Annotated in this window: 55 protein-coding genes and 1 tRNA gene (1 of these 56 running past the window's edge); 26 read left to right on the top strand and 30 right to left on the bottom strand. The window is 43.6% G+C overall.

Annotation, left to right across the window (positions count from 1 at the left end):
* Positions 1–99: 99 nt before the first annotated feature.
* The gene (locus Q3W13_RS09630) at positions 100–1062 is read right to left on the bottom strand and encodes a MoxR family ATPase (RefSeq protein ID WP_302863284.1); all 963 of its coding nucleotides are present in this window, start codon (positions 1060–1062) and stop codon (positions 100–102) included.
* Position 1063: 1 nt separating this feature from the next.
* Positions 1064–2473, bottom strand: coding sequence for a peptidylprolyl isomerase (locus Q3W13_RS09635; RefSeq protein WP_302863286.1), 1410 nt, complete (start codon positions 2471–2473; stop codon positions 1064–1066).
* 309 nt (positions 2474–2782) lie between these two features.
* On the opposite strand from Q3W13_RS09635, the gene Q3W13_RS09640 reads away from it, so the two are divergent.
* Both Q3W13_RS09640 and Q3W13_RS09645 read left to right on the top strand, forming a co-directional pair.
* Positions 2783–3346 (top strand): hypothetical protein, encoded by a 564-nt coding sequence (locus tag Q3W13_RS09640; RefSeq protein WP_302863288.1) that lies wholly within the window; start codon positions 2783–2785, stop codon positions 3344–3346.
* A gap of 2 nt (positions 3347–3348) precedes the next feature.
* Entirely contained in the window at positions 3349–3927 is a 579-nt protein-coding gene (locus Q3W13_RS09645; protein WP_302863290.1) for a non-canonical purine NTP diphosphatase, read from the top strand.
* A 5-nt stretch (positions 3928–3932) separates the two neighbouring features.
* On the opposite strand, the gene Q3W13_RS09650 is transcribed toward Q3W13_RS09645, so the two are convergent.
* On the bottom strand, positions 3933–6509 hold the full coding sequence (locus Q3W13_RS09650; RefSeq protein ID WP_302863291.1) for an OstA-like protein: 2577 nt from the start codon (positions 6507–6509) through the stop codon (positions 3933–3935).
* 93 nt (positions 6510–6602) lie between these two features.
* On the opposite strand from Q3W13_RS09650, the gene tilS reads away from it, so the two are divergent.
* The gene (gene tilS / locus Q3W13_RS09655; RefSeq protein WP_302863292.1) at positions 6603–7940 is read left to right on the top strand and encodes a tRNA lysidine(34) synthetase TilS; all 1338 of its coding nucleotides are present in this window, start codon (positions 6603–6605) and stop codon (positions 7938–7940) included.
* A 73-nt stretch (positions 7941–8013) separates the two neighbouring features.
* Complete coding sequence (locus tag Q3W13_RS09660) at positions 8014–8502, top strand: hypothetical protein (protein ID WP_302863293.1); 489 nt, start codon at positions 8014–8016, stop codon at positions 8500–8502.
* A 36-nt stretch (positions 8503–8538) separates the two neighbouring features.
* Here Q3W13_RS09660 and Q3W13_RS09665 read toward each other — a convergent pair whose 3' ends face one another.
* Positions 8539–10782, bottom strand: coding sequence for an alpha-N-acetylglucosaminidase (locus Q3W13_RS09665; RefSeq protein ID WP_302863294.1), 2244 nt, complete (start codon positions 10780–10782; stop codon positions 8539–8541).
* 216 nt (positions 10783–10998) lie between these two features.
* Here Q3W13_RS09665 and Q3W13_RS09670 point away from each other — a divergent pair, with 216 nt between their 5' ends.
* The 3 genes from Q3W13_RS09670 to Q3W13_RS09680 are packed head-to-tail and all read left to right on the top strand — an operon-like array spanning position 10999 to position 14044.
* Positions 10999–12105, top strand: a complete 1107-nt coding sequence (locus Q3W13_RS09670) for an efflux RND transporter periplasmic adaptor subunit (protein ID WP_302863295.1) — start codon at positions 10999–11001, stop codon at positions 12103–12105.
* Entirely contained in the window at positions 12102–13361 is a 1260-nt protein-coding gene (locus Q3W13_RS09675) for an FtsX-like permease family protein (protein ID WP_302863297.1), read from the top strand. Before Q3W13_RS09670 ends, Q3W13_RS09675 begins: the two co-directional genes overlap by 4 nt.
* Before the next feature lie 2 nt (positions 13362–13363).
* Complete coding sequence (locus Q3W13_RS09680; protein ID WP_302863299.1) at positions 13364–14044, top strand: ABC transporter ATP-binding protein; 681 nt, start codon at positions 13364–13366, stop codon at positions 14042–14044.
* 78 nt (positions 14045–14122) lie between these two features.
* On the opposite strand, the gene Q3W13_RS09685 is transcribed toward Q3W13_RS09680, so the two are convergent.
* Together Q3W13_RS09685 and Q3W13_RS09690 are read right to left on the bottom strand one after the other, a co-directional pair.
* Complete coding sequence (locus tag Q3W13_RS09685; RefSeq protein ID WP_302863300.1) at positions 14123–14317, bottom strand: hypothetical protein; 195 nt, start codon at positions 14315–14317, stop codon at positions 14123–14125.
* 62 nt (positions 14318–14379) lie between these two features.
* Entirely contained in the window at positions 14380–14721 is a 342-nt protein-coding gene (locus tag Q3W13_RS09690) for a hypothetical protein (RefSeq protein ID WP_302863301.1), read from the bottom strand.
* 137 nt (positions 14722–14858) lie between these two features.
* Here Q3W13_RS09690 and Q3W13_RS09695 point away from each other — a divergent pair, with 137 nt between their 5' ends.
* Genes Q3W13_RS09695 through Q3W13_RS09715 form a run of 5 tightly spaced genes read left to right on the top strand, consistent with a single transcriptional unit; the run spans position 14859 to position 17596 of the window.
* Positions 14859–15188, top strand: coding sequence for a helix-turn-helix transcriptional regulator (locus tag Q3W13_RS09695; RefSeq protein WP_302863302.1), 330 nt, complete (start codon positions 14859–14861; stop codon positions 15186–15188).
* Positions 15189–15237: 49 nt separating this feature from the next.
* Positions 15238–16083, top strand: coding sequence for an arsenite methyltransferase (locus Q3W13_RS09700; RefSeq protein ID WP_302863303.1), 846 nt, complete (start codon positions 15238–15240; stop codon positions 16081–16083).
* Positions 16083–16745, top strand: a complete 663-nt coding sequence (locus Q3W13_RS09705) for an MIP family channel protein (RefSeq protein WP_302863304.1) — start codon at positions 16083–16085, stop codon at positions 16743–16745. Before Q3W13_RS09700 ends, Q3W13_RS09705 begins: the two co-directional genes overlap by 1 nt.
* Positions 16742–17170 (top strand): arsenic resistance N-acetyltransferase ArsN2, encoded by a 429-nt coding sequence (arsN2, locus tag Q3W13_RS09710; RefSeq protein ID WP_302863305.1) that lies wholly within the window; start codon positions 16742–16744, stop codon positions 17168–17170. Before Q3W13_RS09705 ends, arsN2 begins: the two co-directional genes overlap by 4 nt.
* A gap of 6 nt (positions 17171–17176) precedes the next feature.
* Positions 17177–17596, top strand: a complete 420-nt coding sequence (locus Q3W13_RS09715; protein ID WP_302863306.1) for an arsenate reductase ArsC — start codon at positions 17177–17179, stop codon at positions 17594–17596.
* Positions 17597–17601: 5 nt separating this feature from the next.
* On the opposite strand, the gene Q3W13_RS09720 is transcribed toward Q3W13_RS09715, so the two are convergent.
* A complete protein-coding gene (locus tag Q3W13_RS09720; protein ID WP_302863308.1) occupies positions 17602–18810 on the bottom strand; it encodes an aspartyl protease family protein in 1209 nt (402 codons plus the stop codon).
* Between the two features lie 106 nt (positions 18811–18916).
* Here Q3W13_RS09720 and Q3W13_RS09725 point away from each other — a divergent pair, with 106 nt between their 5' ends.
* Positions 18917–20242: a D-alanyl-D-alanine carboxypeptidase/D-alanyl-D-alanine-endopeptidase gene (locus Q3W13_RS09725; RefSeq protein WP_302863309.1), complete on the top strand. Its 1326-nt coding sequence runs from the start codon at positions 18917–18919 to the stop codon at positions 20240–20242.
* A 41-nt stretch (positions 20243–20283) separates the two neighbouring features.
* On the opposite strand, the gene Q3W13_RS09730 is transcribed toward Q3W13_RS09725, so the two are convergent.
* From Q3W13_RS09730 to Q3W13_RS09750, 5 genes are all read right to left on the bottom strand, one after another.
* Positions 20284–21288, bottom strand: coding sequence for a YihY/virulence factor BrkB family protein (locus Q3W13_RS09730; RefSeq protein WP_302863312.1), 1005 nt, complete (start codon positions 21286–21288; stop codon positions 20284–20286).
* Positions 21289–21374: 86 nt separating this feature from the next.
* On the bottom strand, positions 21375–22055 hold the full coding sequence (locus tag Q3W13_RS09735) for a M15 family metallopeptidase (RefSeq protein ID WP_302863314.1): 681 nt from the start codon (positions 22053–22055) through the stop codon (positions 21375–21377).
* Between the two features lie 2 nt (positions 22056–22057).
* Complete coding sequence (locus Q3W13_RS09740) at positions 22058–23284, bottom strand: alanine dehydrogenase (protein ID WP_302863316.1); 1227 nt, start codon at positions 23282–23284, stop codon at positions 22058–22060.
* A gap of 52 nt (positions 23285–23336) precedes the next feature.
* On the bottom strand, positions 23337–23753 hold the full coding sequence (tsaE, locus tag Q3W13_RS09745; protein WP_302863318.1) for a tRNA (adenosine(37)-N6)-threonylcarbamoyltransferase complex ATPase subunit type 1 TsaE: 417 nt from the start codon (positions 23751–23753) through the stop codon (positions 23337–23339).
* 117 nt (positions 23754–23870) lie between these two features.
* On the bottom strand, positions 23871–25424 hold the full coding sequence (locus Q3W13_RS09750) for a bifunctional response regulator/alkaline phosphatase family protein (protein ID WP_302863321.1): 1554 nt from the start codon (positions 25422–25424) through the stop codon (positions 23871–23873).
* Between the two features lie 252 nt (positions 25425–25676).
* Between Q3W13_RS09750 and Q3W13_RS09755 the strand changes: the two genes are divergently transcribed.
* The 5 genes from Q3W13_RS09755 (at position 25677) to Q3W13_RS09775 (ending at position 31026) form a co-directional block, all read left to right on the top strand.
* On the top strand, positions 25677–26912 hold the full coding sequence (locus Q3W13_RS09755; protein WP_302863323.1) for an HD domain-containing protein: 1236 nt from the start codon (positions 25677–25679) through the stop codon (positions 26910–26912).
* 100 nt (positions 26913–27012) lie between these two features.
* Positions 27013–28053, top strand: a complete 1041-nt coding sequence (lpxD, locus tag Q3W13_RS09760) for a UDP-3-O-(3-hydroxymyristoyl)glucosamine N-acyltransferase (RefSeq protein WP_302863324.1) — start codon at positions 27013–27015, stop codon at positions 28051–28053.
* Positions 28054–28129: 76 nt separating this feature from the next.
* Entirely contained in the window at positions 28130–29542 is a 1413-nt protein-coding gene (locus tag Q3W13_RS09765) for a bifunctional UDP-3-O-[3-hydroxymyristoyl] N-acetylglucosamine deacetylase/3-hydroxyacyl-ACP dehydratase (protein ID WP_302863326.1), read from the top strand.
* A complete protein-coding gene (lpxA, locus tag Q3W13_RS09770; protein WP_302863328.1) occupies positions 29539–30324 on the top strand; it encodes an acyl-ACP--UDP-N-acetylglucosamine O-acyltransferase in 786 nt (261 codons plus the stop codon). The genes Q3W13_RS09765 and lpxA overlap by 4 nt, the downstream gene beginning before the upstream one ends.
* Positions 30325–30408: 84 nt before the next feature.
* On the top strand, positions 30409–31026 hold the full coding sequence (locus tag Q3W13_RS09775; RefSeq protein WP_302863329.1) for an ATP-binding cassette domain-containing protein: 618 nt from the start codon (positions 30409–30411) through the stop codon (positions 31024–31026).
* 262 nt (positions 31027–31288) lie between these two features.
* On the opposite strand, the gene Q3W13_RS09780 is transcribed toward Q3W13_RS09775, so the two are convergent.
* From Q3W13_RS09780 to metG, 4 genes are all read right to left on the bottom strand, one after another.
* Positions 31289–31531: a hypothetical protein gene (locus tag Q3W13_RS09780; RefSeq protein ID WP_302863330.1), complete on the bottom strand. Its 243-nt coding sequence runs from the start codon at positions 31529–31531 to the stop codon at positions 31289–31291.
* Between the two features lie 21 nt (positions 31532–31552).
* Positions 31553–31711: a hypothetical protein gene (locus Q3W13_RS09785; RefSeq protein WP_302863332.1), complete on the bottom strand. Its 159-nt coding sequence runs from the start codon at positions 31709–31711 to the stop codon at positions 31553–31555.
* Between the two features lie 131 nt (positions 31712–31842).
* Positions 31843–31914: transfer RNA gene (locus Q3W13_RS09790), tRNA-Arg, on the bottom strand.
* A gap of 134 nt (positions 31915–32048) precedes the next feature.
* Complete coding sequence (gene metG, locus Q3W13_RS09795; RefSeq protein WP_302863334.1) at positions 32049–34118, bottom strand: methionine--tRNA ligase; 2070 nt, start codon at positions 34116–34118, stop codon at positions 32049–32051.
* Positions 34119–34232: 114 nt separating this feature from the next.
* Between metG and Q3W13_RS09800 the strand changes: the two genes are divergently transcribed.
* The 5 genes from Q3W13_RS09800 to Q3W13_RS09820 all read left to right on the top strand — a co-directional run bounded on the left by Q3W13_RS09800 (position 34233) and on the right by Q3W13_RS09820 (position 37354).
* Positions 34233–35168, top strand: a complete 936-nt coding sequence (locus tag Q3W13_RS09800; protein ID WP_302863335.1) for an LD-carboxypeptidase — start codon at positions 34233–34235, stop codon at positions 35166–35168.
* A gap of 93 nt (positions 35169–35261) precedes the next feature.
* Positions 35262–35678, top strand: a complete 417-nt coding sequence (locus Q3W13_RS09805) for a DoxX family protein (RefSeq protein WP_302863336.1) — start codon at positions 35262–35264, stop codon at positions 35676–35678.
* A gap of 166 nt (positions 35679–35844) precedes the next feature.
* Positions 35845–36411, top strand: a complete 567-nt coding sequence (locus tag Q3W13_RS09810) for a Crp/Fnr family transcriptional regulator (protein WP_302863338.1) — start codon at positions 35845–35847, stop codon at positions 36409–36411.
* A gap of 288 nt (positions 36412–36699) precedes the next feature.
* Positions 36700–36927 carry a hypothetical protein gene (locus Q3W13_RS09815; protein WP_302863339.1) on the top strand — a complete coding sequence of 76 codons (228 nt, stop codon included), beginning with the start codon at positions 36700–36702 and terminating at the stop codon, positions 36925–36927.
* A gap of 58 nt (positions 36928–36985) precedes the next feature.
* Positions 36986–37354 carry a hypothetical protein gene (locus Q3W13_RS09820; RefSeq protein WP_302863341.1) on the top strand — a complete coding sequence of 123 codons (369 nt, stop codon included), beginning with the start codon at positions 36986–36988 and terminating at the stop codon, positions 37352–37354.
* A 608-nt stretch (positions 37355–37962) separates the two neighbouring features.
* Here Q3W13_RS09820 and Q3W13_RS09825 read toward each other — a convergent pair.
* From Q3W13_RS09825 to Q3W13_RS09845, 5 genes are all read right to left on the bottom strand, one after another.
* A complete protein-coding gene (locus tag Q3W13_RS09825; protein ID WP_302863342.1) occupies positions 37963–38928 on the bottom strand; it encodes a carboxypeptidase-like regulatory domain-containing protein in 966 nt (321 codons plus the stop codon).
* A 121-nt stretch (positions 38929–39049) separates the two neighbouring features.
* The gene (locus tag Q3W13_RS09830; protein WP_302863343.1) at positions 39050–40024 is read right to left on the bottom strand and encodes a carboxypeptidase-like regulatory domain-containing protein; all 975 of its coding nucleotides are present in this window, start codon (positions 40022–40024) and stop codon (positions 39050–39052) included.
* Between the two features lie 167 nt (positions 40025–40191).
* On the bottom strand, positions 40192–41169 hold the full coding sequence (locus Q3W13_RS09835; RefSeq protein ID WP_302863344.1) for a DUF1735 domain-containing protein: 978 nt from the start codon (positions 41167–41169) through the stop codon (positions 40192–40194).
* A gap of 93 nt (positions 41170–41262) precedes the next feature.
* Entirely contained in the window at positions 41263–42729 is a 1467-nt protein-coding gene (locus Q3W13_RS09840) for a SusD/RagB family nutrient-binding outer membrane lipoprotein (protein WP_302863346.1), read from the bottom strand.
* A gap of 41 nt (positions 42730–42770) precedes the next feature.
* A complete protein-coding gene (locus Q3W13_RS09845; RefSeq protein WP_302863347.1) occupies positions 42771–46010 on the bottom strand; it encodes a SusC/RagA family TonB-linked outer membrane protein in 3240 nt (1079 codons plus the stop codon).
* 184 nt (positions 46011–46194) lie between these two features.
* On the opposite strand from Q3W13_RS09845, the gene Q3W13_RS09850 reads away from it, so the two are divergent.
* The 3 genes from Q3W13_RS09850 (at position 46195) to Q3W13_RS09860 (ending at position 51041) form a co-directional block, all read left to right on the top strand.
* Complete coding sequence (locus tag Q3W13_RS09850; RefSeq protein WP_302863350.1) at positions 46195–46527, top strand: PadR family transcriptional regulator; 333 nt, start codon at positions 46195–46197, stop codon at positions 46525–46527.
* Positions 46528–46550: 23 nt separating this feature from the next.
* Positions 46551–48188, top strand: coding sequence for a PspC domain-containing protein (locus tag Q3W13_RS09855; RefSeq protein ID WP_302863351.1), 1638 nt, complete (start codon positions 46551–46553; stop codon positions 48186–48188).
* Between the two features lie 405 nt (positions 48189–48593).
* The gene (locus Q3W13_RS09860) at positions 48594–51041 is read left to right on the top strand and encodes a TonB-dependent receptor (RefSeq protein ID WP_302863352.1); all 2448 of its coding nucleotides are present in this window, start codon (positions 48594–48596) and stop codon (positions 51039–51041) included.
* 326 nt (positions 51042–51367) lie between these two features.
* Here Q3W13_RS09860 and Q3W13_RS09865 read toward each other — a convergent pair whose 3' ends face one another.
* From Q3W13_RS09865 to Q3W13_RS09905, 9 genes are all read right to left on the bottom strand, one after another.
* Positions 51368–51802, bottom strand: coding sequence for a hypothetical protein (locus Q3W13_RS09865; protein WP_302863353.1), 435 nt, complete (start codon positions 51800–51802; stop codon positions 51368–51370).
* Between the two features lie 5 nt (positions 51803–51807).
* On the bottom strand, positions 51808–52152 hold the full coding sequence (locus Q3W13_RS09870; protein WP_302863355.1) for a phage holin family protein: 345 nt from the start codon (positions 52150–52152) through the stop codon (positions 51808–51810).
* Between the two features lie 72 nt (positions 52153–52224).
* On the bottom strand, positions 52225–52491 hold the full coding sequence (locus Q3W13_RS09875; protein ID WP_302863356.1) for a YtxH domain-containing protein: 267 nt from the start codon (positions 52489–52491) through the stop codon (positions 52225–52227).
* 200 nt (positions 52492–52691) lie between these two features.
* Positions 52692–53735, bottom strand: a complete 1044-nt coding sequence (locus Q3W13_RS09880; protein ID WP_302863357.1) for an AI-2E family transporter — start codon at positions 53733–53735, stop codon at positions 52692–52694.
* 152 nt (positions 53736–53887) lie between these two features.
* A complete protein-coding gene (locus tag Q3W13_RS09885) occupies positions 53888–54121 on the bottom strand; it encodes a hypothetical protein (protein ID WP_302863358.1) in 234 nt (77 codons plus the stop codon).
* Position 54122: 1 nt separating this feature from the next.
* Positions 54123–55541, bottom strand: a complete 1419-nt coding sequence (locus tag Q3W13_RS09890) for a sigma-54 dependent transcriptional regulator (protein WP_302863359.1) — start codon at positions 55539–55541, stop codon at positions 54123–54125.
* A 256-nt stretch (positions 55542–55797) separates the two neighbouring features.
* A complete protein-coding gene (locus tag Q3W13_RS09895; protein WP_302863360.1) occupies positions 55798–56412 on the bottom strand; it encodes a hypothetical protein in 615 nt (204 codons plus the stop codon).
* Between the two features lie 169 nt (positions 56413–56581).
* Entirely contained in the window at positions 56582–57364 is a 783-nt protein-coding gene (locus Q3W13_RS09900) for an enoyl-CoA hydratase-related protein (RefSeq protein ID WP_302863361.1), read from the bottom strand.
* Positions 57365–57376: 12 nt separating this feature from the next.
* On the bottom strand, positions 57377–57671 hold the 3' portion of the coding sequence (locus Q3W13_RS09905) for a cobalamin B12-binding domain-containing protein (RefSeq protein WP_302863362.1). The gene runs 125 nt beyond the window's last position; 295 of the gene's 420 nt are visible here — the last part of the coding sequence; its start codon lies beyond the right edge, outside the window — the gene reads right to left on this strand; its stop codon occupies positions 57377–57379.

The following is a 57671-nucleotide window of genomic DNA, read 5'->3' on the forward strand; positions in this document are numbered from 1 at the left end:
CGATTCCCCTTATATCTGCATACGCTATTTAGCACTTTTTTTTCCTATTACCACCAACTATTTTTGGCATCATTACCCGGAAAAATAGTTCTTAATCAACTAAAATAGCTGGACGATAATATCATCAGCAGATAACCCTTCCGCTTCAGCATGATAGCTGCGCACTATGCGGTGCCTTAAAATTGGCCTGGCGATGGCCTGAACGTCTTCAATGTCCGGCGAATACTTACCGCTGATAACCGCATGGCATTTTGCCCCCAGAATTAAAAATTGTGACGCTCTTGGCCCTGCGCCCCAATTTAACAGACGCTTTACCTGAGGACCGGCCAGTTCACCATTAGGACGGGTTTTAGCTACCAGGCGAACTGCATACTCCAATACATTATCGGCAACAGGTACATTACGCACCAATTGTTGAAAGTAGATAATTTGCTCGGCATTCAGAAGCGGGCGAACATCCTGGGTGTTAACACCTGTAGTATTTTTTACTACTTGTAACTCCTCTTTAAACGTAGGATAATCCAATGATACGTTGAACATAAAGCGGTCAAGCTGAGCCTCAGGCAAAGGATATGTTCCCTCCTGTTCTATAGGGTTTTGCGTTGCCAGCACAAAAAAAGGTTGCGCAAGCCGATGTGTAACTCCGGCGGCCGTTACAGCCTTTTCCTGCATAGCTTCAAGAAGGGCCGCCTGCGTTTTTGGCGGGGTCCGGTTAATTTCGTCGGCAAGGATGATATTTGCAAAAACCGGCCCGGGAATAAATTTAAAATTCCGGTCCTCACCCAGTATTTCAGACCCGATAATGTCCGAGGGCATTAAATCGGGGGTAAATTGTATGCGTTTAAAATCAAGATCAAGCACCTGCGCTACAGTCTGCACCAGCAATGTTTTAGCAAGGCCCGGAACCCCCACCAGCAGGCAGTGGCCATTACTGAAAATGGAAATAAGCACAAATTTCAGCACCTCTTCCTGGCCTACTATCACTTTTCCAATTTCGGCGCGTATTTGCTGATAGGCCTGCCTTAAGGCATCGGCGGCTTCCACTTCCGAGCGGTGTTGCATATTAATGTTTTACTTCTGCAGGTTTAGTGTCTTCGGTCTTTATTTCAGCGGTTGCAGGCGTACTCCAGCCTTTCAGCATCGGACAGCCCTGGTATTGCGGGTCAATTCTTATGAAAGTTTCCTTTCTTTTCTTCTCAAACCACTCACTCACGGTAAGGTTTATTTTTTGATTATTGGCGTACTCCTTAATCTTTGGGTAGTCCTGCTCAAGGTTGGCCCTGTGCGCATTGGTTGTTGATTTCAGGTATAAAATTTTGTAGCCTTTTTTGCCGTCCTGGCCTGTAAACAGAAACGGCTTAGATATGCTGCCAACCTTCATGGTATCCACCACCAGCGCCACCTGCGGGTCAAGCTTATCGGTAGGGATATAGGTTGAACGAGCCTCCACATTTTCGGCATTTAGCATCATACCGCCATTGTATTTGGTGTCTTTATTATCCGAATAAAAAGCTGCTGCTTCAGAAAAATTTATCTTTTTGTTCGTCTGTAATAAATTATAAATACTGTCGGCCTTTGCCTTGGCACGATTTAGCGCATCCTCCGTAACAGCCGGGATAATCAGTATGTGCCTTACATGCACCTGCTCGCCACGACGTTCTATTACCTGCAAAAAGTGAAAACCTATTTCACTTTCAAATACAGGCGAAATTTCTCCCGCTTTTAATTTGAAAGCCCAGGCAGTAAAGTCCTTCACGTATGCGCTGCGGTCGGCAAAGCCCAGGTCACCACCCTGCGGGGCCGATCCGGGATCTTGCGAGTATAGCCGGGCAAGCTTGCCAAAATCCTCGCCAGCCAAAACACGTTTCCGCAGTTCTTCACACTTGTTCTTGTAAGCTTCTTTCTCAGAATTGTTTAGCTTGGGAGAAAACACGATTTCGCCTATTTCAACCTCTTTATTAAAGGTAGGCAAGCTGTCTTTGGGTATTCCATCAAAAAACTTTTTTACGTCCTGCGGCGTAGTATTTACGTTAGCAGTAATTTTTTGCTGCATTTTTTGAGCAATAAGGCTCTCTTTAATATCCGGGCGAACCTCATCTTTATATTGAATAACCGAGCGGCCCAAAAACTGTTCCAGCCTGTCCTGGCCGCCCGCTCGCTGAATCATTTCGCGCATCCTGCGATCAACGCTGTTATCTACCTCATCGTCTTTAACGTCGATACTGTCTATAACAGCTTGCGCAGCAAGCAATTTTTGTGTGACCAACTGCTGTAATATCTGGCACTTAGCGGCCTCATTTGGCGGCATGCCCTGCGCCACATAGGTGGCGTACTTTAACTCAATATCCGATTGAAGAATAATATTGCTGCCAACAACGCCGGCAATTTTATCAAGCGTGCGTTTTTTTTGCTGCGCCCGTGCGGCCGATATAATTAAAATTAAACTTAAAATGGCTAACCCAATCTTTCTCATTTACCTTGTGCTATTAAACAATCCCAATTTTTCCGGGACTTAAAATCTCCGAATTTCGGTAAAATTTATCAATTACCTGCTGTGTAATCGATGTAAATACCTAAAACAGAATATAATTGTGCGAATATGCCGATAATGCTGCAGATTGTTTATCTCCTTTTGGTTAAAATTTGTTAAAAAAGATCTCTGTATCTGCTAAATCATTAACTCTTCAATGAGCATAAAAATTATATTTGTCTGCCGGTATTTGTAATTATTCCGGGCAAGAATACAGGTATAATTATCCCGGAATGTAAGCGCGCTTCATTGATGAATATAGAAAACCCAGTTGCTTTTAGTTTTATTATGCAGGAGGATATTTATCTGCTCGATGCTGATAAAAGCTTATATAAGTCCACCGTTCCTGCTATAGTTGGCAATACGCTTTCGGAACCGGAGCCGGTTTACAATACAGCGAATGCTACGGAGCCGGTAGCTGAAAGGAAAGAGCCGGTAACCTTTAAGTTTATTGGCGGCAATAAAAAGCATTATCTTATCCTCACTTATTATCCGGGGATTGATATTATTGACGAGGCCCATCTTGGAGCGTTGCAAAGCACCCTGGGAAGGCTTAACACCGGCGCCGATGATGTGGCAATAGTGAACATGGCAAATTACCCCGGTACCGGGTTTGAGCCTTTGCGCAGCTTTTTCAATCCGGAAAAAACATTATTCCTTGGCAAAAAAAGCGTTCCGGCAGGGGTCGCAGATTTACAATTAAATAAAGTAAGTTCTACCGAAGGCATGCGGGCTTTACTCACATTCAGTTTTGATGAAATGATGAACAGCGTGGAGCATAAAAAGGCCTTTTGGGAACAAATGAAGCAGTTTTAATTATGCATCGCTTAGTTTTCGCCACCAATAATGCTCATAAGCTGCAGGAAGTTTCCGCTAAAATCAAGGGGCAAATAGCAGTTTTAAGCTTGGATGACATCGGTTGCGATGAAGACATCGCCGAAACAGGATCGACCTTTCGCGAAAACGCGTCTATTAAAAGTCATTATATCTTTAAGAAGTATCATGTGGATTGTTTTGGCGATGACAGCGGCCTTGAGATCGACGCGCTAAACGGCGAACCTGGCATATATTCTGCCCGCTATGCCGGAAAGCATGGCGACCATGAGGCTAATATCAGTAAAGTGCTCCTGCAGCTACAGGGTGAAACTAATCGGGCAGCCCGGTTCCGCACCGTAATTTCATTACTATGGAATGGCATTGAGCATTTTTTTGAAGGCACTGTCGAGGGCACTATTCGCCCAGAACGTTCAGGAAGTGAGGGATTTGGCTATGACCCAATTTTTCAGCCTGATGGATACAGTGTAACGTTTGCAGAAATGTCACTGGATGAGAAAAATGCCATCAGCCACAGGGCTATTGCAGTAGAGAAATTACTTGAATTTTTAAATAAGCAATAGGTCCTTTATTGATCTTTTACCTGTTTTACCCTGGTCGTGTCTTTTTTGGGCAGCCCAACTGGCATTTTAACTGGCGCAGCTTTTGAACTATCTTTATTAGCTTTTACAGGTTGTGGTTGGGGTGCTGTTCTGTTAGCGCTGTCTGCAGGATTTTTTGCAGCGGACGGCTTGGGAGGCGCAATCTTCAAGCTATCAGCAGGGGATTTTGCTCCCGGTAACTTTACAGCTCCGGCTCCTGTTGTATCTTTCACGGCCTTGCCTCCTTTTACCGGTGTTTTTTTATCAGTTGCTTTACCGGGCTTTCCTTTATCCTTCGCAGCTTTTGCTTCGGCCTTTTTAGAGAATGAGGGTATGATAGACTCTTTTGATACAGGCCGTTCTTTAGGTTTCCATATAAAACCTTTTAATATCTTGTCATCCTCCTGCACCTTATCAATCGGCGTATACTTATTTTCAGGTTTAAGATAAAGCGCAGCGCGGGTCACCTTGTTATTCTCAAAGTCAATACCAATGCGCGTGCTCAAAGATCGCTCCATCCCGGTTACTTTATTTTTGGCGCTGTCGCGGGCGAAATAAATGGTTTCAGCATTGCCATCAATAAGCATCTTGTGCAGCTTGTCGTCTTTAAAATACCCTCGCATCTTCTTTCCCGCCATTTGATTAAAATGGGTGGAATCCTGTTTATCTATATTCACGATAAAGGCGTGCAGAAACATCGACATGTTGTCCATCTTTTTATGCTTCATCTGCAGGTAAATAGTATCTCCGCTTAACTGCGAACCCTCCGTCCAAATCATCGGATTAACATAACAACGGATGGTAGAATCGGCGCCACTGTAAAACATCGAGTCAGCTTTAGCCTGCATATCTGACTTAAACATTTTAAAATGATGATGCGCAATAACGATCCTTATGCGCGCGGTATCGCTTGGCTCCAGTTTTCTGGCCAATGCAACCGAATCGTCCATGCGTTTCTTTCGCAGGCTATCGGCTGCAAGTTGTTTCTTGGTTAAAACCACCGGCTTTTTAGCCACCACCTTAGGCTTGCCGAAAAAGTCACGATGTAAAAAACTGGTATCTAACGGTACGCCAGCCAGTTTCCCGCTTAAAAATTTAGAATCCGGAGTCTTAGCTTTCGGCTTCGCCGAGGTATCACGAATATGTGCCAGGCGTTGTTTTTCCTGGTAAGCCCTTAAATTTTTATAGGTTAATATCTGGGTTTCTATCGTATCAGCCGACATGTAAACCGAGTCGCGCTTAATGCGGCCGGTGTCTTTCACTGCCTTTGCTACAGGTAATGCATTTTTGGGCTGGCCTGCCCGCAACGGAATAATATCATCAGTTTTGCCAGTTTCAGCTTTGACTTTAGTTTTTGGTATTATTTTAGATTGCACCGTTTTAAGATTGACATTTTTTAATTCGCCCGGCGGCTTTTTATTAACCGAATCGATTTTTTTATGTACTTTATTGGTATCTGCAGGCAGCTTTTTAATCACTGAATCAACCTTGATCTTGCCGTTTTTTGTTAACTCTATATTGCGCTTAAGGGAATTGGCATTGGTCACAGTATCCGCTTTTCCCGGGACAGTTTTCCTGATCAACTGAGCCATGTTGATTTGACCAACCTGCTGCTTTTCAGGGTTGATCCTGAATGTTGAATCCGCTTTCCGTGCCGAATCCGCTTTAGCGAGGGAATCAGTTCTGGAAGTATCCTTTTGTTCTGTAACTAAAATAATGTAAGGATCCTCTGTTACAACAGCGCGTTCTTCATCCTTAAAATAGGTGCCCAAATTTCCTTTAATGGTGGTTTTCTGTTCCAGGTCTACAAAAGTTACATGCTTAACTGCCCGGCCATAACCCTTAAGTTTGTCATAAAAAAGGCTGTCACCCTTTAATGATTTAGAACCCGACGTATATAAATTATTTTTTCCAAAAGCAGCCTGCTCTGTCGTCGTATTATAAGTTCCGTTTTCAGTATACAGTGTATCGTTGTCCTTTTTTTCTTTCTTTTCTTTCGCCTTTTGAATGCCGTAGATATGAGTAGGGCCATAAAAGTAGGCTATTTTCGAGCCCGTGTTATACCGCATTGTATCTGTTTTCACTAAAGCATCCGGCGTTGTAAGCGAAACGTTGTACCGGAAATAAGAGTCGCGCGAGCGGGCAAAATAATAGCCATTCTTACTAAGCAGGGTATTGTCTTTATTAACCAGCTTGCCACCATCTGTATAAGTGCCTATCCGGGTTGCCGTGTTATAAGTTAAGTAATTGGTGGTAAGCGTGGCATCTTTATCCACCATCTTAACGTTATCGGTAAGTATGGCGATTTTGGTATTGCCGTTATAATTCAGTTTGTCCGAAAAAACATGCAGCGTATCCCCCTGGTTGATCACTACATTACCAAAGGCATCAAACGCATTATCCTGTTGATAAAAATAGGCGCTGTCTGAGCTAAGCGTCGAAAAATCCTGTTGAAAAGTGCCCTGGTAAACTTTTAAAATCTCCTTCCCATTAAGCTTTACGCCCACGGTGCTACTCGATTTGATAAGCTTCACCAACGTCTTTTTCTGGCAAAAAGCCGTCATCGTTGTGCACAATAACCAAACAAATAACACGTATTTCCTCACAAGCGCAAAATTAGTTTTTTGTCGGGGGTTTTAAATTAATAATTTTGGCTGATGCTGCCGGTAAAAGATTTCATAAACTTTGTTGAACAACATTCACTTTTTGACAGCAACGGCAAAGTACTGGCAGCCGTAAGCGGGGGTATGGACTCTGTTATTATGGTTCATTTGCTCAAATCAGCAGGATATAGTTTTGGCATAGCACATTGCAATTTTCTGCTCCGCGGCGATGAATCAAATGGCGATGAAAGCTTCTGCAGGTATTTGGCTCAGCAGCTTGGTGTTCCCTTTCATGTCACTCGTTTTGATACACTGTCTTACGCTTCCAAAAATAAAATATCAACCCAGATGGCCGCCCGTACCTTACGTTATCAATGGTTTGAAGAGATAAGGCAACGGGAGAGTTATACTGCAATTGCGCTTGCACACCATCAAAACGATACGATTGAAACAATATTGTTGAACCTTATAAGGGGAACCGGTATTGCCGGGCTGCATGGTATCCTACCTAAAAATGGCAGAGTGGTAAGACCGCTGCTGTTTTTAAGCCGTAATGAAATTGAGCAGTTGATTACCGGGTTGAACATCGCGTACCGAGAAGACAGCTCAAATTCCACGACCAAATATGCGCGCAACAAAATTAGGCTCGAGGTAATTCCAAAGCTTAAGGAATTAAACCCGGCGCTGGAACAGACATTTGAAAATAACCTGGTCCGTTTCAGGGAACTGGAAGAATTGCTGAATTTTGAGGTAGACAAACTCAAACGGAAAGTGCTTGTGGTTAATGACAGGGAACAACACATCCTGATAAACGACGTGAAGTATTTAAAACCGCAACGCTTATTGCTATTTAGCTTTTTGCAGGAATATGGCTTTAATAAGAGTACCGCCGGCGACATAATTTCCTCACTTGATAAACATTCCGGAAGGACTTTTGAATCAGATAATTTTAAGCTGATACTTGACCGCGACAAACTGATACTTCTGGAAAAAGCGGGGACTTCGGGGCATATCGTAGTTATAAACCGTGATGACCACGAGGCCCGTTTCAGGAACTATAAACTGAACATTTTGCATGATGATAGTCCGCTGATAGTTAAGGATAATCCGATGGCGGTTTCTATAGATGCTGAGCGATTAATATATCCGTTAACTTTGCGCAGCTGGCAGCAGGGCGATACTTTTATTCCGTTTGGGATGAAAGGCCGCAAAAAGATAAGCGACTTTTTCATCAGCCAGAAAATACCTTTGCATAAAAAGAACGAGATCCCCTTATTGGTCAACGGCAATGGCGATGTGATATGGATAGGCGGCTACCGGCCCGATGATAAATATAAAGTTACCGCCAACACTAAAAAAGTAACTATATTCGAATTGAATTCGGTTAGCTGATGGAGTGATTTAAAGATTTGAAAGTTACGTTCATCTTTAAATTGACCCATCTGCAAATCGTCAAATCAACCAAATGGAAACGACAGATAAACCGGTTTTTACCGAAAAGCAATACCTTGGCAGGGAGTTCATACCCATCACTATTCGCCTGGTGCTGGCTATGTTTTGCTTTGCAGCCTATTTTTTTACCGATGAGCGCGAACATAATGGGGGTCTGTTAGCTATTGTAGGCTTTGCTATCATTATCATTTCAATCATTATGGGCTTTCTGCTCCATTTCCGCACACGTGTGGAAAATAAAAGTATTATGCTTGATGGATTATGGACCACCCGTCTTGTTAAAATCGACCTGAACAGCATTGTAAAAGTCGAAAGAAAACAATACAGCCGGTACCTTTTCAATAACCCCGTATATAATCTTCACTCTAAAGGCACCATCCGGTTTTACTGTGCCGGCAAGGAGGCCATCCACCTCACCGACCGCGACGGGCTTATTTACATTATCGGCTCCCAGCACGTTAATGAATTTGAACGGGCGATAAGGGGAGAGATGAAGAAGTGATGCGCGGGATTCTGAATTACTGTTGCTCCTATACAGTTATAAATAAGCCGCCCATTTTTTGTAAATATCAAGACAAACCTCAAAAGTATTTTCAGCGGGTTGGACGCTAAAGGGTTGCTGGCTTTGTGTGGTATTAACCCATTTCCAGTCGAAAGCTGCACGCTCTTTATCAAAAGCCTTCATATCGGGCTCTGCGCCGGTTTTTATTGTCCTCTGCAGGCTGTTAAAAAAAAGTTTCCACCGTTCTTTATAATAGGTGCTTATTAAGCCTGCCCAGTCTTTTGCTGCATAGTCGGTAGTCACATTCCCTTCGCCGCCCCAGGTGGTGATCAGTAGTCTTGCATTTTTTTCATAATAATCCTTTTCGGCATTAGTAACTCCAAAATCACGCGCCTGCTTAATCCATGCGCCTAAAAGCAATTCGTGCTGCGTGGCAGCCACCGTTTCTACGTCGTCGCAAAGGCTTAGAAAAAGACCTGTGAATTTCTTAAACCCCGCTTCATCTTTTTCATAATAAGCTTTTGCAACAGAGTCGCGGAGGGAAGCGGCAAGGTTCACCAATACCTGCTTTTCAAGCACGGCCAGGTCGCGGGTATAATTGTGATTTGAGCGGGAAACAGAGTCCGCCAATAAAAATTGGGGGAACACATTTGCCAGCGCTTGATAATTATATTTGGCTGGCCAGGTAAATCCTCCATGCCCTTTCAGCATTGGCTTTGATTGTATCATGTTGCCCAACCCAACACCAGATACTTCGGTATTATAAACTATTGGCAATAATTTCTTCCAGGCGGCAGCCACAACAGGATCATTGTGCCCGCAGCGGCTAAGGGCATAGTCGGTTATCCACTCAGGAGCATCTTTTGCGTTCGCATTCCATGCATAATCAAACAGCCATTCAAACATGAAGTTATTAACGCCAAAACCTTCAAGCGTTGTGCCTATACCCATCATTTGCCTCCGGTTCGGGTCCTGCTCTGCCGCCGGCAGCAGTTTGGCAACTTTAAGAAATGGGGCAGCCAATTGAGTGTTACCGCCGAAATTGCCCAAATAACACCAGATGTACGGCGAATTGAAAAAGCCGTCGGTACTGCGCCATACTTCAGAGTATTCGCAAAAATAATCCAGTATCAGCATTTTATTTGCCGGTACCGCTTTGATCATGGCCTCCAGTCTCGGGTTTGTCCAGTGTTTCCTGTCATAATAAAACGTCCAACCCATTTGCACCCAAACTGCCTTCGGATCGACAGCCTTCATGCCATTGTAAATCGTGCCGGCCACTTTTGCAAGGTATTCCGGCTCCCAACTGGGTGGGTCCATTTCGTTGAATGGGTCGGCGCCGTAATAATGATCTGTTCCCAGCAATTTTTGCTGCTCGGAAAGATAGGCCCTTTGGATTTTGATAAATAACGGGTCCATAGGGTCCAAAAAGTAGGCATCGTTTTCGGTACCGGTGTCGTAGGAGCCAAGGTCGGTTATTTTGATATTCGGGTATTTTGCTTTTATATCTTTTGGAACATGCCCGGCAAACGATGGAAGTATCGGTGTCATTCCGAATGCCCGTTCTCTCTGCAAAATCTTCTTCTGCAACTCAAATTGCCCATCTATGAAGCTTTGCGGCAGCGGCCCCTGCCACCTGTCCAGATTCCCCATACGCTGCCATGGAAGGTGGACCGGGCCGGTAAAGAAGCGTCTGCTTTGCTCATCAGTCATTCCAAACTTACGCCATACCCGCTGCCAGATATATTCCTGCCCGGTAATGGCCAGTGGCATGTTGATTCCATTTAAAGCCATCCAATCAATCAAATGCTGCCAATCATTCCATTTCCACCATACTGTTGTATAACCAAAAGTGCAGTAGTTTAAAAAAAAGCGGTCATTAAAACGGCACCGCTCGCCAATGCCCTCTGTAACATGTGGCAATTGTGCCGGCATTGTCACCGAATCCGCGGCATACCAGGTAACCGATACATGACAATAATTTTTAAGATAGTAGTTAAGCCCCTTCGCCATAGCAATAGTGCTTGTACCTTTTATCAATATTTTATCGTCCCGGCCTGCCACATAAAAACTATCAATACCGGCAGCAGCACTCATTGGTTCCAGGATAAATGAGGCCGTACGGTCATGGGTTATACGGCCAATCATTGCCTTTACTTCGTCAATATTGGTTTGCCGGCTATTTGGGGCCGGCTTTGATTGAGCGTTGGTCGCTTTGGTCGAAAAGAAAGCGGCAAGATATAACAGTAAGGATTTCAGCAGAATATTAGTGATGCGCATAAACTTATTTAAGGCGCTGAAAATAGAGAAAATTATCCGGATATGATGATTGACCTATTGGTTGTATTTCGGATGCGCTGTGTACATTTCAGCTTTGAACAACCATACCAGCCCTTTACACGCCGGCCCGCACTTTGAATTGACAATTAACCATTTAATAAATGATATTTGTCATAAACTAATAGCTGCCCGGTTTATAACTTTACTGCATTAACCATGACACTACAAAACAAAAGTAAGGCGGCATTATATTTATCGGTGCTGTTGGTTCCTTGCTTTTTTTTATTTACAGGCTGCGGTAAACGCGCAGCAACGGCAAAAGCCGTTATAATGCCAATAACCGAAAGCGTGTATGCTTCCGGGAAGATAAAAACGGATAATCAATACCAGGCTTTTGCGGCCCAGGGTGGTATTGTACGCGACGTATATGTAACGGAGGGGGATGCAGTAACCGCAGGCACACCTTTGCTCAGCATTATAAGCGACGAACAGCGACTGCGCCAGCAAAACGCAGCGCTGGAGGCACAATATGCCGATATAAACGCCAACCAGGACAAACTGGATAATGCCGAACAACAAATACAACTTGCCCGAGACAGGGTTCGGAATGACTCTGCACTTTACTTCAGGCAAAAGGCATTATGGGAGCAGCAGGTAGGCACCCGTATCGACTTTGAACAACGTGAGCTAAATTATAGAGACGCACAAACTGCCCTAAATACAGCCATGGTGAATTATCGTCAGTTAAAAAGGCAATTGGAACTGGCCTCAGGCCAGTCGCGGCATAACCTGGCTATTGCACGTAAGCAGGAGAGCGATTTTGTAGTAACCAGTAAATTAAACGGCACCGTGTACCGCATTTACCCTAAAAAAGGTGAACAGGTAGCGCCGCAAACACCTGTTGCCCTGCTTGGCGCGAGCGGTAAATTCCTGGTAGACCTGGCTGTCGACGAAGATGATATTGCCAAAGTCGTTCGTGGCCAAAAAGTCCTGATATCTATGGATAGCTATCCGGGGCAGGTTTTTGAGGCAGCCGTATCAAAAATATATCCCCTTACCGATGAACGTAGCCGTACAGTCGAGGTAGAAGCCACTTTCTTACATCCTCCTGCCAGGTTGTACCCCAACATGAGCCTGGAGGCTAATATCGTGATCAGCACCCGGGCACGCGCGCTGGTTATTCCACGCACCTGTTTGATTAACGATTCAATTGTAGTTCGGGCTGGTAACGACACGGTAAAGGTAAAAACCGGGCTTAAAGATTACCAGATGGTTGAAATATTATCGGGACTAAAGCAGGGCGACGAGTTGGTAAAACCATGAAAGTACGGCTTATATATGATATAGCTTTGTCGTTGTTGCTGGCCAGGTGGCGCCAAACGCTGGTGGCTGCCATCGGCGTTACCTTCAGCATCACCATGTTTATTGCATTACTTAGCTTTATGGGGGGACTCAACAAACTGCTCGACAGCCTGATTACCAACCGTACGCCCCACATAAGGCTGTATCATCAGCTGCAGCCTGCCAAAGTACAGCCGGCGCAGCTCTACCCTGGTTTTAAAAATGCCTATAATTTTATTGCTTCAATAAAACCAAAAAACAGACAATTAGACATCCATAACAGCGGCGCCGTAATAGCCGCATTGCACAGGGATGCACATGTAGCCGGCGTAGCTCCGCGGCTGCAGGCGCAGGTGTTTTATAATGTAGGTGTAACTGACATAACCGGCCTGCTCAACGGTATTGATGCAGCAGCAGAAAGCAGGCTATTCTCTTTCGGCGACTATATCATTGCAGGAAATGCCGCCGACCTCAGTGCCGTAACCGACGGTATAATCCTGGGCAAAGGCGTAGCTGATAAAATGCTGGCGCATATCGGCGACGTTATACAGGTTACGGCCGGTAATGGCACACATTTGCAACTAAAAGTTGTCGGTTTTTATCAATCCGGGTTGCAGCAGGTTGATGATGTAGAGAGTTTTGTGGCCGTTGGCACTGCACAGAAATTGCTTGGCGAACCGGGTAGCTACATTACTGATATTGAAATTAAGCTGAACGATATTAAGGAGGCGCCTGCATTAGCCAAAGTGTATGGGCGCCTGTTCAACGTGGATGCTATTGACATTCAAACCGCAAATTCGGAGTTTGAAACAGGCGGCAACATACGTACCACCATATCGTACGCTGTAGGCGTAACGCTGCTCATCGTAGCCGGCTTCGGCATCTACAACATTCTCAACATGATGATCTATGAAAAAATGGACTCTATTGCTATTTTAAAGGCTACGGGTTTTTCCGGGAGGGATGTACGCAACATTTTTATCCTTATTGCCTTAAGCATCGGTGTAATAGGCGGGGGCGTCGGGTTAATCACTGGCTTCGGGCTTTCGGCAATAATCCACCATGTACCGTTCAATACCAATGCGCTCCCTACCGTGCATGTTTACCCGGTCGACTTTAATCCCCGCTTTTATATCATTGCAAGTGTTTTTTCGGTTCTTACCACGTATATGGCCGGTTATTTCCCGTCGCGAAAGGCAAGTAAAATCGACCCGGTGGTTATCATTCGCGGCAAATAATTATGGAACAAACGGCGATCAAGGCTATTGGCATCAATAAATGGTTTCGCGATCAAACAGACTTTCGCGTACTTACCAATGTAACCTTTTCGGTTAACAAAGGAGAGTTTGTATCGGTTACCGGGAAATCGGGCTGCGGGAAATCCACATTGCTGTACATCCTTTCCACCATGGACACCGATTACGAAGGCGATCTTTACCTGGATGGCGCAAGCATGCGCGATAAAAAAGAGCAGGAGCTCGCTGTGGTTCGTAATGAAAAGATCGGGTTTGTTTTCCAGTTTCATTATTTGCTTAATGAGTTCACCGTATTAAAAAATGTAATGCTGCCCGGCCTGAAGCTGGCAAGATATACAGCGCATGAAGTTGAACACAAGGCATACGAACACCTTAAAATGCTGGGGATAAAAGATGAGGCGCTGAAATACCCCAACCAGCTATCGGGCGGGCAAAAGCAGCGGGTGGCAATTGCCAGGGCGCTTATTAATGATCCGCTGATTATAATGGCTGATGAGCCAACCGGAAACCTCGATAAAAAGAATAGCGAGGTTGTGTTTGATATTTTCAGCGAGCTTGCACACAAATACCATCAAACGCTGCTGATAGTTACACATGATAATGATTTTGCTTCACGCACCGGGCGGATAATTGAAATGGTTGACGGGCAAATTGTGGGCAGTTAGTTAAACCGACACCGGGCTCTGTGAACTAATAAGCCCCCTACATTTCTGCAAGAGGCTTATTGTTAATCGATCAATTGATCAGTTCTTAGCGCAGCAATCCGATTGTTCTGAACAGCTGCCCTTCTCTGTGCATGCTTTAGTGCATTTGGTGTCTTTGCACTTGGTGCAGGTTTCCTGTTTTGCTTTTTTTGCATGCTTTACGGGGCCGTCAACGGCCATAACAGATGCACATGCCATAGCAATGGCAATTATGCTTAAGCTTATTTTTTTCATTCTAAATTCTTTTAAATGTTTACGATAAATATTAGGCAATCATAGGCAGAGTGCTCATGGTTTTAAACGTAAACTTCTGGCGGCTGCCAGCCGGAGGCGTGATATTCAGACAAAGCGCCCATTTTATAAGGAGTAACCGGCTTGTCAACAGGATAAAAAACCGCTTTCAGCGCAGCAGCGGGGGTGACCGGCAAAAATCCGCAGATACTACAGGAAAACATCAGTGCACATGACGTTCCGTCGCAAGCGTTAACCGGTGTTTGTTTTTTGCTGTGCTTGCACATTTCTTCGCAGGCGGTTTTTTCGCAATGTTTGCTGGCATTGTTGTCGTGCAGGCTGATGACCCCTCCGAAAGAAGAGAGAAACAGCACGCAGGTTACAAGTGTTAATGCCAGTAGCTTCATTGACACAAATTAAGCGATTAATACCCTAACACGCCAAATGGTATTGTCAGTTTAAGGTCTTTTATTATCGCTTGAGATAAGAAGAGCATTTTTTTATTTGCAATTTTATATATTAATCGTAATATTGCAATGTATTTATGGGATTAACCAAGACAGAAATATTTACCGAAGAGCAAAACCGGCTGGCCACTATGTTAAAAGCATTAGCCCATCCGGCACGCATTGCCATTTTACAGCAAATAATAAATGCAAATGCTTGTATTTGCGGCGATTTGGTGGATGAGTTGGGTTTAGCACAGGCCACTATATCGCAGCACTTAAAGGAATTAAAAAATGCAGGTTTAATACAGGGAACTATCGAAGGAGTGAGCGTTTGCTATTGTATTGAGCCGAAAGCCTGGGCAAGCTTACAAAAGGAGTTAAACGGTCTCTTCATATCTTACAAAGACCCGAGCGGTTGTTGCTAAAATTTTTTACTCTTATTAATCGTAATATTGCAATTAAACAATAATATTTATGGAAACGTCAGAAAAAGATTTAAAAGAAATTGTGCGGCAGAAATATAGCGAGATAGCCCTTCAGGATAAGGAGACCAACCAGGCGTCCTGCTGTGGGTCTGGCTGCTGCTCATCTGAAGTATATAACATTATGAGTGATGACTACAGCACCCTGAACGGTTATAATCCGGACGCAGATTTGGGTTTAGGCTGTGGGCTGCCGACTCAATTTGCTCACATAAAAAAGGGTGATGTGGTAATAGACCTCGGCAGTGGCGCCGGAAACGATTGCTTTATAGCGAGGGCCGAAACAGGTGAAACCGGCAAGGTTATAGGCATAGATTTTACAGAGGCGATGATTGCAAAGGCCCGCGAAAACGCCGAAAAAATTGGGTATAACAATGTTGAATTTCGCCTGGGCGATATTGAACACATGCCGGTAAGCGCCAATACAGCTGATATTGTGGTGAGCAACTGCGTGTTGAACCTCGTCCCCAATAAAAACGGTGTAATCAAGGATATCTTCCGGGTGCTAAAGCCAGGCGGCCATTTCAGTATATCCGACATTGTTTTAACCGGCAACCTCCCCGATAAAATTAAAAGCGCAGCAGAAATGTATGCCGGCTGTGTTTCGGGCGCTATTCAAAAAGATGAGTACCTGGGCTTAGTTACCGTCAACGGCTTTACCAATATCAGCCTGCAAAAAGAGAAACAGATAGTGATACCGCAGGATATATTGAGCGGTTACCTGTCGGTAGAGGAGATAGCCGACTTTGAAAATAACGGCGCCGGGATATACAGTATTACCGTTTATGCAGAAAAACCTGAAGCAAAAAGCTGTTGCGGACCTGATTGCTGTAAATAATGAAAAAGTACGTAGCCGAAGGATTAGGAACCTATGCGCTCGTGTTTTGCGGCACGGGCGCAATTATCATCGACCAGCAAAGCGACGGCGCAGTTAGCCACACAGGCATTGCTTTTACTTTTGGTTTAATTGTAATGAGTTTGATTTATGCACTCGGCGATATATCTGGCGCACATTTTAACCCGGCGGTTACTATTGCGTTTACTGTTGCAAAGAGGTTTCGGTTAAGGCAAGTACCGCCATATATTATAAGCCAGCTATCCGGCGCAATACTGGCGAGCGGCACACTAAAACTATTATTTCCTTATAATGAGCTTTTGGGCGCAACGCAGCCTTCCGGCGCCGTAGTGCAGTCGTTTATTCTTGAGTTTATATTAACTTTTTTGCTGATGTTTGTTATTATGCAGGTAGCAACAGGCAATAAAGAAAAAGGTATAACTGCCGGCCTTGCAATTGGTTCGGTAGTTTTGCTTGAAGCCATGTTTGCCGGCCCAATTTGCGGTGCTTCCATGAACCCGGCACGCTCCCTTGCGCCGGCAATAGTTTCGGGGCATACAGAGCATTTATGGCTATATCTTTTAGCCCCGGTACTTGGCGCCGCCGCCGCTATCCCGGTATCTAAGTATTTATTGGCTGAAACACCAGCTCCAGGAGTATCATGAAAATTATAAACGCCAGTAACCACCGGAATGCTTTAATTCAACTGTTGGAAACAGAAAAATTACCTTCAGGCGATTTGCCGGACGACTTGAGTGATTTCATCGCCATAATTGTGAACGATGAATTGATTGGTGCGGCAGGCATTGAAAAATATGGTAATTATGCATTGCTGCGTTCCGTTATTGTGGCTGCACATTATCGTAGCCGCGGAATTGCCGGGGAATTGATTGACAATATAGAATCGCTGGCCAGGCAAAATCACCTGCAAGAATTGTTCCTGCTAACTGAAACTGCACAAAATTATTTTAGCAAAAAAGGCTTTAGGATCATCGACAGAGCGGACGTTCCGGAAGCAGTAAAACAATCTTCGGAGTTCAGTCATGTTTGCCCGGTTTCTGCCATCGTTATGAAAAAAAGTCTATTCTGAATTTATATGAAAAATGTATTAGTGCTTTGCACCGGTAACAGTTGCCGAAGCCAGATAGCTGAAGGATACCTGCGATATTTTGCAGGAGATAAAATTAAAGCATACAGCGCAGGCATTGAAACGCATGGCGTTAACCCTAGGGCTGTCGAAATTATGAAACAGGACGGCGTAGATATATCCAGCCATACATCAAACAACATTGACGAGTACCTGGATATTAAATTTGATTATATAATAACTGTTTGCGACAACGCGAAAGAGAGCTGTCCTTACTTTCCCTCAAATGGAGTTAAGCTGCATTATAACTTCCCTGATCCGGCTAAGGCCAACGGTACGGAAGATGAAATTATGATGGAATTCAGGAAGGTTCGTGATATGATTAAGGCTTATATCCACGACTTTGCCGAACAATATATTAAACCCTGATCACGCTATATTCGTCGCTTCAGCGTCAGCAAAACATCGTCCTTTTTACCGTCGTGGTAGACCTCCAGTAAAAAGTTGCGCCCGTTTTGCGACTTGAACAGGTTGTCGATTTGCTCAATGCTCATGTTCTTAACTGGCTTTATGTTGATGGCAAGTATCTCGTCGCCTTTTTCCAGGCCTATCTGGTCAGCAGGAGAGCCGGGTTCCACACGGCTGATGATGATGCGATTTAAATCTTCACCGCCGCCATAATATTCCATACCGCTCATGTCGTGTTCATAGGGCTGGTTAAAGTTTGGCCCAGGCTTTAAATACAGAGCACTGTCAGGATAATCTATCACCATCGAGAAGCGCTTCATTAAACCCATGCCCAGGTTCCCGTCGCGTTTAATTGATAGCTTTTTAAATTGCTCGCCCTGGGGGAATGATGTAATCAGGTTTTTTATTTTGAACTTTCCAATATCAAGCTCCGCAATCCTGCCCAAAAAGCCGCTTACTGGCCCCGTAAGTCCAACACCAAGATTAGCAGTTATATGTTTTGCGGGCAAGCCTTTACCTTCAGATATGTTTTCGAGCGAAAGCGCGTGCCCGGCGCCAATGTCAAGCACCAGCTTATTGTCGGCCTTATGCCCGTCTGTAAAAGTAACTTTGGCCTTCACATATGGCTTTCTGTCCTCTACCGACATATGTACTTTCGTCCCATTTTTCTGCCGTTTTATATCCTTGGGTCTCCAAACCGAGAGAGTGCTGTCTGCATAATCAATTTTAACCGCCAGGTTATTAAAAAACTCGTAACCCAATAACCCGTGAATAGGCATGCCAGCATAATTGGAAAGGCCGAAATGATCCGTCTTTAATATTGCGGCAGCAACGTCGTAGCTCCGTAAGCTCCGCACGCGAATATCCAATGCCGATGTGGCGTAGGCTTCGTAATCGTCTCCCTCGCCTATGCCGGCAATCTTTAGTGTCCGCCTGTTCGGGATATTCAATGAATCTACCAGTTTAGGATCGGTTATCAGCATTAGCCCCACGCCGGTGTCTAAAATAAAATTAAAAGGACCCTTATTATTAATATTCAATTGAATGATGATCATCTCCCTTACCATTTTAAACGGTATGGTAACATGCTTGCGCTTATCGGTAAAATCAAAATATTGGGCATTGGCCGCAAAACCCCAGCAGCAAAATAATAAGAGCAGAACAAGGAAACGCAACGCAAAACTTCGATGGTGCGCGCTTTTTATATTATGAGATGATATGATCAACAACGGTTATATTTGGTGACTAAAAGTACGGATTAATCGCATAAAATTAACACGGATGCAACTAAAACTACATGTACCAATAACGCTGTTTTGCTGGTTATTGGTATTTTTTTGCACCTCCTGCGCCTATAACACAAGGCGAGCAAAAATAAAAAGGCAGTTTACGCATAGTGCATTATTGAGGGGTCATTTTACAGGATTTGCCCTGTTCGATCTGGATGACCACAAAATGGTGTACGAATTGAATAGCGATAAGTATTTTAACCCGGCATCAAACACTAAGCTTTTTACCTTTTATGCCAGTCTGAAAATGCTGGGCGATTCTATTCCTGCGTTGAAATATGTTGTTCGAAACGATTCATTGATATTTTGGGGCACCGGCGATCCTTCGTTTTTACACAGCGATTTAAAAGGGGTAAAAGGCTACAGCCTTTTAAAAAACAGCGGCAAAAACATTTATTACTCGCCGGTAAGCTATACCGGAAACCTTTATGGTCCGGGTTGGGCATGGGACGATTATAACGACTATTACCAGGCCGAGATAAACGACCTGCCGCTGGAAAATAATGTGGCCCTGATTTATGCCGATGAACACGATTCACTGCAAATAAAACCTGGATACCTGAGAAAGCATTTAAAATGCGACAGCGCCTACCGTCCGGCTAAATTTCATATCAGGCGCGATATCTTAAGCAATACCTTTTTTTATCCTTTTATGGCGTTACCAAAAGGTTTTAAGCAGGAAGTGCCCTGGAAAACCGGCGCCGAACTAACTGCGGAATTATTACAGGACACACTAAAGATGCCGGTAACCATTGTCCATCAACCGTTGCCGGCAGACGCAAAGGTACTTTACAACACTAATGCCGATACGGTTTACCGCCATATGCTGCAGCCCAGCGATAATTATATTGCCGAGCAACTGTTGCTGGCTTGTTCATCCACAAAGTTTAACACACTCAATACCGATTCGGTTATCAACTACGCAAAAAAAAATTTACTGAACGATCTGCCTGATGCGCCTGTTTGGGTCGATGGCTCAGGACTTTCACGCTATAACCTGTTTACTCCCCGGAGTATAATAAAATTATTATGTAAGATACAGGAGGCAGTTAATAACGAAGAGCTGCTGCACAGCATGCTGGCGTCGGGAGGTTCATCGGGTACAGTAAAAAATGCATACATTACGGCAAAAGGCCAGCCGTTCGTATGGTTAAAAACAGGCTCTTTCTCTAACAACTATAACCAGAGCGGTTATCTTGTTACTAAAAAAGGCCGACGCTTTGCATTCGTATTCATGAACAACAACTTTACTGAGCCCACGAGGATGATTCGCGATGAAATGGTGAGAATTGTTACATTTATACATGATGGGTATTGATTAATCAGGTTACCATCCGCTACTTACTTAAGTCTTATCAGCTACGGTCCCTCCTTCTTCACAGGTTTCAATGCCCCCTTTAAATCAGGGTTTTGGGCGGGCAGCGTTGAAACGTCCTTTAGTATCTCGGTTTGCTGTACATGCACGGCATAGTCGGCAGGCTCAATACGGCTGCCAATGGCTTCTGCATACACCTGTGTAAACTCGGCGCCAATATACAATATCGCCGCTGTGTAGTATATCCACAAAAGTATCACCATGATAGACCCTGCCGCGCCGTAAGCCGAGCTTTTGGCGGTGTACTGAATATACAGACTGATAAGATACTGGCCCAATACAAAAAGGATTGCGGTGAAGAACGCCCCCATTCTTACATCCCGCCATTTTATCTTCACGTCGGGCAAAACTTTAAAGATGATACCAAACAGCACCGTAATGATAATCAGATTAATGCCAAGGTTAACCAAATTGATAAGCAGTTTGGTAACCACCGGCAAAAAGTGTGTCACCCAATCGCTGAGGGCACTCATTATTACACCAACGATCAGCGATGCCAACAGTAAAAAACCGAGGCTAATAATTAATGAAAAGGAAATAAAACGATTTTGAACAAGCCTTAGCCAGCCCTTTTTGGGCTTTGCTTTTACGCGCCAGATGATATTCAGTGAATCTTGTATCTCTACAAAAGTGCTGCTGGCGCCTAATAGTAAAGTTACGATGCCTATGGTAACTGCAATGTGCGATTTACCTGAAAGTGCCAGATTTTTTAAAATATCTTGTATCTGCAGCGCGGCTTGTGAACCCACATAATGCGCTATCTGAGGGTAGAGCCGGTGGGTGGCAGCGTCGTGCCCCCAAACCAAACCCGCAATAGATATAATAAGAAAAAGTAGTGGCGCTATAGAAAAGATGGTGTAATACGCGAGCGAGGCACTTAATTTCAGCCCGTTATCATTGATGAACCCCATAAAGGTTGCCACCAATATCTTCCACCATTCTTTTAAATATCCTGTGCTGAAAACTTTCATGCCTTTTTGAAATGCCATCGCAAATACAATTTACCGTCCCTTTTCAATTGTTTTTATAACAATATTTTGCAGGCAAAAATGTTTGCAGGAAGTTTTTAATAACATTAAATGACAGAAAACGGGACGTCTAGTAAAGGGTATTTATTCCACCCGTTAAAATCATAATGCCACCACTCTGTCGCTATTACTTTAAAGCCATGCGCTTGCATAACGCCTTTTAATAACTCACGATTTTCAATCTGTTTAGGCGATAAGCCGGTATAGTTAGCGGCCGCTTTTTTGCTGAAACTGTCGAAACCGGTAGGCATATCAAGTTCTTTGCCTGTTTTCAGATCAATAAGGCTAAGGTCGATTGCGCAGCCGCGGTTATGCTTAGAACCTTTACGAGGATCAGCAACAAAATTGGTATCGCGGGCGGTCTCATAAAATTTAACAGTGATAGCGTACGGACGATAAGCATCGTAAATTTTAAGCCCGAGCCCTCTTGCTTTCAAATCGTCCTGCACGGCTTTCAGTGCTAAAACTACAGGTAACCTTGCAAAAGCCCTGGCCTGCGGATACATCACCTTGTGTGTAAAATTATTAGTGGTAGCGTAGCGAATATCGAGCGCTATACCCGGAATATACTTATTGATCTCGGCCAACCGGGTTTCAGGGTGCTTTTTTACATCGGCGGCATATTGCTTAGTACCCATTACTTTCCCACTGCCGATATATTTATAATGTTGTGCCGAAGCTATTTTTAAAGTAAATAACAGGAATAAAGTTAGTGTAAGGTGTTTCATAATCAGCGATGGGAAATGATAAGTAAATCCAGGTCCTTACACGGTATAGAAAATCTTTCGCCGATATGTTTATTTGTTAACTGCCCTTTATAAATATAAACAGACTCGCGCATTCCGGCTCTGGCCCAAATCAAATCTTTAAGACCGCCATGCTCCCCAATATCCAGTAATATCGGCGCAAAAATATTCGTAAGTGCGTAAGTAGCAGTACGGGCAACACGCGACGCAATGTTAGGTACACAATAATGTATTACGTCATGTTTGCGGAAAACCGGGTGGGTATGGTTGGTTACCTCCGAAGTTTCGAAGCAGCCGCCCTGATCAATACTCACATCTATTATTACCGAATTAGGTTTCATGCGGCTAACTGTAGCTTCAGATACAATGCATGGGCTTCGGCCATCTTCAGCGCGCATGGCGCCTATGGCAACATCGCAGGTAGTGATAGCTTTTTCAAGAACAATGGGTTGTACTACTGATGTAAATACGCGGGTACCTATATTGTTTTGCAGGCGGCGTAATTTGTAAATAGAGGGGTCGAATACTTTGACTTCGGCACCAAGAGATATAGCAGTCCGGGCCGCGTACTCGCCCACTGTACCGGCTCCTAATATTACAATCTCAGTAGGCGGCACACCCGTTACTCCCCCAAGCATCAGGCCCTTTCCGTCAAACACGTTACTCAAATACTCGCCGGCGATGAGAATAGAAGTAGCGCCAACAATTTCGCTCATTGCACGCACCACGCTTAAGGAGCCGCCTTCATCCCGCAGGTGCTCAAAACATAAGGCAGTGACTTTCTTATTAAGCAGTGCGTGTACTGCTTCGGCCTTCAGGGTTGAAAGTTGAAGAGCAGATATCAACTTTTGGCCGGGTTTCATCATCTCTATCTCGGCCATGGTTGGCGGGGCGATTTTTATGATGATATCGGCCTCGTAAACCTTTTTGGTATCATAAACAATTTGTGCACCCTGTTCGGAATAATCCTTATCCGAAAAATTCGCAGCCTTTCCGGCATCGCTTTCTAATATTACCTCGTGGCCGTTATTCACCAACAATGCCACAGATAACGGGGTTAACGGTATGCGGTTTTCCTGAAAGCTTACTTCTTTGGGGATACCGATGTACAGCTTGTTCTTTTTGTTTTTAACCTCCAGCATCGATTCCTGGGGCTGCATCAACGCCTGTTTGGCAAGGTCCGAAAATCCACTGTATTTCCCTGAACTCATTCTATACTAATTTCTGGCTGATGAAGTTAAGCAAAAACAGTTTAAGTTTAAATTAAATTCGCTCAATTATTACGCTGCGTGAGTTATCGGGCTGAACGACTACCTCCACCTTGTTATAGTGTTCGGGCAAAAGGTTTGGTATTTTTTCCGGCCATTCTATAAAGCAATAGGCATCCGAGTAAAAATACTCCTCATAGCCCATATCGAGTGCCTCCGTTTCGGTTTTAAGACGGTAAAAATCAAAGTGATAGATATTATTGTCCGCACTAATATATTCGTTAACTATCGAAAAAGTAGGGCTTGTAGCAGGCTCTGTTACGCCAAGCTGCCCGCATAAAGCTTTAATAAGCGTAGTTTTCCCGGCGCCCATGTCGCCATAAAATAAAAAAATGCGGCTGTCGGCGGCAGATGAAATTATTTCATTTGCAATGAACGGCAGTTCGGCGGTGGATGTGGCTATTAGATGCATAAGACTTCCGGCAGACTTACAAAGTTCTAATACTTTGTAAGTGCTATAATTACACTTTGTTATTGCGGGGAACGAAAGCGCTCGCAATGAGAAAGCGGTCAGCAAATTTAATACTTTTTACTTGGGCCCGTAAACAGCAACCGGTATAATCATTTCCTCTAAAGATATACCCCCATGCTGGAAGGTTTCGTTATAAAAATTAACAAAGTGGTTGTAGTTGTTAGGGTACACAAAGTAGCTGTCTTCCTTGGCAAATACAAAACTTGAACTTACATGCAGCTTAGGCAACATGGCATCATGCGGGTTGCGAATGTGAAACACCTCCTTTGGGTTGAAGTTAAGGTTCTTACCTTGCTTATAACGCAGGTTGGTATTGGTGTTACGGTCTCCAACGATCTTGCTTGGGTTTTTCACGCGGATCGTACCATGGTCGGTTGTAATTACCACCCGCGCTTGCTTCGATGCCAGGAATTTTAATAAATCATACAGAGGGGAGTGCTCAAACCATGACAAGGTTAGCGAGCGATATGCCGCGTCATCGCTGGCCAGTTCGCGTATCATCTGCATGTCGGTGCGTGCATGGCTCAGCATATCCACAAAGTTATACACCACCACGTTTAGCTCATTTTGCATCAGGTTGCTTACAGACTCGTTGAGCGCACGGCCCTCATCTATATTCAAAATTTTTGTGTATGAGTGTTTTACATCCCGGCGCAGTACGCGTTTAATCTGGTCTGTTAAAAATTCACCCTCATAAAGGTTTTTGCCGCCCTCGTCCTCATCATTCTGCCACATTTCGGGATACCGCTTTTCCATGTCCAGCGGCATAAGGCCCGAGAATATGGCATTACGGGCATATTGAGTTGCAGTAGGCAATATGCTATAATAAGTATCTTCGTCCTCCAGGCGGAAATAGTCTGTTATAATAGTATTAATAATTCTGAACTGGTCATAACGGAGGTTATCAATCAAAATAAAAAATACCGGGCCTTTACCGTCAAGCAGTGGAAACACTTTCTTTTTCAAAAGTTGCGATGAGTTAACCGGCGCATTTTCGGGCTCTTTCAACCAGCGCAGATAATTTTTTTCGATGAATTTGCAAAACTGTACATTAGCCTCTGCTTTTTGCAGCGTAAGTATTTCGTGCATACCAGCGTCTTCCAGCTTTTCGAGGCTAAGCTCCCAGTAAATAAGCTTTTTGTACACATCCACCCACTCCTGGTAGCTCAGGTTATCGTTCAGCGTCATGCCTAAGTTACGGAAATCCTGCTGGTAGGCCATGGTGGTTTTCTCCGTAACGAGGCGCTTATTCTCGGTAAGCTTTTTAATGGTGAGCTGTATCTGTTTCGGGTTTACCGGTTTAATCAGGTAGTCGTCAATCTTGGAGCCAATGGCATCCTCCATCAAATATTCTTCCTCGTTTTTGGTGATGAGTACAATCGGCACATCATTGTTGATATTCTTTATTTGTGACAATGTCTCCAGGCCGGTAAGGCCGGGCATGTTTTCGTCCAGAAAAACCAGGTCGAAATGGTTATTTTTGAATGCGTCGACCGCATCGTTGCCATTAGTAACAGTAGTGACTTTGTAGCCTTTTTCGGTTAAAAAAAGTATATGTGGCTTTAAAAGGTCGATTTCGTCATCGGCCCATAAAATATTGGTATCCTGCATGGTAATATAATATTATTTATTCTGAACCGGGATTAAACCTATTAGCTGATTTACCGAAGTGTCCTGAATCTTTCTAAAATCTGTGGGATCACTGCTAAATCAATGCAATCGTTTTAAAACCGGTAAAATCAAAGAAATATAACTACAAAACACGGGTTTTTGTTACGGATTTTTAAATGATTAACATAAATTAACAATTAAAAGACAGGCCTTTTACCATTATTTAACATTTTTGCACAGCTAAGGAACACATTGAATAAAAAGAAAATTATAAACGATCCGGTTTACGGATTCATTAACATCCCGACCGACCTGGTGTTCGACCTGATTGAGCACCCGTATTTTCAACGGCTGCGATATATCAAGCAGGTGGGTATGACGCACTTGGTTTACCCGGGCGCTCTGCATACCCGTTTCCATCACGCGCTCGGCGCAATGCACCTGATGGGCATGGCCATTGAAACTTTGCGCAGCAAAGGCCATGCTATAAGCGACGATGAGGAGGAAGCAGTTACCATTGCGATTTTACTGCACGACATAGGACACGGCCCGTTTTCGCATGCGCTGGAAGAAAGCATAGTTGAACACATCTCGCACGAGGATATTTCAACCATGATCATGCAACGCCTTAACCGGCAGTTTAACGGTCAGTTAAGTCTGGCCATCGAGATTTTTGAAGATAAGTACCCTCGCCGCTTTTTACATCAGCTCGTATCAAGTCAGCTGGATATGGACCGGATGGATTACCTGAACCGGGACAGCTTTTTTACCGGCGTTTCGGAAGGTGTGATCAGTTCCGACCGGATCATTAAAATGCTGAATGTAGTGAACGATGAAATTGTGGTGGAAGCCAAGGGCATTTATTCTATCGAGAAATTTTTGATAGCGCGGCGGCTGATGTACTGGCAGGTTTACCTGCATAAAACAGTGATAGCCGGTGAACAATTGCTGGTGAAGATATTAAAACGAAGCCGGGAGCTTGCCCTACGCGGCGAGGAGGTTTTTACAACCCCTGCGTTAAGCAAATTTCTGAAAAAACCTGTAACCCGCGACGAGTTTTTGAACGAGGACCATTACCTGGATACGTTTGCAAGTTTGGATGACACTGATATTATGGCGGCCGTAAAAGTTTGGGCCACGCATCATGATTTTGTGCTATCCACGCTATGCACCCACCTTATTCATCGCAACCTATATAGGGTGGATATTACCAATACGCTACCAGATGCCGGCTTTATAAACGACCTGCTGCAAAAAGCACAAAAAAAATATAACATCAGCGGGCAGGATGCATCATACTTCGTGTTTACAGATGTTATACGTAATAAGGCCTATAAATCTGACGACGGTAAAATCTGCATCCTGATGAAGGACGGTTCAATAAAAGATATTACCGAAGCCAGCGACAACTCCAACCTGGAAGCGCTTGTGAAGACGGTGGAGAAATATATTGTTTGTTTTACTAAAGAGTTGATTGAGTTGGATTAGTTTGAATGAGTTTATTGGCGTCTTCACCCAATCCACCACTCACTTAATCAACCTAATCAACTCATTTGCTTACCTAACTAAATACACATAAATTTGCCCGATGCAATTTACCGCACAAAAAATAGCTCAAATGCTTAACGGAACCGTTGAAGGCGACCCTTCAGTGCAGGTAAATCAATTAGGCAAAATCGAAGAAGCCGAAGCCGGCTCGCTATCGTTTTTGGCTAATCCCAAATACGAACAATACCTTTATACCACAGGCGCGTCTATCGTTATCATCAATAACGACCAGGTTTTGGCCGAGCCGGTTAAATCAACGCTAATTCGCGTAGATAATGCGTATATGGCAATAACCGCTTTACTGGATGTTTATAACAAGCTAAAGCTCGATAAAACCGGCATAGAACAGCCAAGCTTTATCCATCCGACAGCCACCATCGGCGAAAACGTTTATATAGGCGCTTTTGCTTACATCGGCCCCAATGTTAAGGTGGGCAACAACAGCAAAATATACCCGCAAACTTATATTGCCGACGACGTACAGTTAGGCGAAAATGTTACCCTGTTTGCAGGAGTACGGATTTACTTTGACTGTAAAATAGGCAACAACGTTATAATACACTCCGGCACTATCATTGGCGCTGACGGCTTTGGTTTTGCTCCTGCCGGTGACGGCACTTATAGTAAAATACCTCAAATAGGCAATGTAGTAATTGAAGATGATGTGGAAATCGGCTCCAACACTACCATTGACAGGGCAACAATGGGCTCTACTATTATCCGCAAAGGCGTTAAACTGGATAACCTGATCCAGGTGGCGCACAATGTAGAGATCATGAGCAATACCGTGGTAGCAGCACAAACCGGCATATCAGGCAGCACCAAAGTGGGCGAAAATTGTATCATCGGCGGGCAAGTGGGTATTGTAGGGCATATCAGCGTAGCTAAAGGGTCGCAGGTACAGGCGCAATCAGGCATCAGCCGCACGTTGAGCGAAGAGAACAAAAAATGGATGGGCTCGCCCGCGCAGCCATACACCAATCACATGCGGTCGCAGATTGTCATCAACCGCCTGCCTGACTTAGAAAAGAAAATTAACGAGCTTGAGAAAATAATTACAGAATTGAAAAATGGTCATTAGTCACCGGTCATTAAGATTGGCATCTTCGACAGGCAGCCAGACTAATGACCATTGACAGATGACTAATGACTAGCAAATGAACGTAAAGCAAAGAACAATAAAAGCACCGGTTTCAGTTTCTGGTACTGGTTTACATACCGGGCAAAGTGTAACGCTTACCTTTAACCCTGCGCCGGAAAATCATGGATATAAATTCAGGAGAATAGATCTGGAGGGCTCGCCTGTGATTGATGCCGATTGTGACAACGTTACAGATACCTCGCGCGGTACCACTATTACCCAAAACGGCGCCAGCGTAAGTACTATAGAACACGTGTTAGCCGCCCTTGTTGGCCTGGAGATTGACAACGTGCTAATTGACATGGACGCCCAGGAAACACCAATAATGGACGGCAGTTCGATACAGTTTGTTGATGCTATTAAGGATACCGGCTTTATTGAGCAGGATGCCGACCGCGAATATTACCACATCCCATATAACATTCATTACTCCGAGCCCGACCGCAAGGTAGAAATGGTTGCCATGCCTTTGGATGATGATTACCGCTTTACGTGTATGGTTGACTATAACTCGCAGGTATTAGGCAGTCAGCATGCCAGTATATCAACTATAGGCGAGTTTAACAAGGAGATTGCATCCTGCCGCACCTTCTGCTTTTTGCATGAGCTGGAAATGCTGCTGCAACATAACCTGATTAAAGGCGGCGACTTAAACAATGCCATTGTGGTGGTTGATAAAGATGTTGACGAGGAAGAACTGGCCCACCTGGCACGTGTGTTTAACCGAAAGGACATTAAAGTGGCTCCGCAGGGAATATTAAACAACATAGAGCTGCGTCACCAAAACGAGCCTGCCCGCCACAAGCTATTGGATATGATTGGTGACCTGGCGCTGGTTGGCGTTCCGTTAAAAGGCCATATTATGGCAGCAAGACCTGGTCATGCGGCTAACGTAGCTTTCGCCAAAAAAATCAAATCACTTATAAAAAAAGAGCGTAGCCGTAAGCACATAAAAATTTACGACCCTAACGCTAAACCGGTGTACGACACCGTTGATATAATGAAAATTTTGCCGCACAGGCAGCCTATGTTAATGATAGATAAGATACTTGACTTAACAAAGAGCCACGTTGTAGGGTTGAAAAACGTAACCATGAACGAAGACATATTTCACGGGCATTTCCCGGATATGCCGCTGTTTCCTGGTGTGCTGCAAATTGAAGCAATGGCGCAAACCGGCGGAATTCTGGTATTGAACACCGTGCCCGACCCGCAAAATTATATTACCTTGTTCCTTAAAATAGAGAATGCACGGTTTAAAGCGCCGGTGGTACCGGGCGATACCATTATATTTCACTGTAATTTAATTGCGCCAATAAGGCGTGGCATTGCTCAAATGAAAGGCATAGGCATGGTAGGCGAAAAGATGGTGGTTGAGGCCGAACTAATGGCACAAATAGTTAAAAAAACGAAAACTGAAGAAGCATGATCCAGCCCCTGGCATATATACACCCGCAGGCTAAAATAGCCGACAATGTGGTAATTGAGCCATTCGTTACCATACACAAGGATGTTGAGATTGGCGAAGGGACATGGGTAGGCTCAAACAGCACTATAATGGACGGCGCCCGCATCGGCAAAAATTGCCGTATATTTCCAGGTGCGGTAGTATCTGCCCCCCCGCAGGATTTGAAATATAAAGGAGAACAGAGCACCGTATCAATTGGCGACAACACTGTCATCCGTGAATGCGTAACCCTTAACCGCGGCACCGCACTTGATAAAAACACTACTACCATCGGCGCCAACTGTTTGCTGATGGCTTATGTGCACGTGGCGCACGATTGCGTAATCGGTGACAATGTTATTATTGCCAATGCCGTACAATTGGCCGGCCACATCAATGTGTACGATTACGCATTCATCGGCGGCACATCTGCAGTTCATCAGTTTGTGGAAATCGGCGCACACAGCATGATATCCGGCGGTTCGCTGGTCCGTAAGGATGTTCCGCCTTATACCAAAGCCGGACGCGAGCCGCTGTCTTACATCGGCATTAACTCGGTAGGACTGCGCCGCAGGGGTTTCTCTGCTGCCACCATTAACGAGATTCAGGAAATATACCGCATCATCTTCCTGAAAAAATACAACATTACCAAAGCCCTGGATATTATCGAAGCAGAGTTTAACCCAACTGTTGAGCGCGACGAGATCATCAACTTTGTACAAAACTCGCAAAGAGGCATCATGAAAGGGTTTGGCGCAAGCTGATAAATGAGTTGGCAGTAAGCAGTCGGGGTTGCTCAGCCAAAAAACTGTTAACTGCAAACTGCTTACTGCCGACTGTTACTGACTATGACGATATCCCTCCAAAACATAGGCCGCCGTTTTAACCGCGACTGGATTTTCCGGGGGATAGACTATACCTTTTCGGGCGATAATTCCTATGCCATATTAGGCCCTAACGGCTCCGGAAAATCAACTTTATTACAAGTGATTAACGGCAGCTTGGCGCCATCAACCGGTAAGCTAGGCTATAACTTTAATGGCGTGGTGATTGAGGTGAGTGATGTATTTCAGCATTTAAGCCTGGCTGCACCATATCTGGAGCTAATTGAGGAATTCACTTTAAGCGAGGTTATCGACTTCCATTTTAAATTTAAGCCTTATAAAGCCGGATTCGGCAGGGCCGAAATAGTTGAACTGCTGGGTATGCAAAGCAGCAGAAATAAAATGATTCGCTATTTTTCATCTGGTATGAAGCAGCGTCTCAAGCTTGCGCTCGCCTTTTGCGCTGATACACCCCTGCTGATGCTGGATGAGCCTACCTCCAACTTAGATACCCAGGGCCTAGACTGGTATCTCTCCCTTGTGGAAAAATACGCCGCCAACCGGTTAACTATCATTTGCTCTAACCAGGAACACGAATATAATTTTTGCAGGGAAAGGTTGTGTATAGCGGATTACAAGTAGGCTCATAAACACCCAGTAGCCCCCAAATACAGGACACCTTTGTGGAAGATCCGGTTCATTTTAAAGATCTTATACGTTTAGGGTTTTTTTGAAATTTCATAACCGCGCCTAAATCGGGATCATCAGAAGTAGGCTTTCATAATAATTTTCTTTAAATTCTTTCCCACCTTGTTCCCAAGATGGGTGATTTTGTAGCAGATAAGGTAAGTAACGAACAAACGTTTGAAGCTGATTTAATACTTATTGCGAATTTGGAGAGCGATTAAATCAAACCACGTAATATTTCTAATCTATTGCTTGGTGCACCAGGAGATAAGAAGTCGGGAATAGTATTTGGGTTTCTTCTTGGGCGATTAAGGAACTCAACAGGCCATTCAGTAATTCTTTGTTCCATCACATGTACATATTTATTAGGTTCAGGCTCATCTAAATATTCTTTTTGCAAAATAAGAGCTAAGGGATTTTCAGCTCCTTGATTTTCTTTTGAAAACTCAAGGGCTTCCACATAGTTGTCGAAAACATAATATTAATCATCCCCGTCATAAAGATCGGGAGCCCCGTCATGCGGATGAAGCCATACTCGGTATTCCAGCACATCGTCCCAAACATAGCCCCCTCCAGATTTTACCAACGCAGGATATGTTCCAATTAACTCTTTATTTTTAACTTTGGGATACTCTGACATTATCTATGCTTGATATTTCACCAAGTTAAGAAAGAAATCAAAATAAGAAAGCCTGTAGATATTCATCCAAAGGCTTTCATAATAATTTTCTTCTAATCTTTCCCACGTTGTTCCCAAGGTGGGTGATTTTGTAGCCCCGACGGGAATCGAACCCATATCTAAAGTTTAGGAAACTTCTATTCTATCCGTTGAACTACAGGGCCATCTTGACTCCGGATTTATCGATCATCATTACCCGGCGAAAAGCTGTGCAAATGTGCGAATTTTGAATGAGTTAGGCAAATGGCTGATTGCAGATTTGAGAAGTTTTAAAAACTCTATACATCTTCCCCACACATCATCTTATCACCGAGCCGTTATGCATGTCTTCCGCTGGTGTAACAAAACTTAACTTACCTTCTGAATTTTCGGCCATCAATATCATACCCTGCGAAAGAATACCTTTTATCTCTCTTGGCTCCAGGTTAACCAACACACTTACTTTTTGGCCGATGATAGCCTCCGGCTCATAATATTCTGCAATGCCGGAGACGATAGTACGGGTATCCAGACCGGTATCTATACTTAGCTTCAGCAGCTTTTTAGTTTTGGCAACTTTTTCAGCGGTTATAATAGTTCCGGTGCGGATATCCATGGTTGCGAACGATTCATAGCTGATATTCTCCTTTGCAGCAACCAATGCCGGTTGCTTTGGGGCTGCCGCCGCCTTTTTATCGGCCAGCTTTTGCAGCTGTTTTTCTATGGCTTCGTCTTCAACCTTTTCAAACAGCAATACCGGCTGGTTCAGCTGGTGGCCGCTTTCAAACGCAACTTCCGCATCCATCGCTATGGCGCTGAATGGAATGTTGAGCATATCGACTACCTTCCTGACCGTGCCCGGCAAAAAAGGTTGCAGACACGCCGCTAAATGACCGATCAGAACCAAACTATTATGCAGTGCTTCCTTAGCTTGTTCAGGATTAGTTTTTATCGTCTTCCATGGCTCCTGCTCTGTTAAGTAGCGATTGCCCAGGCGGGCCATATCCATTACGCTTTGCAGTGCCTGCCTGAACCGGTATGCTTCAAGATTTACTTGTATATCGTCGTAAAGGCGGCCCAACCCGGCGTTTATATTTTTGTCGGTCAGCACAATTTTACCGGTTTCGTTTTCCACTTTGCCATCGTAAAATTTATGCATCAGTATCATCACGCGGTTTACGTAGTTGCCCAAAATAGCCACCAGCTCGTTATTTACACGGGCCTGGTAATCCTTCCAGGTAAACTCGCTGTCGCTGGTTTCGGGCAAGATTGACGTCAACACATAACGCAGTTCATCCTGTTTGCCGGGGAACTCTTCCAAGTACTCATGCAGCCAAACCGCATGATTTCTCGAAGTGGAAAGCTTATCACCTTCCAGGTTTAAAAACTCATTGGCAGGCACGTTCTGGGGTAAAATATATTCACCGTGCGCATGCAGTATCGATGGGAAAATAATACAATGGAAAACAATATTATCCTTGCCGATGAAATGGATCAGGCAAGAATCATCGGCCTCATTTGCTTGTTTTTTCCAGTACAATTTCCAGTCCTTGCCGTTATCTATAGCCCATTGCTTGGTTGCTGAAATGTAGCCGATGGGCGCATCCATCCACACATACAACTTTTTGCCTTTTGCTTCTTCCAGCGGCACGTCGATACCCCAGTCCAGGTCGCGGGTCATTGAGCGGGGTTGTAAACCCGACTTCAGCCACGATTTGCACTGTCCGTAAACATTTACTTTCCATTCGTCCTCCTTGGTCTCAATCCATTTTTCCAGCCAGGGCTGATATTTATCGAGCGGCAAAAACCAATGTTTAGTTTGTTTTAACACAGGAGTCTTTCCGCTCAGCGTTGATATCGGGTTAATCAGATCGGTTGGGTTAAGCGAGGTTCCGCAGTTTTCGCACTGGTCGCCGTATGCATTCGGATTACTGCAATTGGGGCAAGTACCGGTTATGTAACGATCAGCCAGGAATTGCTGAAAGTCCTCATCAAAATACTGCTCTGAGAATTTCTCAACAAATTCATCTTTTTCATATAGATTCAGGAAAAACTCCTGTGATAAGTCGTGGTGGATAGCAGATGAAGTACGGTGATAGATATCGAATGATATGCCGAATTCCTCGAAACTGGTTTTTATTTGCTGGTGATACTTATCGATAATAGCCTGTGGGGTGGTGTCTTCTTTTTTGGCTTTAATGGTGATAGCAGCGCCATGCTCATCCGATCCGCAGATGTACACCACGTCCTTTCTGAGTAGCCGCAGGTAGCGCACAAATATATCTGCAGGCAAATAAGCTCCCGCAAGATGGCCGATATGAAGCGGACCGTTAGCATAAGGCAATGCCGATGTTATTGTAAACCGTTTAAATTTATCTAATTGTGACATAACAGCGCAAAGATACCTTTTTTAGTCGGGAAGTCCGAAAGGCGGAAAAGTCGTTACTGAATAGTATATTGCCTAAATTGCGGCAGTTAACAACAGGATAATTTTTCAATAACTATGAGTGCAGTCCCTTCCGGATCTTCAGAACTTACGGACTCTCCGGTCGTTCCCCCTTATTTAAAAAAAGGAGATAAAATTGCCATCACCTGCCCGGCAAAAAAACTTCCGAACCCTATGACCGATGCCATTAGGCTGCTGCAATCGTGGGGGCTTGAAGTAATCTTAGGTGACACACTAAATGCTTCGTGGCATCAGTTTGCCGGTGATGACGCTTTCAGGGCAAGGGATTTACAGCGTTTTATTGACGACGACAGTATTAAGGCTATCATAGCTGCGCGGGGGGGGTATGGCACTGTAAGAATGATTGATATGGTTGATTTCAGCCGGTTTGCCACCAACCCCAAATGGGTTAGCGGCTTTAGTGACATTACCCTGCTGCATGCTCACCTATTCAATAATTTTAATGTCGCCAGTATTCACGGGCAGATGCCGATGACTATACCCGACGCAACCAAACGCTCGCTGGATACGCTCCGAAAAACATTTTTTGGTGAAACGTTAAATTACCAGCTTAAGCCTAACATTTTAAACAGGTGCGGAGAGACCGGGGGAGTCCTGATTGGAGGGAATCTTTCTATCCTTTTGTCTGCCTCAGGATCGGCATCTGATATGGATTACAGCGGAAAAATACTTTTTATCGAGGATATCGGCGAATACCTTTACAGTATCGACCGTATGCTGCGGACACTTAAGCGAGCCGGTAAACTGGCTCAACTAAAAGGCTTGATAGTGGGCGGATTTACCGATGTAAAAGATAATGATATCCCATTCGGGCAAACAGTTCCAGAAATTGTTATGGATGTGGTAAAAGACTACGACTACCCTGTTTGCTTTGATTTCCCGGCTGGGCACGTATCAGACAATTGCAGTCTCATACTCGGGCAGAAGCTTAGCTTATCGGTTGATGACCAAGTAGTAAATATCTGTTATTAATAATTTAAAAAGAACTAAAACGCAAATGGTTTGTAATAGATTTATTGCATCTAAGCTAACCTTCGGTCACCACTTAACTAAACTCTGTTAGAAATGGCACTTTTCAGCAAATTGGGAAATTACAGAAACTTTGGCGTGCTGGTTATCCGGCTGGGGCTGGGCATCATGTTTATATACCACGGTTATCCGAAAATAACAGGCGGCGTAAAAATGTGGGAAGGTGTTGGCAGCGCTGCGGGCCATGTTGGGATTCATTTCCTGCCGGTGCTGTGGGGGCTACTTGCGGCGCTGGCAGAAACAGTTGGCGGTGTACTGCTTATCCTGGGATTAGGCTTCAGGCTGGTTTGCCTTGTGCTTATTATCGATATGCTGGTCGCTATCTCATTCCATTTGCATCAAAGCGGCCCAATGGGCGGTGTTAACGGTGCTGCTCAAGCTATTGAAATGGCAGTGGTGTTTGCCGGTTTGTTATTTGTAGGGCCGGGTAAATATAGCGTGGATAAGAAATAGCGATTACCCTTAAATTAAAATTTTAATTAAAATAGTTTGTTTTTGGCATCGCATTTTGTACTTTAGATTAAAACCTAAATTCACAAAGTATGAAGCAACAATATAATATTCTTGAAAATCCACATCTGAAGTTTTTTAACGTTACGGTTTATGAAATTGGCGTTATATGACTACAGAAAACTTCATCATTTATCTATCCGGCATAACCCCACTAACACCAGCACTAATTGAAGAGCTTCACCGGGTATTAAAGGTAGAGTATTACAGGCCCCACCAGGTTTTATTTGTTAGCGGACAGCCCGAAAATCGCATCTGCTTTTTCAGCGCTGGGTTTGCAAGAAGCTATTACTATGACGCGTCTGGTGGCGAACAAACCGTAAGATTTTATAACGCAAGCGATATTCTTTTTTCGGTGGAGGGCTACTGGGGCTACGCCGGTTATTTTTATACCGAAATTCTTGAAGACACCACGCTAATAACGCTTAGATATAATGAATTGCAATGGCTGCAAGATCGTTTTAAGGAAACTGCATTACTAACCAGTACAATCCTCAACCGATTTTATTCGGAAGAGCACGAAAAGCAAAAATTAAGCTACCTCACCGCAGAAGAAAGGTTTAAGGAAATGAGAAAAAAACATCGTGACGTCTTTCAGAAGGCCCCTTTGAGAATGATAGCATCTTATTTGAATATGAGCAGGGAAACGCTTAGCCGTATGATAGCCAGATCGTGACGGTAGTCAATCAATCTTGTGATATTTGTCACATTGTTCGGTCATCAACCAATATAACTTTATATCGTAAGTTCTAACGGCAATTTAATTTATTAACCTTTTTACAAAATCGTCATGAAAAAACAAACAATTTCTGTTCTATGGATCCTGATGGCTGTAATTCCATTGGCGTCATTTAAGTCAAGTTCTGGTGCTGTTACTAAAAGAATCAATGGTCATTCATCAGTACAGAATTTAAAATCGTTCGTTGTATGCTTACAGAAAAAGCAAACGTATTACGACACAGGAATGACAACTAGCCGAAGCTTCACCAGACGCGTCTATTACGAGGTGTATGTAGACAGCGGTACAAATATTGTTGAAGTACAAGATCTTTCCACAAACACATATTACAGCGCGAGCGGATACAATTATCTTGCGACCGTGAACGGGTATCCTAACACGCCGTGTTCAAGCTTTACGGTATATGACAATGGCGTTCAAATAGATAGTTATGATGGCCCGTCAGGCGCTTAAAGCAATACCTAGGACCATAACGATTTAATATTTTTATCTATTAACTAATCTTACCATTATGAAAAGGCAAATTATCCCGGTCATTGTTGTATTACTATTTACTATTCCGTTTGTTACTCATAAACTCGCTATCCGGTCGGCCGGTCAAGTTGTCGGCGGCACCGATAAGAGTCAAACTACCGAATTTGGCGAATTTGATCACAATGGCACCATCTATGGAGTTTATGGTGATGCCGCCACAAACACGATCACGAGTGTTACTTTATTTTGGTCCGGCGTGCCGGTTTATTCGTTTTCCGGAACTTACCACCCTACGGGCTGGCCCATACCCCATGGTACAAATCCATGGGTGGAGAACATGACAGTTCAGGAGACATCTACAAGTACGCCGTTTAACATAGCTAGTGCCGAACTGCAATTTTATTGAACTTTTAGCAAGGGGCTGTTCTACCGCCGAGCAATGCGAACCGTTCCTATTCAAAAATCCGATTGTGCGCATCATGTTACAGTCGCATATTGCATCAAAAAAGAGACAGCCTCATAAATCAATTATGAGGCTGCTTTTTCTGTAATATCTTATGCTAATCAGCCAGGCTATTCTCCAAATCCTTGACATATTCTTCATCCCATATCCCAGGAGCCTTCCGATGCCCTAAAAGCGTCCGCATCCCAGTTAAGTATTTTCGTCCCGGTCCTCTTTTTAGTGATTTTTTATAGGTTTTATTTAGGCGTTTTAAAGAGCTTCAACAAACGGCCTTTTATTATTTCGGGTGCATTTTTTCTAAACGTGGGTATGTTCCTTACTATCAAAATAATGTAACTACTACGCTGACTTAGCGATATCACCGCCATCGGCCTTCCATTATTTGTAGATCGCAAATTACCCGATATACGATAATTTATGACAAGCTAAATTGCTAGTCATAGGGCTAGCCAAAAATTGTATCTATCAAAATAAAAATTAAATAAATCCGCCGCAAAAAGAAAAGCGACAGGTTATTCCCATCGCTTTTACCAGTTGACAATATTTCAATATTATTTGACTAAGCTATTTCCCAGGTCCTTTACATACTGCTCATCTACATCCCTGGACCCTTGCGATGCCATGAAAGCGTCCGCATCCCCGTTAAGCATTTTTTTCAGGGTGCTCTTTTTTAATGAAATGGATTTGGCCTTGCCGTCTTCCCCTACGAAATAATAACGCTCATTGTCTACGTATTCATCGTAGCGGTGCCCCATTTCCAGCACGCCGTCGGTATGATAATCAGCGCGGCTCAATTTGGTATCAGTTTTTTTATAGATTTTGTATTTCGGTGTGCTCAATAAAACCTCCACAAATTTTTTGTCGGTTATAGCAGGGGTATTCTCATAAGTATGTGGATGCCCTTTTTCGTACAGTGTGAATGTCTTTATCTGCGCGGGAGATATTGCCGCCATTGTTTTACCGTCATTAGTGAACATGATATTCCCGGCTATTTTGTCATAATTGTACATATTGCTCAGTTCAGCAATAAGGCCATCGTTCTTATTTATGCCATAACCCGGTACCCAATCCGAGTATAAATAACGGCTGCCGCGCGTAGGCTCCTGGGAAAATCCTTGCTTTACCTGTTGCTGGCTTGCATCCCCGCCAAACAATAGCTGGCCCTGCCGCAAAAATTCGCTGTTTATGGTTTCCTTTATCGACTTCATTGATTCAACACTGCCGGTATTTTCTCCTAACGGCAATATGATATCTATTTTTGATTTATTGTCAATTTTAACCTGGGCATTTTTATAATTATTTGCCGCGCCTTCCAGCGAAGATCCTGGATCTGCTGATAGCGAATAATTACCGGTTGAGTCAGCATACGTAGCGTAATTATGCTGAATGTCCCGGACAAAAGCGTAAGGAATAGGCTGGCCCTTTTGATTGCTTACAGTTCCGCTAACCGCGATAGTTTGGCCAAAGGTAACCGTAGCGGCAAGCACGGCTAATAACGTTGTTATAGTTGTCTTCATGTTATATTTTAGCACAGTTTTATGTGCTAAATATAACAACTATATTTTAAGTTAAGGTTGTTTTTCAAACTTAAACGACTGAAATAACTTTATCGGCCGGTAAAAAAAATGTTACATTGAATTATAATGAGAGTGCGTAGTTAAGGTCACGAAGATAATCGTCATCCACATCGCGGTCTCCCTGCGCGCTAACAAACTTATCGGCATCCCCGCCAAAAAGTTCCTTTATTGTCTTTTTCTTTAGCGATATCTGTTTCGGCTTATCTCCGGTTTTAACGAAAAAATAATGCACATTGTCCTCATATTCATCGTACCTATTGCCGGAGGTTATCACACCGTCTGTATGAAAATTAGCCTCCTGCAACTTCGTGTCCGTCTGTTTATACAACTTATACCGGGGAGTAGCTACAAGGATTTCTATCAAAGGCTTTTTACTTATCTCCGGAGCATTTACAAATACAAAAGGATGTGGTTTACCGTTAAATAAGCTAAATGATTTCACGCCGGCTATGTTAGCCTGCAGTATATTTTTTCCATCCCTGGTAAAAACAAGGTTCCCGGTTAACTTATCATAATTATATAAGTTATTGACGTCGTAAAGCAATGAATCACCGTTTGTTATGGCAAACCCGCGTGCCCATACAGTAAACAAATAAGGGCTGCCCCGGGTCGGTTCCTGCACAAACCCGGCCTTTACCGAAGTCGTACCACCTGCTTGACTTACTATAGTTTGTTTATTAAGATAGGCAGACAATGATGAGAGATTGCCGTTTAAATCATTAATAACAGCTGTTTTTGCGGACGATGATATTCCGTTTTGCATTACTATATCAATTGAAGCCTTACCATCAATTTTAACTCCAATATCGGCGTAACCGGGTGCAATCGCTAAAAGCGACGACGCAGGATCACCCTTAAGTATAAATGAGCCTGCCGAGTCGGTATAGGTGGCATAGTAATGCCCTTGGTCGCGAATAAATGCAAGTGGGATAGGTTGGCCCTCCCCGTTTTTAACTTTCCCGGTTAACGAGGCTGTTTGCGCAAAGCTGGTAGCTGATATTAACAGCAACAGAGCAAAAAAATGAACGATCTTCATGCCTTAAACGGTTTAAATATGGTACAATACACATGCATACCCATCATTACCAAAAACGCCCTTCATCCAAACAAAGGTCTCTAAAAATAAGAATTCTTTAGCAATCTGTAATAAAAAAAGCCGCTCGACAGAAATTTCTCGAGCGGCTTTCAAAAAAAAATCCTAAATTATCTTGGTCCTTTGTAAGTGTAAGTCTCATCGAAATGACACCTAACAACACCATCGCTAATCATCACATATTTCACCTGAATAGTCTTAGTACCGGGATCATATGCATTTACTCCACTTGGATCTAATTCTGCGGAACGCTTATGACTACCTGACAACTGTCCATAAGCATTTACTACAGAAACAACCTTGTTGGTAGCAGGATCAAAAGTAAATTCCGGTGAGAAACTGCCATAATAGCTCTGTGTTCCATCGCCTACGTTAAACAAAAATCCATACCCGCCCAAATCATTGTTGTAGATATCATTCGCGTTTGCTGAAATTGTTTCCAGATTTACGTTATACGGATATGGTCCGGTTGCAGCTGGAATGTTAGCGTCAGAATAACTGCCGGTAACATCATAATTGCCGTCATACTTGTTTTTTATGGCAATAGTAGCAAATATGGTGTCCTGGCTAACACCAGATGCTGTGTGCTGTTTTGAGAAACCGCCAAAATTAGTAATCACATAAGCTACTGCATACTGCTTCGAAAGATCAACTTTGCTCCCGTCAACATTGAAAATGATATTTTTCGCATAGTCGCCTCCTGCAAAATTCAACGTTAGGTCGCCATTGGCAGCAATTGACACGCCTGACTGCGTAGTGCTAAGGGTATAGATACTTGAAGGCAACAGTGTGTAATTAGCGCCCTTGGATGTGATGTAAGCCTGATCCATTGCTTTAAGCGATACAGTAACAGATTTCTGTAAATCAGCCTTACTAGCAGCATCACGACGTACAGTGAATAACGTTATTGGCTTGACGTCAGTAAATACATCAAAGAACTGATTGTTGGTTTGTGCCTGTTCGATATACACAAAGGTCTTACCTGACTCCTTTGCTTCCGTTCCTTTGAACGAGTCCTTCCGGCAGGCGCTGAAAAGGAACATCAGCGTGCAGCCAAGGACGGTATATTGTAAAAATTTATTTTTCATTTTAATAATATTTATGGTTTACAAACTATCATGAGTTTCACACAAATCTAGGCTCGGCTCATGATAGTTTTATATTCTGTTACAGCCAAATAATTACTTACCTAAGCCGATATCCCACCATACCTGGTTGTCTTGTGAATCGGTACCCGCTGTTGGAGTTTCTCTTGCGATGGCGGCATTTACGTTAACGCCATTAGTCTGCTGTTCAGAAGTAGCATATATATACCTTCTGACAATTTTCTTTGAGGAGTTACTCGCAGCGGGTGCAGGAGTAAGTACAGGATAACCTGTTTTACGCCAAATATCCCAGCCCATGTGGCCGTCAGGATAAGCGCTTACCCATTGCTGAACAGCAATATTTTTAGCATTCGCATCACCTGGGGTAGCAGAAATAGTTACGTTTGCGTTGCCAAGGTAAGCACCCGATGGCGTACCAGCACCCCACTGTTCAAATGACAATGCGATACCTCTTTGGTAAGTACCCACTAAATCACCTGTAACCCATCCGATGTTAATTGCTTCAGCAGTTGCCAGGGTAACTTCTGCCGCTGTAATTACATTCACAGTTGACCCGGCAGAACGCTTATCGGCGCGCTGAATTAAGGCCCAATCAGCATTAGCAGCTATATAATTGTTAGCATCGGTGCGGCTAACGCCGTAAGGCACACCGTCATCTGATGAAACAGTACCGCCGTCAGTAATACTAGGATCACTAAATGAGCCGCCTGTGAAGGTTTTCCTGGGATCATTTGTAGCTTTCAAATAATCGGTAAAAGTTTTGCTTTCAGCCCAGTCAGTCCTTCCATTGTAAAGGCCCCACCATGGCGATTTAAAGCTATCTCCCGGATAATCAATTGCGAAATTCTGGGCGTTTGTGGTAATCGGCCCTGCAGCCAAAGCAGCTTTAAATGCTGTGGCCGCCCAGTCTGAAGCTCCGGGCACCTTCTTTGAGGCCTGAATTGAAACCAGCATGATCAGAGAGTTGCCGGCTCTTTTCCATGAAGCAGCATCGCCGCCATAAAACAAATCACCGGGTACAGCACCGCCATCCATCGAAGCAACGGCTGCAGACACCTTCGAAATTATACCTTTATAGATATCTTCCTGCTTATCATAAACAGGGGTGATCGCTTTCAAGCCCTGCAACGCCTGGCTGTATGGAATGTCTCCAAAATTATCAGTGAGCACCCAAAAAATGTATTGCTGCAAAATTGTTGCAACCGCTACTGAGTTTTTGCTCTGCGCAAGGCCGATTACATTTTGGCAGTCCTCAAGGTCACCGTTATAATTGCCTACAAACGATGTGGCAGGAGCAGTGTATAATGATGTACCGGGATATTGTGTTTCGGAAAAATATTGTGCGTATGAGCCGCCTGCAAGAGAGCCGGTCGAAACGTACCCGCCCAAATTATTTTCAACGTTTGCCAATAGCGCGCCCACAATTGGTGTTCGCACCGCGCCGGGGTCGTTATTGGTTGTGCCAAACTCACTTGGCTTTTTACAGCCCACCGCTCCCCACAACAGTGCGGACGTAAGCGTGTATATAAAAATCTTTTTCATATCTAATAAATATTTTAATAATGTCTTCTATAGTCAACCGATCAGAAACCTACTTTTAAGTTGAAACCGATGCCTCTGGTGCCAGGCAACTGCGCCTGCTCACCTTGTACAGCACTGATTTGTGATGGATCAAAGTCTTTAGTTTTTGCATAGATTAACCAAAGGTCATGAGCCTGTACCTGGAATGATGCATTTTTTATGACGCTACCCAAACCAAGTTTCTTAACAGGGATACGGTATGAAATACCAACCTCGCGTAACTTGATGAAAGTCAGGTCATAAACAAACTCGTCTTCTGTGCCATTGTTAAAGTTGTTGTGATAGTAATCGTAAGCGCTTACATACATGCTTACAGGTTTACCATTTGCATCAACACCAACCTGGTGCACACCGCCGCCGTCGGCAACTGCATCACGAACAGGGTTACCCTTGTCGTTCAGGGCGCCTGTACGCTCAGTAGTACCGGAGAATGAGCCGAAGGCATCAGTTAAAGAAGCAAATTTACCGCCGAATTGGTAGTCGATGTTTACGTTAACTGAGAAGTCTTTGAATACATTGAAGGTGTTCTGCATACCACCGGTATGTTTTGGAAGCGCGCTGCCATAATACACGGCAGGGTTTCTTTGATAGAAGCCACTACCATCAAGGATTGGAACTCCAGCTGCATTACGCAGGATACCGGCGCCAAATATCTGACCAAATGCCATACCCTGACGCTGTACCAGGTAAGGAACTTGTGAGAAGGCATTGTAAGCTACAATGATCTGGTGCACATTATATTTATTGCTGATTTCCACTACTTTGTCTTCAAGCAGGTTTGAATAAGCTAAAGACACCTGCCATGAGAAATTAGGGACCCTAACCGGGTAGGCATTGATGTTAAGGTCGAAACCTTTTTTCTCCACGTCACCGAAGTTGGTTAGAATAGAGTTTACACCAGATGCACCGTTAACGCCGATTGCATAAGGGATGTCAACTTCAGAACCGGTCCAGTAAGTACCTGAGATACCGATACGGTCATTCAGGAACCTTAAGTCTAAACCAAGTTCTTTCTGGGTTACTGTAGAACCATGAATTTTAGGGTCAACGCTTTGGTCAGGAGTGGTCATTAATAATTGACCATTAAATTTCTGTGCGCTTACACCGTATGAAGCACCTGGGTAACGGTAAGCTCCAAAATCCTCATTGCCATAACCTAACGCTTTTGGTATCTGACCATACGTTGCACGTAATTTACCATAGCTTAACCATTTTTCCTGGCTTTTCAGTAAATCACTGAATACAAATGACAGACCGAATGATTTAGACAATACGTCATTTTTTTGCTGAGGGAAAGTTGAGAACCAGTCGTTACGAACTGACCCGTCTAAATAGATCAGGTCTTTCCAGCTAACAGCGGCGTGGCCTAAAATAGCATTATATGCTTCGGTAACCCTTGAGTTACCAATTATAGGCGCATCCTTACTGTTGTTAACTGTATAAAGATCCGGAATAGTTAAACCGTTATTGGTAGCTGCTGAATTAGACTTAGCTGTAGAGTTAAACCGGTCGGTACCTAAGTTAGCGTCAACTGTAAAGTCCTTTACTTTCTTGTGATAAGTAGCCAAGAATTCTAAGTTTTCGCGGTTCGAATAGCTATTAGATGTACCATAGTATGCTTTCACACCGGTCTGGGTAGCGCCGATTTCCAGTGCAGTAGGGGTAATCTGTTCGCTCCAGATAGTATTTTGCTGCTTACGGTAAGTAACCTTAAAATTTAAGTCGTTGTTAACTTTATAAGTTAAGGCTATGTTTCCGAACAAACGGTCGCGGTTAGAATGGTATTGAGCCTGGTCCTGGTAAGTGTAATAGTTGTACCAGTAGTTTGCACCATAAAATGCAGTCGGGTTAGCGGGGTTCCATGCATTTGGGTCATTGTGGTTCCATGTAGCATATTGCTCAGGACCATATTGCAAACCTCTCAGCTCTTTCAGAATACCCATATCGATATCACGGTGGAACCATTGAGTGAAGCCGCCTGTACCAAGGTTAGCATAACCGTCAGCAACAATACCATGCAGTTTTTGGTTAGTATAGTTAATACTGGTCGACAATGACAAGTGCTTGTTCAGATCGTAGCTATAGTTCAGGTTCAAAGTATTTCTTTTTAAATCCTGATCAGGAAGAAGACCTTTCTGATATACGTTACCGTAGCTTAATTTAATGTTATAGTCGTCGCCTGCCTTGTTAAAGGTAACACTGTTATCCAGCAAAGGAGCTGTCTGGAAGAATTGCCTGTTGTTGTCTGGCTGCGGTACCCATGAGGCTGTTTTGCCGGTGTATTTTGTGCCAGCATACCATGCATACCATGGAATATATTCCTGGCCAACCATTTTAGGACCCCAGCTGCTGTCATCAGAATAATCAGGGTAGTATTTTCCGCTTAATGATTTCCAATGATCAGGATCGCCTTGTTTCCAAATATATTGGGTAAACAATGGGTTGTTACCACCGCCATAGGTATTTTGATACCTTGGAAGAATGTAAGCCTTGTCCCAGGTAGCGCCTATGCGCAGGTCAACGCCAAGACCACCGTTCTTTTTAGCTTTTGCAGTTGTGATAACGATAGCACCGTTAGCACCCTGCGAACCTAACAATGCAGCTGCTGCTGCACCTTGCAGTACGGTAACACTCTCAACGTCGTCCAGGTTCAAGTCATCCACGTTTGGCAGGATAGTACCGTCAACCACATAAAGCGCGCCAACGCCTGCTCCGAAACCGGAAGCACCACGAAGCCTAACTTCAGTGTTACGGCCAAGTGCTGCAGCCGATTGGCTACGTACCTGGATACCTGCAACTTTACCAGCTAACGCGTTGTTGATGTTGGGCTCACGAACGGTGTTCAGCTCTGTAGCGCTAACTACCTGTGCCGAGTTTGAATTCGAACGGGCGGTTTGCTTAATACCGTAACCGCTGGTTACCACAACCTCTTTCAATTCATTGGCATTGGTTTCCAGGGAGGCATTTAAAACATCCGCAGCACCAATTTCTAAAGTTAGTCTTTTGTAACCTACAAAAGTAAAGGCTAATGATTTTGCCGATGCTGGCACTTTGATGGTAAATTTACCATAGTCGTTGGTTTGAGTACCAACTTGGGTTCCTGGCACTGTAACACTTACCCCAGGAAGCGGAAGACCGTCATCCTTTCCGGTAACTGTACCAGTAATTGTTCGATTTTGTGCAAATGCATGCGTCACAAACAACGCCATGAAACACAAACTTACTAGTAAAAGTTTTTTCATTTCGTTAATAATAAGATCAGTTAATAGTTAATTAATCATAAAAGTAGTGTTACATTATCAGAATGTCAAGCTAAATCTAAAAAAACATCGCTTTTTTTTAAAAAAAACTAACTTTTCGCTTTTTCGTAAACTTTTTCAGTACTATGTATTGCATAATACAATTTAAAACATATATCTTTGTAACATGATTGTTGAAAACACACAAACCCAAATGCGGAAAGGAATACTGGAGTATTGCATTCTTTCCATTATAGCAAAGGGCGAAACATATGCTTCGGACATTATATCCGAATTAAAAAAAGCCCAACTGCTTGTAGTTGAGGGTACTTTGTATCCCCTGCTTACCCGTTTAAAAAACAACGGCCTGCTAACTTATAACTGGGTGGAAAGCACTTCAGGGCCGCCAAGAAAATATTACATACTATCTGATGAAGGAAAAAAAGTACTTGAACAGTTGGACAAAACGTGGGAAGAATTGGCGTTTGCCGTACAAACAGCCATTGGGGACAGAAAATAGATAACCTGAAATTATTATCAATCATGAACAAAACGATAATCATCAATATAAACGGCATCGTATTCCACATAGAAGAGGATGCCTACGAGATACTTAAAAACTATATGACGGAGGTAAAACGTCATTTCTCGAACTCGGCCGATAGCCTTGAAATAACCACTGATATTGAAAACCGCATTGCCGAAATGTTTGGCGAAGTGCTTCTAAAAGACAACAGGCAGGTTATTGTTGAACAGGACGTTAACCAGGTGGTTGAGCAAATGGGCAGCGTTGCTGATTTTGAGACTGCAGATGCCAGCGAGGATCAGTCTGCCTATATAAACGCACCTGTTAACCGCCGTCTTTTTCGCGATCCTGATGATCACCTTGTTGCCGGCGTATGCGCAGGCATAGCCAACTATTTTAACATCGATACTGTTTGGATAAGGCTTGCCTTTGCTTTATTTATCCCTGTTGGTGGCAGCGGGCTGCTGCTGTACCTGATCCTTTGGATAATTGTCCCGAAAGCGACAACCCGTGCCGATAAAATGGCCATGAAGGGCGAGAAGCAAAACCTGCAGGGCTTTAAAAAGAATTTTGAAGAGGAAATGAGTTCAATGCGCCAAAATCTTTCAAACTTTGGCCACGAAGCCAAACCATTCGTATATAAAGCGCGCGATTTTGTCGGTGACTTTTTTCATCACCTCGGGGTGTTTTTTAATGGCGCAGGCAAAGTGCTTGTGAAGTTAACAGGTATTGCTATTTTGCTGGCCGCTTTTGGCGCCGCAGTTTTCCTTGTTGTTGTGTTCATTGGCATGCTTGCTTTCCACGCCGATTTTGGGGAACACTTCTTTCCTTTCAGAATAATTAAAAACGAGCTTGCTAACCAGGTAATACTTACCTCGTTCCTGGTAGCATTCATCCCGGTGGTCACCATTATACTGGTAACGTTTAAAGGCATATTTAACGTAGGCAATGTGGGTAAATCAACAGGAACGGTTTTGCTGGTACTGTGGTTGTGCTCATTAGGCATGCTCATATTTTTTGCCACCAAGATTGCCTCGGGCTTCAGGGAGCAGGCCACGCTCACAGAAACTGTTGACGTAAAGCCAACTAAAAACAACGTGTATTACCTTAAACTAAATGATATTAAGTACTTCTCGCACGAGGACAGTGTGAGGCTTGATATCAAAAACAATTTCAGGAATATGGTAGTGACCGATGATGATTACAACGGCTTCCATGACGAACCGAGAAGCGTTACCCTTTTTGTAGAACACAGCGATGTAAGCACACCTCGGCTTGAAGAAACTTTTCGGGCCAACGGAAGCAATTATGAGGCAGCCTTATATAATGCGCGTAATACTACGTATGAGTTTCACCAGCAGGATACCGTTATTAAATTTGATTATGCGGTTCGGCGCAGGCCAAACATGTCGTGGCATGCCGAAGAGGTTACCCTTACCTTAAAGCTGCCTTTAAATGCTAAAGTGATTATTGACCAGAAACTTGACAATTATATACAAGGCGTTAACTTGTATGAATGCCGCGACTTAAACAGGCGCGACAACAAGGCTAACTACTCCGTCTTTACGATGACCGATAATGGTTTGCAATGCAAGGTGGACACCGGTGAGGTGATGAAAAAGGACAGCCTTGGGGTTGATTCTGCAAAAAGATAGCAGAACTATAATCAATCTGCCATGCTAAGGTTTATTTTTCATATAGCGATGGGATTAAGACTCCATCGCTATTTTTATGCCCGTTACGGTTGTTTTAGCGGTAAATTAAGTGCAGATAGTAGTAAACGCCTGAAGTTTTCGCCGACGAAAAATGCCCGTTTACCGATGAAAAATGCCCGCTGACCAAAAAGCTGAAAATACGGTGTAACCTTGGGATAGCTTTTTACATCTTACCTTAAAACGACACAAACACGACTAAAGCACTATGAACAGAACTACACCTATATAATATATAGTATAATTTACCGGCCGGGAAACACCCGGAAATTCAGCACTTATTTTATAATATTTTAAAAAGAACAAAATTCTTTTACGGGTATGTTATTGCCCAAAAAACACTTCGACATGAAACCACTCCTGATAAAGACATTAACTATCTTGCTACTTGCTTTTACTGGTATTACCGCTGCTTTTGCGCAACCATCAAAAACATCGTCCAGGATAACAGGCGCATTAACAGATGAAAAAGGCAAGCCTATGGACTTCGCTACCGTTACTTTGCTTAAAGCAGCCGATTCGTCGGTTGTAAAGGGAACATTAAGCAACGAGAATGGCACTTATTCTTTCGACCACATAAACAGCGGCACCTACATTATAAAAGCAACAGTAGTTGGTTACGAGAAAGCTATCAGCCCTGCATTTACAGTGGACGGCAGCGATGCCGTTACGGTGCCTCAAATAAAAATGCAGCAGGCCAGTCACGCCCTGAGTGCCGTAACCGTAACCGCGACGAAACCCCTGATTGAACGCAAGGTTGACCGTACGGTAATGAATGTTGAAAACAGCGTACTGGCCGCTGGCAACTCCGCCCTTGAAATATTGGAACGCGCACCCGGCGTTTCGGTGGATAAAGATGACAACATCAGCCTTAAAGGTAAACAAGGCGTAACAGTAATGATAAATGATAAACTAACTTATCTTACGTCGGCCCAGCTGGCTACCTTACTCCGCTCAACCGACGGAACCACAATTCAATCAATCGAAATCATCACTAACCCTTCCGCGAAATACGACGCTGCCGGCAATTCGGGTATTATTAATATCAAACTAAAAAAGAACAGACAAACAGGCACCAACGGCAGCATTACAGTTGGGGTAGGTAAAGGTAAATATGGCCGCGACAACAGCACGCTGCAGCTGAACCATAAGGTTGGCAACGTAAATATATTTGGTTCTTTCAGTCATGACGACAACAAACGTTTTCAGGATATTGGCTTAAAACGTATCGTTACTGATACCGCCGGTCACCAAACCTATTTTAACCAATATACTGGCATGCCGCAGAGCCGCCACAACAATAGTTACCGCCTTGGCGCCGATATTAATACATCATCAAAAAATACTTTTGGTTTTGTGGTTAATGGCTACTTCAACTCGGAGTACGACAGTAATGATAACCGGACCTACATAGGACCGAATTTTACACAGGTGGATTCATCATTGCGTACCGTTACGGGTATTAACCAAACTTATCACAGCTTTGCTGCCAATTTAAATGATACTTATAAAATTGATACTACAGGCCAGCAGATCAGTGCAGATGTTGATTACTCAAAATTCAAGAACAACACAACAGCGCAATACGTTACCGACTTCTTTTTAGCTGATGGTAGTTTGCAGCACCCACAGGCATTCCTGGGTAACCTTACTCCTTCGACTATCGACATAAAGACCGCCAAAGTTGATTACACCAATCCGCTAAGCAAAACCCTGAAAATGGAAGCCGGCCTGAAATACAGCGACGTAAAAACAGATAACGACCTCAGAGAAAAACTGGCCGCCGGTGACGCCTATCAAAGCACCAATCATTTTATGTATGATGAAAAAATCAGCGCGGGCTATTTAAACTTTAACAAAGATTATAAAGGCACTTCTGTACAGCTTGGCCTGCGTGCTGAGTATACCAGCTCAAATGCAAACGGCGATTCATCAAACGTAGTGCAGCATATTGCCCGTCATTACCTTAACTTGTTCCCCAGTTTATTTGTAAACCATACCTTTAATGATAAAAACGAAATGAGCTTTTCGTACAGCCGCCGGATAGACCGCCCGCAGTATGATAACCTTAATCCTTTTGTTTATCGTTTGGATCCTTATACTTATCAAAAAGGCAACCCTTATTTAAAGCCACAATACACTAATAATTTTGAAGTGAACTACACTTATAATAAGAACACAACCCTGACGCTCGGTTATAGCCGCACTACCGACGTAATGACCGAAGTACCCGGTACAGACCCGGCAACAAAAGTGGCATTTGTGACACAGCAAAACCTGCAGGTGCAAAACAGCTATAACGCTAATCTTTATTCCAACTATACGATAACCAAATGGTGGACAGGCGACATCAATGCAACCGCATTCTACCTGGGCTTCAAATCAAACGGACTAGAGGGCGGTAATTTAGATAAAGGCCAGTTTGCCTACCAGTTTCGCGCCACCGAAACATTTACGCCTCTAAAGGGTTATAAATTTGAGGTTACTCCAAACTACCAGTCGGCATTAACTTATGGTTTGTTTAGTGTGCACCCTCAATATTCTGTTGATGCAGGTGTGAGCCACTCATTTGCCAATAAAAAAGCCAACGTTAAGTTTTCTGTAAGCGATATATTTAATACACGTCGTAATGATGTAACCACCAAATACCAAAACATCGATCTGGATATACGGCAAAAACGCGACAGCCAGGTTGCCCGCCTGACATTCACCTACAACTTTGGCAACAGTAAAATTAAAGCCCGCCAGCACAGAACCGGCGCCGATGATGAGAAAGGAAGGGTGAAGGGGCAATAAGCAACGCCCAGCCCGTAAAGGGAGCTTCTGATTGTCTATTTACATTTAACGAAAGAGGTTGTCCCAAATTGAGACAGCCTCGTTTATTTTAGGTGATTATTAGTATAGCAAAGGCATGAAAATAAAGGTAGGTTTTAAGGACTAACCGGACAGCTGATCTTTTACTGTATAAGGTGGAGGAGTTAGTACAATTGGGTCATTTGGCACATATCTTAGCCAAGCTGTTATCAGCTATATATCAAGCCATGGGCCGAAAATACAAAGACGGAAGAAGGCACAAATCCATTGGTGAAGGTACAAATTAATGTAGATACCAACCAGGCTAATCAATAACTTTCACTTAACGGAGGGATACCTTTTTCGTCAGAAATATTGTCTGTTTTTTTCTTCTTCTTACTGAACAAGTCTTTTATTTTATCCCATGTACTCATTACAGTATCTTCAGAAATAAAGTGCGATGCCTTTTGAGATATCAAGCCGACAATGGCTTTTACTAAAAAGCCTGATTTGCGAAAAATGGTTTTGTTAAGTGTAAATGGCAACAGGAAACGGGATATCAATCCAACCAAATCCTGGTCGAAAAAGCTGGCACTTTTACCTTCGGGGGTAAGCGTTCGGGGAAACAATGTGCCTAAAGTCGACAGTGTTGCCGAGAAATTTTTAAAGCGCTGGCCGATGGCAATGCTTTGCTCCCGTTCCACGTCTTTAAGCCTTATAATTTCGGCCCTTAAATCGCTTTGATTCCGCACAGGTAAATCCATTTATATTAACTTTTAAAAATCTTCTGGATTAAGGCATTAACAATCGGCCCCTCGATTGCACGCTTGTTAAATTTAATAGCCAACGCAATTAGCAGGTAAATAATAGCCACACAGCCAAACCCCATCCAATCCGCGCCAAATACACTGCCTAAATAAAATGCCAGTGTAAAGCTGGCGAATATGAAAGCCAGCACCATACTCATCGCTACTACAACGTCGGCAATAAGGCTGGCTGCAATAGAGGTGCCGCCTTCAATAGCCTGGTACTTTGCCAATTTTATACGTGTTTCGGCATAGTCCCTAAGTTGGTCAAGAATGGGTTGTGGCGGAGTATCTTTTCCTTCTTCCATATTGTTTAAATCTTAAGTCTAGGTCTTGAGTCAGAGGCAATCAGAGACTCAAGACTTAAACTCATAATTAATTTATGCATGCTCCAGGTCATCCTGGTACTCTTCTTCTGCACCGCTGATTTTGGATTTAACATTATTTACAACCTTGTCCTTCAGGTTAATCAAATTCTCCAGCTCGGCTGAAGCAGTTTCTTTTATTGAATCGCCCAGATTTTTTAACGACTCTGACAGCTTATCACGCGTCTCTGTACCCTTATCGGGTGCAAACAATACGCCTAATGCAGCTCCTGCCGCCAGCCCTACCAGCAAGGCGACAACTACTTTTGAATTATCGGTCATATACTATAAATTTTGAAGTTGAATAATTGTTTTGATTTTTTTTAGTTCACAGGTAATAAGTACGCAAGTCAGTCAAGGTAGCCACATGCACCATATCATAGACGCTAAAACAGGCTGTTAGTTACTTTTCACGGCACCCATACAAATTTAGCTTATTTTTTCTGCTATGGGGTATAAACTATAATTATGGGTTGCAACTCTCACTCACCCGGGCCTGTCCGTATTCGTTCAAGCCTGTCTGCGGCCATCCGGTTGGTTTCATATATCTCCAATAATAGTAAAAAATATGATAACAGTAATGGCCCAAACACCAAACCCAAAATACCGAAAAGCGGAATACCTATGAATACGCCGATGATAGATATAATCGGGTGGGTATTACCGACGCGCCGGTTAATAATCATCCGTAAAACATTATCGATATTACCAATAAACAACAAGCCAAATGCCATTAACGCAATGCCTTTAAAGGTATGTCCGCCCGCTATCAAAATGATACCTGCCGGTATAGTTAAAGTAGGCGCACCGACCACCGGCAGGAAAGAAATAAAAGTCCCGATTACGCCCCAGAAAATGGGGTCGGGTATACCAAACGCGTAAAAGCCCATAGCCAGCAAGGTTCCCTGCGTAAGGGCTATAATGCCTTGCCCCAAAACGTTAGAATAAGTTGAATTGCGCAGGGCGACTGCAAATTTTACCGTATGCTGTTCACGAAAAGGGGCATACTTCAGCAGGCCGGCTTCAAACTGATATATTTGGGTAAACATAAAATACATCAGAAAATACATCACCAGTAAGGTTATGATGATGTTTGCCGCGCTTCCCAATATAGATGGGAACAAATCCGTTGCATAAGCGCCTAACTTTTGCAGTGTGTTTTCAGCCAGGTGTGGCTGATTAAAATTACGGCCGGCATAATCGTCAATTTTTTCTACCCACTCCTGCAGGTTAAATGTATCCTTGTTGATACCGGAGATTTTGCCCACCACCATAATGCTTAACGACATTAAAGGAATAATAACAAGAATAAGCGAGGTAAATATGATGAGCAGGGCAACCAGCGTTTTGTTCCAGCCTTTCTTTTCAGTAAGGTGCAAATAAACCGGGCGGAAAATGGTAAAAAAAACAATCGCCCCAAGGATAGAACTGAATAAGCTGCTCAGTGCGTAAACCAAAAAACAGCCAAGTATTACAATGGCCGTTAGTATGATATTATTGCGTTGTTTGTAGTTAAAAACTGACATTAAGGCTTAAATAATACCTAATATAACGCAAGTAATTGAAAATGTTTTGGGGCGGGAATAATAAAGTTAGTGGAGCCGGATTACGTTGATGTATTTTTCCGGCAAGATTATAAATGGTACGGGCTACTTATAGATTAAGTATCTCCATTCTCTTATTCAACCTGGTCTACTTCCTTCAGCAAGGTATCAATCTTTGCAGAACTCAGGGAAATCGAATCGAGATAAAATACACAATCCTCTGTCATTTCAGGTATTTCGTAACGTAGCTGCTCAATGGCCAATAATATGTTTGACAGCTGGTTCTTGACATCATGCTTTAAAGCCCGCAACGACCGCCTCGAGGCGCCTGCGGCCTGCTTCTTTTCGGTTTTTGCAGTGTCTTTCATACTATTTAATGTTAATGGCTTTCATTTTATTATACAAAGTCTTTCGGTCAATGTTTAATATCTCAGCTGCGCGGGTTTTATTGAAATTAACCTCCCTTAAAACTTTTAGTATCGTTTCATACTCTGCTTCAAGTGCAGCATTCTTTAAGTCGTGCTTATTCTCTTTTATTTCCTGCATCTCGGCAACCGGTGAATAATCGTATGACGGCTGCCTGAAGTTCGAAATTTCTAACGGCAGCGCTTTCATCATTATTTCGTTACCTTCCGTAAGCAGGGTTGCCCGGCGCACTACGTTCTTCATCTCGCGGATATTACCCTGCCAGCGGTAGTTCATAAAGCTTTCTACTACTTCGGGCGAGAACGAGGTTACGTTACGGCCAAGTTCCTGATTAGCAATTCGAAGAAAGTGTTCGGCGAGCAGCATAATATCAGCGCCCCGTTCGCGCAATGGTGGTATATAAATGCCGAACTCATTAAATCGGTGGTATAAATCTTCCCTGAAGCGCCCTTTTTGTATACTTTCAAGCAGGTTTTCATTGGTAGCCACTATAATGCGAACGTCAAGGTTAATCTCTTTGGTGCTTCCTATCCGCTTTACTTTTCGCTCCTGTACAGTCCGTAGCAGTGCGGCTTGTATTTCGTATGAAAGGTTGCCAACTTCGTCTAAAAACAACGTTCCCCCATTAGCCATTTCAAAGTGGCCGATCTTGGTGTACAAGGCCCCCGTAAACGAACCTTTTTCATGACCAAAAAATTCACTGGCGGCCAATTCTTTTGTTAATGAGCCACAATCCATCGCAATAAAAGGCTGATTGTATCGCGGGCTGTTCAGGTGTATACTCTTGGCGACTGATTCTTTACCGGTACCGCTCTCGCCCATAATAATAACACTGTAATTAGTCGGCGCTACCAGTTCAATCTGGCGCATGAGCTCTTTCGACACCTTGCTGGTTCCGGTAACAAATTCATTGCTAAATGCCTGTTTCTTGGTTTCACGGCTCGAGGCAGTAGGTTTATCGTAGGTAACTTTCTCCGTTTCCTTATCTTCAACCAGGGCATGATGAGTTTCAATAGCCTTGGTTATAGTGTTTAAAATTTCGTCGGGATATAATGGTTTGGTAATATAGTCATAAGCGCCCATCTTTATGAGTTCAACAGCCATCTTGATATCGGAGTAACCAGTAATTATAATTACACCGGTTTTTGGATATTGGGTCTTGATATTCTTAAGCATTTCGCGGCCATCAGTATCCTCCAGTCTGAAATCACAGAGCACCAGGTTAAAGTTTCCATTTTTCAGGTACTCCATCCCTATTGTCCCTGTCGAGGCGGTGGTAACATCAAAGCCATTGCGCGTTAAAAATTTCGAGAGCAGTAACGCAACATTAACTTCATCATCAATGATGAGAATTTTTTTCATAAAGCGGTTTCTATTAACTAATGGGCGGCATTTTTAAATGTTGATTAACATACTCATCCGCTAATTTATAAATTTAATCCCATCATACGTTGAACTCAACTAAAAAGTTATATAAACGAAAAAAAGAGGCTGGTGCCTCTTAGTTTTTACGTAGATATAGGGCGGATTCTGAGTCAGGAACCGAGAGTCAAGATGCAGACCGGATGACCTGCTACCAGTAACCTTGACTCCAGGTTCTTGATTTTAGTAATGACAATTACAGTCCGAATGCGTAAGCAACGCGCAGACCAAAGAAGTTTACTTTGCTGTCATCAATACCTGTTACAAACTTAGTTGATGATTCAAACCTTACGCCTGCATCAATGTAGCTCGAACCGCCAACAGGGAACTGGTAGCCAACCTGCGGAGCGTAAACAAATGCAGCAGATTTATCAAAGCCCAAATCAGATTTGTTTAAAAGGAATGCAGCGCCCGCTTCGCCCTGTACATACAGGTGTGGTACCACAAAATATTTTAAACCGGCCTTAACAGGCAGCAACTGAATGTTGGTTACATCGCCGCTTACCTGGCCATTTGGGGTAGTAATAGTGTAGTTGTTTTTACCCTGAATGCTGTTATAACCGGCATTAACAGTAACGAACAAGTTTTGAGCAACCGGTATATCGGCCTGAACCGAGCCACCGATAGTAAAATTGTAAGCGTTAGAAAGGTTACCCGTCGGGATACCGGCATCAGCGCCTATGCTAAGGATTACTCCGTTTGATGAAGATGATGTTGAGGTAGTTGTTTTTGTTGCAGTTTGTGCTTTTGCGCCCAGGGTCAATCCGGCAAATGCTAAAACTAAAGCTGAGATTTTTAATGTACTTTTCATATCAAATGTGTTATTAAATTGTTGTGTTTTTATAAACACAGCGCAAAGTAACAGCACAAATCAGCAGAATTTTTTCATCCTATTGTCACGATTATTCAATCGTTTGATTAACAATGCATTAATTTTGACCATTTCTTGGATTCGGTCAGGACGATGTCAAATTTACCGCTTAAATGCCCTTAAAAGCAGGTTTTCGTTTCTCAAGAAAAGCCAAGACACCTTCCTTAAAGTCCTCTGTTCCGAAACAATTACCGAATTCCTCAATTTCTATTTCGTATCCGTCCTGATCATTGTGAAGGCCGGCATTTATAGCTTTTATAGCTGCGGCCACAGCCAGGGGTGCTCGCGATAATATTTTATTTAGCAGATCTTCTGCTTTAGGCAATAGCTCTTCCTGGCCTACCACAGCATTAACAAGGCCCAGGCGGTGGGCTTCCTCAGCGGTGATCATATCTGCCGTCATAATCATTTCCAGAGCTTTTCCTTTACCTACCAGCTGGGTAAGGCGCTGGGTGCCGCCATAACCTGGAATCAAGCCAAGAGTAACTTCGGGGAGGCCCATTTTTGCATTACCAGATGCTATCCGGATATGACACGCCATAGCCAATTCCAGGCCGCCCCCTAAAGCAAACCCATTTACAGCTGCAACAACTGGCTTATTGCCATTTTCGATAAAATCAAAAACTGAATGATGACCGTGCCTTGCTAATGCATGCCCCCCGGCCACATCAAGCCCCGCAAATTCAGCAATGTCCGCACCTGCTACAAAGGCCTTTTGTCCTGCACCGGTAATGATGATACCACCGACTGCAGAGTTGCAAAAGGCATCGCTTAATGCTGTATGTAATTCGGCAAGTGTATCCTTGTTTAGCGCGTTCAGTTTGCTTTCGCGGTTGATGATAATATATTGAATTCGGCCTTTATTCTCGATTAATAAATTCTGGAACGACATAACTGCTGCTGATTAAAAATTCCGGTGCGCGTGCACCCAATCGGTAATATATTTAACAATGTCCTGGGTACTGGTACCTGGGGGAAAGAGTTCACCTACGCCTATTTTTTTCAGTGCATCCATGTCATCCTGAGGAATAATGCCACCTCCGGTAACCAGCACATCATCCATCTTTTTTTCTTTAATAAGATTCATGATCTTCGGAAAAACAGTCATGTGCGCGCCGGAAAGTATAGATATGCCAATTGCATCAACGTCTTCCTGCAATGCAGTATTTACCACCATTTCGGGGGTCTGACGCAGGCCT

It is taken from the genome of Mucilaginibacter sp. L3T2-6, from assembly GCF_030519355.1.
Classification (GTDB): domain Bacteria; phylum Bacteroidota; class Bacteroidia; order Sphingobacteriales; family Sphingobacteriaceae; genus Mucilaginibacter.

Coding starts and splice junctions, on each gene's coding strand:
- Q3W13_RS09855 (WP_302863351.1), top strand. CDS start 46,551: ATGAACAAAACGATAATCATCAATATAAACGGCATCGTATTCCACATA.
- Q3W13_RS09765 (WP_302863326.1), top strand. CDS start 28,130: ATGAACGTAAAGCAAAGAACAATAAAAGCACCGGTTTCAGTTTCTGGT.
- Q3W13_RS09705 (WP_302863304.1), top strand. CDS start 16,083: ATGAAAAAGTACGTAGCCGAAGGATTAGGAACCTATGCGCTCGTGTTT.
- Q3W13_RS09750 (WP_302863321.1), bottom strand. CDS start 25,424: ATGCAGGATACCAATATTTTATGGGCCGATGACGAAATCGACCTTTTA.
- Q3W13_RS09825 (WP_302863342.1), bottom strand. CDS start 38,928: ATGAAGACAACTATAACAACGTTATTAGCCGTGCTTGCCGCTACGGTT.
- Q3W13_RS09685 (WP_302863300.1), bottom strand. CDS start 14,317: ATGAAAAAAATAAGCTTAAGCATAATTGCCATTGCTATGGCATGTGCA.
- Q3W13_RS09730 (WP_302863312.1), bottom strand. CDS start 21,288: ATGGCATTTCAAAAAGGCATGAAAGTTTTCAGCACAGGATATTTAAAA.
- Q3W13_RS09635 (WP_302863286.1), bottom strand. CDS start 2,473: ATGAGAAAGATTGGGTTAGCCATTTTAAGTTTAATTTTAATTATATCG.
- Q3W13_RS09715 (WP_302863306.1), top strand. CDS start 17,177: ATGAAAAATGTATTAGTGCTTTGCACCGGTAACAGTTGCCGAAGCCAG.
- metG (WP_302863334.1), bottom strand. CDS start 34,118: ATGTCACAATTAGATAAATTTAAACGGTTTACAATAACATCGGCATTG.
- Q3W13_RS09670 (WP_302863295.1), top strand. CDS start 10,999: ATGACACTACAAAACAAAAGTAAGGCGGCATTATATTTATCGGTGCTG.
- Q3W13_RS09690 (WP_302863301.1), bottom strand. CDS start 14,721: ATGAAGCTACTGGCATTAACACTTGTAACCTGCGTGCTGTTTCTCTCT.
- Q3W13_RS09870 (WP_302863355.1), bottom strand. CDS start 52,152: ATGGAAGAAGGAAAAGATACTCCGCCACAACCCATTCTTGACCAACTT.
- Q3W13_RS09735 (WP_302863314.1), bottom strand. CDS start 22,055: ATGAAACACCTTACACTAACTTTATTCCTGTTATTTACTTTAAAAATA.
- Q3W13_RS09890 (WP_302863359.1), bottom strand. CDS start 55,541: ATGAAAAAAATTCTCATCATTGATGATGAAGTTAATGTTGCGTTACTG.
- Q3W13_RS09650 (WP_302863291.1), bottom strand. CDS start 6,509: ATGACGGCTTTTTGCCAGAAAAAGACGTTGGTGAAGCTTATCAAATCG.
- Q3W13_RS09785 (WP_302863332.1), bottom strand. CDS start 31,711: ATGTCAGAGTATCCCAAAGTTAAAAATAAAGAGTTAATTGGAACATAT.
- Q3W13_RS09800 (WP_302863335.1), top strand. CDS start 34,233: ATGAGTGCAGTCCCTTCCGGATCTTCAGAACTTACGGACTCTCCGGTC.
- Q3W13_RS09880 (WP_302863357.1), bottom strand. CDS start 53,735: ATGTCAGTTTTTAACTACAAACAACGCAATAATATCATACTAACGGCC.
- lpxA (WP_302863328.1), top strand. CDS start 29,539: ATGATCCAGCCCCTGGCATATATACACCCGCAGGCTAAAATAGCCGAC.
- Q3W13_RS09775 (WP_302863329.1), top strand. CDS start 30,409: ATGACGATATCCCTCCAAAACATAGGCCGCCGTTTTAACCGCGACTGG.
- Q3W13_RS09875 (WP_302863356.1), bottom strand. CDS start 52,491: ATGACCGATAATTCAAAAGTAGTTGTCGCCTTGCTGGTAGGGCTGGCG.
- Q3W13_RS09805 (WP_302863336.1), top strand. CDS start 35,262: ATGGCACTTTTCAGCAAATTGGGAAATTACAGAAACTTTGGCGTGCTG.
- Q3W13_RS09835 (WP_302863344.1), bottom strand. CDS start 41,169: ATGAAAAATAAATTTTTACAATATACCGTCCTTGGCTGCACGCTGATG.
- Q3W13_RS09630 (WP_302863284.1), bottom strand. CDS start 1,062: ATGCAACACCGCTCGGAAGTGGAAGCCGCCGATGCCTTAAGGCAGGCC.
- Q3W13_RS09700 (WP_302863303.1), top strand. CDS start 15,238: ATGGAAACGTCAGAAAAAGATTTAAAAGAAATTGTGCGGCAGAAATAT.
- Q3W13_RS09840 (WP_302863346.1), bottom strand. CDS start 42,729: ATGAAAAAGATTTTTATATACACGCTTACGTCCGCACTGTTGTGGGGA.
- Q3W13_RS09860 (WP_302863352.1), top strand. CDS start 48,594: ATGAAACCACTCCTGATAAAGACATTAACTATCTTGCTACTTGCTTTT.
- Q3W13_RS09830 (WP_302863343.1), bottom strand. CDS start 40,024: ATGAAGATCGTTCATTTTTTTGCTCTGTTGCTGTTAATATCAGCTACC.
- arsN2 (WP_302863305.1), top strand. CDS start 16,742: ATGAAAATTATAAACGCCAGTAACCACCGGAATGCTTTAATTCAACTG.
- Q3W13_RS09850 (WP_302863350.1), top strand. CDS start 46,195: ATGATTGTTGAAAACACACAAACCCAAATGCGGAAAGGAATACTGGAG.
- Q3W13_RS09815 (WP_302863339.1), top strand. CDS start 36,700: ATGACAACTAGCCGAAGCTTCACCAGACGCGTCTATTACGAGGTGTAT.
- Q3W13_RS09845 (WP_302863347.1), bottom strand. CDS start 46,010: ATGAAAAAACTTTTACTAGTAAGTTTGTGTTTCATGGCGTTGTTTGTG.
- Q3W13_RS09675 (WP_302863297.1), top strand. CDS start 12,102: ATGAAAGTACGGCTTATATATGATATAGCTTTGTCGTTGTTGCTGGCC.
- Q3W13_RS09900 (WP_302863361.1), bottom strand. CDS start 57,364: ATGTCGTTCCAGAATTTATTAATCGAGAATAAAGGCCGAATTCAATAT.
- Q3W13_RS09660 (WP_302863293.1), top strand. CDS start 8,014: ATGGAAACGACAGATAAACCGGTTTTTACCGAAAAGCAATACCTTGGC.
- Q3W13_RS09895 (WP_302863360.1), bottom strand. CDS start 56,412: ATGAAAAGTACATTAAAAATCTCAGCTTTAGTTTTAGCATTTGCCGGA.
- Q3W13_RS09645 (WP_302863290.1), top strand. CDS start 3,349: ATGCATCGCTTAGTTTTCGCCACCAATAATGCTCATAAGCTGCAGGAA.
- tilS (WP_302863292.1), top strand. CDS start 6,603: ATGCTGCCGGTAAAAGATTTCATAAACTTTGTTGAACAACATTCACTT.
- Q3W13_RS09885 (WP_302863358.1), bottom strand. CDS start 54,121: ATGAAAGACACTGCAAAAACCGAAAAGAAGCAGGCCGCAGGCGCCTCG.
- Q3W13_RS09725 (WP_302863309.1), top strand. CDS start 18,917: ATGCAACTAAAACTACATGTACCAATAACGCTGTTTTGCTGGTTATTG.
- tsaE (WP_302863318.1), bottom strand. CDS start 23,753: ATGCATCTAATAGCCACATCCACCGCCGAACTGCCGTTCATTGCAAAT.
- Q3W13_RS09740 (WP_302863316.1), bottom strand. CDS start 23,284: ATGAGTTCAGGGAAATACAGTGGATTTTCGGACCTTGCCAAACAGGCG.
- Q3W13_RS09865 (WP_302863353.1), bottom strand. CDS start 51,802: ATGGATTTACCTGTGCGGAATCAAAGCGATTTAAGGGCCGAAATTATA.
- Q3W13_RS09665 (WP_302863294.1), bottom strand. CDS start 10,782: ATGCGCATCACTAATATTCTGCTGAAATCCTTACTGTTATATCTTGCC.
- Q3W13_RS09820 (WP_302863341.1), top strand. CDS start 36,986: ATGAAAAGGCAAATTATCCCGGTCATTGTTGTATTACTATTTACTATT.
- Q3W13_RS09810 (WP_302863338.1), top strand. CDS start 35,845: ATGACTACAGAAAACTTCATCATTTATCTATCCGGCATAACCCCACTA.
- Q3W13_RS09680 (WP_302863299.1), top strand. CDS start 13,364: ATGGAACAAACGGCGATCAAGGCTATTGGCATCAATAAATGGTTTCGC.
- Q3W13_RS09695 (WP_302863302.1), top strand. CDS start 14,859: ATGGGATTAACCAAGACAGAAATATTTACCGAAGAGCAAAACCGGCTG.
- lpxD (WP_302863324.1), top strand. CDS start 27,013: ATGCAATTTACCGCACAAAAAATAGCTCAAATGCTTAACGGAACCGTT.
- Q3W13_RS09640 (WP_302863288.1), top strand. CDS start 2,783: ATGAATATAGAAAACCCAGTTGCTTTTAGTTTTATTATGCAGGAGGAT.